Here is a 56471-nt window from a genome sequence, read left to right on the forward strand (position 1 = left end):
GATCAACGCGAGGACACGCTGTTCCGGATCTGCTCGAGAACGATGACGGGCGCTTCCGGTCTGCATCATCTGGCTTACTACACCGATCGTGTCCTGGACTTTGCGCTCGACCATCTCGACGCGCCCGAAGTGGCATTGCCACCGGCAGGTGAGGAACCCCGGGTCGGACTGCGGAGACTGGGCCGCCAGTTGTGTGCTGCGTTCGAGCAATTGGACGACAGGCTGCGGAACGCCTACACCGGGGCGCTCATCCGGACCGTGATTCGCACCGATGACGCCGAGATCGTCTGCGACCCGGTGGTGCGGACTCAATACGTCGTCGGTGTCGGATACACCGGTGACCGTGACGGCTACATCGACGAGGCGAACGATGTCGACCGCTCGCTCGCCCGCCTGATCACGGAACTCCGGGCCGAGGTCGGGCTCTCCAGCCAGAACCTGGGCGGATTCGACACCGAAGAAACAGGCGATCCGGCCCGTGAGCCATTCGTTTCGCACGTCACGAAGCGAGGCTCGCTGCCGGCTCCGGTGGAGGAGGCCTGCACCGGCGCTCTGCACCCGGCCGACCTGCACTTCGTCGCCTACTGCGTGGACGACGAAGTCGTGTTCCACGCCGATGTCTTCGACCACGCGGCGTTGAGCATGTACTTCGCGGGTTCGGTCACGCCCGACTACCGGCGTGCCTTCTACCAGAAGCTTTCCGAGCAGCTGTGTGAAATTCGCACCCAGCTGAACCGGGTGACCGCACTGCTGCTGCGGGGCCGGCTCAAGCGGGTGGTTCTCGACGTCGAACAAGGGGCTGTCTACTACTACCGGGTCTCCCGACGGACGCACCTCGTCGGCGTCACGTTGCACCAGCCCAAGGTGCACCACACCGACGTGCGAATGGCGCAGCTCGCCACCGAATGTGAGCACCACCCCACGGTGTGAACCCACAGTATTTCCGGCAAACGGGTCTCGTGATCACGCCGATCCAGCCGATATCATCCAATGGATACCGCAGCCAACGTGGGGAATGGGCCATGAGCGTCGGCAGAGGCGCGATGTTGCTGGCCGTACTCGGCGCCAGCTGGCTGGCCGGACACGTACTCCACACCGGTGATGTCTTCCTCACTCCCGGCTATCACCTGCTGGTCATTTCCTTGCTGGCGGTGGGCCTGTACGGCAGCACCCGGGATATCGACATCTTCGAGCTGCGGCAGAACCGCCGGACCGTAGTGCTGGCACTTTCGGCCGGTGTGACGGCGAAAGTCGTCCTGATCGCGGCGGTCATGGCGCTGCTTTACCCAGCTCCGTCCAGCATCGTGCTCGGTGTCGCGGTGGCCCAGATCGATCCGCTCGCCGTGGCTGCGGCCCAGCGTCGGACGCGGATGTCGGCATCCACTCGCGCGGTGCTCAACGCGTGGGCTGCGTTCGACGACCCGGTCACCGTCCTGTTGACCGTGTACCTGTCGATGTTCGCGCTCGGCCGGGGTAACGGCGGTGCTGCGGCGTTCGCGTCGCCCGCGGCTGGTTTCGGTGTCGACGTCCTGCTGAACCTCGCTTTCGCGGGCAGTGCGCTGCTGGCGTGGTGGATCACGCGACGCGCCGGTGTGCACGAGTGGCTGGCTTCAGGGAGCTCTCCGGCGCGATACGCACAGGCGTGCGTCGCCGTCCTGGCGCTGGCTTACGGCGTGGTCGGCGTGCTCGGGTCGTTGCTGCTGGGCATTGCGCTGATCGGGCTCTTCTTCCGCCCGTACCTCGAGTGGCGTCGCACGTCGGCCGGCATCGTGTTCGGTGCCCTTCTGGTGGCGACGGCCGCGCTCGGGTTGGTGCTGGCCGGAACGGCCGAGGCATTGACGTGGGCGACCCTCGTCAAGGGCGTGGTGCTCGGTGCGACCGCATATGCGGCGCAGATGCTCACCGGCTGGTTGCTGTCCCGGGGACGCAGCCGCTTCGATCGGCTTCACCTCGCGTTGAGCCAGCAGAACGGCCTGACCGCGATCGTCCTCGCCCTGGCTCTCGAGCCCGACTTCCCCGGTGCGGTGGCCGTCATCGCTCCGGCGATCGTGGTGACCAATGGGCTCTACTACCTCGGCGGTGCGTTCTTGCGACGGGCGGAACGCTGCGAGGGGCCGGAACCGGACGACGCTGCCGCGGACAGCTCGCCGGACCGCGCCGTCATGGAGCGGAAAGTTCGGCGAGCACCATCTCCCGGACCTTCCCTCCCAAAGTCCGGTACTGCTCAGCGAATTCGGTGACCTGCCGTTGCACCAGCTGCGTGCTGATCTGTTTCGGGATGGGGTCGGCTTCGCCCTCGGCCACCAGCTGCACCAGCGGGGCGATCTGGCCCAGCGGCATCGTTTCCGCGACCCGCTCGTAAGTCCGGCAGAGCGCGTCGAGGCGGCTTCGTGCCTGCCCCGGCCTCCGGGCTGCATGGCTCTCCGTGGCGTACCAGCTCGCCGCTGCGTTCGAGAAGGAAGTGATCCACCGCCGTAGCATCGAGACGGTACCGGCGGCTTCGTAGACGCCTTTCGTGGCCAGGCGGTTGAGCATCTGGGTGACCCGGCGGTAGTGCTCGCTCGCGTCTTCCGCACGGCCGAGGACGCGGTCGAAGAGTGTGTCGGGGTAACCGAGCCGGTCGAGTCCGGCCAGTGCGTCGTGGAACACCTCGGCAACGGAATCGGGGAAAGGCTGCCCAGCAGGATCGTCGCCGGGATAGGTGTTCGTGACGATGTTGACGACGTTCGTCCGTTCGCGCAGCGTCATCAGCTCGTTCGAAGTCTCCTCGCTGAGCCTGCTGAGATCACGATCCAGCTTTTCCATCATCTGGCGGGTGGTGGCGTTGGCCAGGTCGATGCGGACCAGCCATTCCCGGATCGCGTCCAGGGGACTTCCCGTGTAGCGCTGCCGAAGCGATCTCAGGAGGGGCTGGAAGTCCTCGGTGAACGACCTGGGGTCGTACCGCACGGGTTTGTCGAGGACGTGCGCGGTCAGCTGCTGGGCGGCGTCGGCGTCGAGGACGTTGGCGACGACCAGGACGACTTCGACGGTTTCGCGCGCGGAGCGCACCGCGCGCGCCCGGATCACGAGGTCGTCGACGTCACCGGTGAAGACCGACTCCGCGACCAGAACCGCGAATCCGGAGTCGGGCCCGGCCTCGATCCAGAAGTCGACGAAGGAGTCGCGATTGCCGACGTACTGGTCGGTGCTGTACGAAATGTTTTCCCGGACGAGTAAGTCCCGGATGGCGGCCGTCACTTCATCCGTGGTCACATAACCGGCTCGATCATGCATCGCCTCTTCGACCATGAGCGTGTCGACCGCCGAACGGCGTTGCTCCACCGCTGTGCGGTAGAGAGCGTGGCAGAGACTGATGATCTTCCGGGGATTGCCGTTGGCCAGCTTCACCATGCGTTCGACGGCGGAATCCGGGAACTCGATGTACGGCAGGTCACTCTCCCGCCGCTGCGCGAGGTCGACGAACACCGAGACCTGACCGGCGAGCAGGGGCGGCATGGGGATCACGGTGCTGATGCGCTGCGCGACATCCGGTTCCAGCTCGCGCCGGAACTCCGGAAGGCCACTGAGAACGAGGAACGATCCGGCGGCCTGGAAAACCTGCAGGAGCCGTTGCAGCGCTTTGTTGACCGGCGTGGTGATGTCGCGCCCGGTCAGGATCTTGTCGATCTCGTCGACGACGAGGACGAACGGTCTGCCCTTGCGTCCGTGGAGCAACGCGAACACGCCGAGCGCGTCGAGCGCAGCCACTTCGTCGTCGATGCGATGGGTGACGCCACGCTCGACCAAAGCGGCATGGGGAGCGCTGCCGTTGAACCAGTCCCACACCACGTCGTCGAAGCCCGGCCGGAGGAGCAGCGCGAGCGCGGTGGCATACGCCTGGTTGTCGGTGATGCTGCTGAGCTCGTCCTTCAAGTCCTGCGTCACTTGGCGCAGCAACGCGCTTTCCATCATCTGGTAACCGCCGACGACGTCGTCGGGTTCGATCTCCCGGTTGCGGACCAGCGCCGCGATGTCCACCGTCGTCCCGGTGGACAGTGAATCGGCGACGACGTCCGCGTAGAAGTCGTTGACACGGGCACGGATGCCCTCACGGCCCAGATTGGCGATGAACCGGCGGTACAACCCGGTGAATTGGTCGGAAGCGACGTCGAGGTACATGGCACTCGCCGACGGTGACTCCGCATGGGCGATTTGGACGAGTCGCACGCCGAGGTGTGTCTTGCCGGTTCCGTGGTCACCGGAGACGGCGATGACGTTACCCGCGCCCGCGAGCGGAGTCGACGCCAGGTACTGCCGCAGTTCCTGTTCGGCCTTGCGCACCGCGGACGTCTCGATCATCGGGTGGTGCGCCACCGCGTCGGTGGTGATGGCCACCGCGACCGCGGAGAACGGGTTGCCGGCGTACTGATTGCCGTTTCCGGTCATCGTCTCATCTCCGTGCCCGCAGGTTGTCGATCAGATTCATCGTATAGTCGGTCATGTCGCCTTTGGTAATTGTGGTATCGTTCGTGTAATTCGTGAAAGTTCTTCGGGCGTGGTCGTACACCCCGGTCAGGTGGCTCTGCAGGCCGGCTACCGTCGTGTTCGGCCACGCGGCCAGATATTCGACTAGTTCCTCGTGCAGGCTGGGGAAAGCGCAGTCCTTTCTCCGCTGCTCGGTCCGGGTCGTGATGAAGAGCTGCACGTCCGCCGGGCTCAGCGTGCCGACGGACACGGTCGCGGGGGGCATGTCCGCGTTCTGGCCGGCGCCGATGTGGCTGAGCTCGTTCGTGCTCATCACCGCCTCCGCGAAGAAGACGATCCGCGAACCCGGCATCTGCAGGTAGCGTTCCATCTCCAGGCGCATGTCCGTCGCGGGAAGCAGCAGGATCGGCACGACGTCCTCCTGGTCCTTGTCCGCCATGGCGGCGGCCAATTCCGCGTAAACCTCGTGCGGCGCGTCGGCGGCCGTGCCGAGCAGGTCGTCCCGGACCGAACCGTCGATGAAATCGCCGGTGGCCAGCTTTTTCAGGAGGCTCGAGCAGACTCGCCCCATCCGCGCCTTGATGTCGATGACCGCGCTGTCCAGGCCCTGGTTCAGCGCGTCCGTTTCCTTGGCGAGGTCGAAGATTTCCCCGCGCAGCCCGACTTTGCCGAGTTCTTCCTGCAGCCAGTGGGCGCACATGTTCCGCAGCGCGGACTTCCCGCAGCCGGACTCGCCGCCCACCAGAGCGAGCCGGCAGGCTTCCTTGAGCAGCTGGGGACTGGCGAACTGGTCTTTGAACTCCCGGAAAGCCGGCGCGTAGTTGTCGATCTCGACGTAGAGTTCGGTGTGGTTCGGCTCGCGCCACGGGCACAACACGCTTCTCGGAGCGTCCTCGCGGCCGGGTATGACGAACGGGTTGACCCGCCGTTGCGCGGTCGTCATGGGGCCACCACCGTTCGCGGCGGCTGAACCAATGCGCTGTCGTCGCCGCTCGCCAGTGTGTCGGCCACCGAGAAGCCGGTATCCGTCACGACGACCACCTGCTTCCGCAGGTGGTCGATGCGTTCCACGCGGTCGGCGCGATTGCCGCTGGTTCTGAGATCTCGGTCGAATCCCGGCCTGAGGTCGCCGGTCCGCAGCAGCGTCAATGCTTCCGCGACCCTGGTCCAACCTGGTTTTCGTTCGGCAAGTGCGTTGAGCCGGCCGGCCAGGGCGTCACGGGCGGCGTCCGTCTCGGCGGTGGCGGAAGACTCGACGGGAGGTTTTTTCCAAGCGTCGAGGAGCTTGTTGGCGGCGTCACGATAAGCCGTGACGAGCTCGCGCAGTTCCTTGGCGTCCGCCTGTCCCACGGTGGCGGCATTCTGGCGTCGTGTACTCGCATAGGCGAGCGCCGCGCTGAGAACGGCGGTCAGCAAGGGGAGGATGACTGCCGCCGGTCCGCCCACCCCGCCGGCCTGCGTGGCCGGTTTTCCCTGAGCACCGGCCAGGGCGTCGCAAGTCCTGGTGAAATCGTCCGGTTTCTCCTGGCGCCAGCTCGGCGGTGGGCTCGAGGTGCCACCGGACACGATGAGCTTCGCCGAGCTGGTGTCGTTCGCGATACCGAGAGCCACGGCGGCCTCGGCGAGCGCCTGCCGTTGTCCCGGTTGCAGGCAGAAGACGTCCCGGGCGTCTCGCGTGGCCTGCGAAGTGAACAAGCTGGGCAGGATGAGCCAGCCCACCACGACCAGCAGGGCAACGGCCAGCACGCCGATGACGACCCATTTCCGGATGGTCACAGCCCGGATCCGGCGCGTCGCCGACGGCGGGGTTGTGATGGTCACGGCGTCCCCTCTGCAGTTACTGCGGCTCCGCCTGGAGTCGTGCAGCGCGTGCGCGTCGTTACCGATTTGCCCACCATGGTAGCGAGGATGCAGGTTTCGAAAACAGACTCCATCGCCGAACTGCACGTGCATTCCGGCGGCTACTCACTTCGTGCCGACTTGTCCACGATTTGTCATCTCTCGCAATGATCTTGGGTGCTGATGTGTTCGGTGTGAAAGAAAACTCGCAAGCGAGGATCTTCAGACTTGCGTTCGCCTGCGCCTCACAGCCGGCGGAACCGGGCCTCCAGCAGCGCGAACACGCCGAACACGGCGATCCCCGCCGCGAGGGTCAGCAGCAACGCCTGCCCGTACGGCTGCACGGCCAGGGTCTTCAACGCCGGGTCCAGGCCGCCGGCTTTGGCGGGGTCGTAGCGGACGGCCGCCAGGACGAACATCGCCCCCACCGTGGCGTAGAGGACGCCCACCGCGCACCAGCCGATCTGGCCGAGGCGGGTGGTCGACGTGCGCACGGTGGGGGAGGCGCCGCCGAAGTCGAGGTCGCGGAGGAACTTCTTCCGCGCGCCGCGGTAGGCCAGCCACGCCGCGACCGCGATGACCACGACGCCGGCCGCGATCACCGCGACCGCGCCCCACGGCCGGCTCAGCACGCTCGCGACCACCGAGCCCGCCTTGCCGGACGCGCCCATCGCCGTCTTGCCCGCGCTGTAGGCGACGAGGCCGTACAGCACCACTTCGACCCCGCTGACCGAGCGTCGCACCCACCGCCGCCGGGGTTCCACGTGCCGGTGGCCGGTGATCGCCTCGGCGAGCTGCCAGAGGGCGAGCACCCCGGTGCCGGCGGCGACCAGCCACAGCAGCCACGCGCCTCCCTCGGAGGCGACGATCTGCAGTGCGCCCGCCTTGTCGGCGCGCTCGTTGTCACCGAGCGCCACCTGCACGGCCAGCCACGCGACGATGAGGTGCACCGCCGCGTAGCAGGTCAGCCCGATCCGGGCGAGCAGGCTGAAAACTCTCAGTTCGGACATGAAAGTGAGTTTTACTCACCTTGGCGGGTTCGGCAGCGCGAAGCGGTGACCCGGTGCAGGCCGCCTCCGCAAGCAGGGTTCCGGCGCAACGGCCCGGCCGACCCCGCCGATCAGGGGTCGGCCGGGCACCAGGTGTCGGACGTCGGCCCGTCGGCGGCGCCGCAGAAGCCGTGCACCGACTTGTCGACTTCGCCGCCCGACACGCCCATCACCGCGACCGGCTTGTTCTGCGGCACGTTCCGGCCGATGTCGCCGCCGTAGTCGATCGTGCCGGTGACGCCCTCGAGGTACTTGTTGACCTGCTCGACCCCCGGGCGCGAGGTGTGGATGGCGGTGATCTCGCGCCAGATCGCGCCCGGCGTCACCGGGATCTCGGCCGCCGTCTCGCGCAGGTACGCCGCCGCGACGATCATCACCTGCGCGGCGTCGTAGGCGAGCGCGGCGTGGCCGTCGTACGAGCGGCCCTCCGGCGTCTGCTCGAACGGGAACAGCGTCTCGTCCAGCGTCTTGTAGAAGTCCAGCGCGGCGCCGCTCGGCTCGGTGACCGGCGAGGTGGCGAACGACAGGTAGTAGTAGGGCAGTGCGCGGTTGCGCTGCCGCTCGCCCTGGTCGGCGACGAACCGCGTGACGTCGTCGTCGCCGATTACCGTCGCCCGGCTGCCGCACTGCGCGGCGCTGCTGAGGAACTGGCCGAAGTCGGGCACGCCCCGGCCGGCGAAGAACGCCAGGCCGTCGAACGAACAGGTGTCCCGGCCCGCCGCGCCGGCGTTGCCCAGCAACGTCTCGCCGTACCGCACGTGCGACGGGGGCCCACCGAGGCCGCCGTCCGGGGTGAACGCCCGCGCGTCGGCCTGGAAACCCTTGTCGCGGAACGACTTCAGGACGTCGTCGCGAAGGTTGGTGCTGTACACGTCGGCGTCGTCGTCGGAGTAGTAGACGCGCACCACGCGCGGACCCGGCAGCTGCTCGGCGAACCCGGCCGCCACCGCGGCCTCGCGCCGGTTCTGCGGTGTCACCTGGAAGTACATCGGGTTCAGGTCGGCCAGCGGGTCCGCGGACAGCGTCGAGGCGACCATCGGCAGCCCGGCGTTGGTCAGGGCGGCGATGGTCCGCTGGGTCGGCGCGCTGCTCAGGTCCAGCCCGACCACCCCGACGATGCTCTTGTCCTGCTCGGCCTGCTGCCGCAGCTGGTTCGCGACCCGCACGCCTTCGCGCATGTTGCGGCCCGCGTTGGCGATGAGCAGCCGGACGATCGGGTCGGCCGAGCCCGGCGCGTTGAGCTGCCGCAGCTGGGCGACCGCGAACCCTTCGAGGGATTCGCGTTCGGTGGTCAGCCCCTCCGCGAGGTTGTTGGACGAGGTCAGCGCCTCCAGCACGACGAGGGTGATGTACGGCCGTTCCGGGTGGGCTTCGTGCAGCCGTTCCGCGCGGTGGTTCTGGTCCAGCACGACCGCCTCGACCTGCCGGATCGTCGCGTCCGACGGCTGGAAGACGTCCTGGGAGCCGTCCGTGGCGCCGACGCACTCGGTGCCCGTCCAGGTCAGCCAGGGGTTGTCGGAGCCGCAGTGCTCGGCCCAGGTGTCGTGCCGGTCGTAGGCGACGAACCCGGCGACGAGGGCGACGAGGACGACCGGCACGCCGATCCGCGTCCACCGGCTAGCCCACCACGGCGGCCGGACCTGCTTGCGGAACCGGTAGTCACTGCCGAGGGTCTGCAGCATCTGCCGGACCTTCGGCTCGTCGTCGTCCCCGGGCGGCTGGACCCCGACCGGCAGGTACCACGCGGTCGGCCGGCGCTCCCGCCGGTCGCGTTCGAGCTGGTTCTGCCAGGCCACGTATGCGGCGCGCGCCTGCGCGGCCTGGAACTGCGGCCGGTGCGGCGTCGGCTCGGCGTCCGGCGGCGGCGCGGGGCTGGCGCTGACCACCAGCAGCGGGTCGAACCGCCCGACCTGGTTGCGGACGGAGTTGACCAGCTCCAGGAGCCGGTAGCCGCCGTTGCCGACGCTCACCTCGTCCAGCAGCAGCACGGGGTAGGTCATCCGGCGCCGCCGCCACACCCGCCACGGCCGCAGCCGGTAAGCCCGCCGCAGGTCTTCGAGGAAGGCGTTGAGCAGCAGGCGGCAGACGTATTCGGGGGCCTCTTCCTGCCACTGCCCTTCGGTGAGCCGCCGGGCGAACCGGACGAAGCTGCCGGACATCTCCGGCGCCAGGTGCGGTTGCCGCAGGAACCACCGGTACCGCCCGGAGAGCAGCGGCACCCGCCCGGTGACGGCGATCCGGAAGGTCAGCAGGGTGAGCCCGCGCACGAGCAGCGAAAAGACCTTCCAGACGCCCTGGTTTTCGGGCAGCTGCTTGACGGCGTCCTCGGCGGAGGAGCTGAACCGCTCGGCGAGGCTGATCCGCCGGATGGCCCGCCGCAGCACCCCGTCGGGATCCTCGCGGCCGTCGTGGTCCTGCAGCATCAGCCAGTAGACGAGGTCGAAGAGCGGGAAGGGAAGCCGGCTGGTGTGCGCGGTCGCGCTGTCGCCGAGTGCTTTCCGGGCGTCCCGCAGGATGTCCCGCACGACGGTGACGGAGTCGGCGGTCGCGGGCCCGGCTTCGTCCCGCCCTTCGTGCGCGGTGAGCTCCGGCCGCGCGTACCGGATGCTGCCCTGCGGTTTCGCGGTCTTGAGGCGTTCCGCGACGGCGGCGAGCACGTCCCCGCTTTCGGCGGGCCGCACGAGGCACACCATCGGCAGGCCCCGCCGTTCGGACCGTTCGTCCTGGTATTCGCCCCAGTGGTATTGTTCGTCGAGTTTCCGCGGCCGGTCCCCGAGCCGTGGCCGCAGGCAGAGCGCCCCGAGCAGCTTGACCAGTACGTCGGCACCGAGAAAGCCGAGCGGCCCTGTTCTCCCCATCGGGACAGAATGGCACATTTTCGGCGAAACCGGTTCCGCAGTTTTACCGTCACGGGCCCGGCGAGGCCTGGGCCACCCGGCTGCGCGGCTTGGAGACACCCGCCCTCGAAGCCCGGTTCGAACGAGGCAAGCCGGACAGGCGTAGCAACTTACCTACGCAAACTCCGAAAAGCCCCGTCCGATTGTGTGTGCAGTTCGTGCACCCAAGTGCCGACTGTCCTCACTGGACTGTCCACAAACACCGCCTGCCCAAGCTGACTTGAGTGGACCGCGCCTCGCAGTCCAGCGGCCGAAAAACCTTTGCTCGGGGGAGTTCCACCGATTCGCGCGTGCCACCTACGCCCAGCTCGCGCCATGGCCATGTCCGCCTACCACGCCATCGACGCGCTGCCCGCGCCCGGAGGCAGCCGGGTCGCTCTGCACGCGGCCAAGTCGCCGCGCACCGTGGCGCTGATCGTGGCCTGCCTGCTCGCCTGGCGGCCGTTCCTCGTGCCTTCCACCGAGCTGGGCGAGGACGCGCTGGAGACGCTCCTCGCACGGGCCGGCGCCACCCACGTGCTCACCGTCGAGGTCGAGAAGGCCAAGAACAACGGCCGACCGGCACGGCCTCCTTCGGCCCCACGTCGGCCTCACCATGACCAAAGCCCACCGGCAAGATCCTCATGAGAGAGGAACCCGCAGGTGGGCTTTGATTCAGTGGGGTGCGCCATCAGGGACTCGAACCCCGAACCCGCTGGTTAAGAGCCAGCTGCTCTGCCAATTGAGCTAATGGCGCCGGTGTCTGCCGGAGGCTTCCCTCGGCGACGTGGAAAAGATTAGCACCCCTCTCCGAGGCTGTTTCAGGGGGGTCCCCCAAGCCGGTTCCGGCATAGTTGCCCCGGCGTCGCGGCTGGTCGGGCACACTGTAGTCGGACATCGACGGCGAAACAGGCGGGTGGGCATGCGGGGTGTGACGGTGCGGCTGCTGGTGGTCGCCGGGGTGGTCGGACTGGCCGGGTGCAGCAGTACTCCTTCGGGTGAACCTCCCCGGGAGACGGCACCGCCGTCGAGCCAGAGCAAGCCCGCGCCGAAGCCCGCCGTGCTCAGCCTCACGCCCGCCAAGGATGCGAAAGACGTCGCTCCCGGGGAGCCGGTGAGCGTCACCGTCCAGGACGGGAAGGTCGGGGAGGTCAAGCTCACCGGGGCCGATGGCAAGGTCGTCGCCGGCAAGGCGCGGGCCGATGGGTCCGGGTGGGACTCCTCGGAGCCGCTCGGCTACAACAAGACCTACCAGCTGACCGCGACCGCCACCGGCTCCGACGGCAAACCGGTGACGCAGGAGTCGTCCTTCAGCACCGTCAAGCCCGCCCGGCAGCTCGGCGTCTCGGTGAACCTCGGCGAGGGCGAGACCGTCGGGGTCGGGATGCCGCTGATCTTCACCTTCACCGGCAACGTCGCCGACAAGGCCGCGGCCGAGAAGGCGCTGAAGGTCACCGCGGAGCCGGCCACCGAGGGCGCCTTCCGCTGGTTCGGCGACAAGCAGGTCACCTGGCGGCCGAAGGAGTACTGGAAGAGCGGCACCAAGATCAAGGTCGACGCCGCCGTCTACGGCAAGCCGCTCGGGAACGGCAGCTACGGCCGGGAGGACAAGGGGGCCAGCGCGATCGTCGGCGACAAGCTCGTCGCCGTCGCCGACGGCCAGACCCACCAGATGACGGTCACGATCAACGACAAGGAGGTCAAGACCATGCCGACCTCCATGGGCAAGCCCGGCCACAACACGCCGCAGGGCACCTACACCGTCATGAGCGAGCACACCGGCTACACGATGAACTCCGCCACCTACGGCGTCCCCGAGGACGCGCCCGGCGGCTACAGCACCTTCGTGCAGTACGCGGTCCGCCTGTCCTGGAGCGGCATCTTCTACCACTCCGCGCCCTGGTCGGTGCGGCAGCAGGGCCACAGCAACGTCAGCCACGGCTGCCTGAACCTGTCCACCGAGAACACGAAGTGGCTGATGGACACGTCCAAGAAGGGCGACATCGTCACCGTCCGGAACAGCGGCGGCCCGAAGCTCGAACCGACCGACGGCTGGAGCTTCTGGCAGCTGTCCTGGGACGAGTGGCGGACTGCGGCGAACTAGCCCGAGCCGCGGACCAGCTCCCGCGCCTCGGCCTCGGTCGACACCGCGGGCCCCGAGCCCCACAGCGGCTTGTTCGCCGTCTCACGGCTGAAGTACACCGCGACCGCGCCGATCGCGCCCGCCGCCATCAGGTACCAGGCCGGCCAGAAGTCGTGGCCGGTGGCGGAGATCAGCGACTGCATCACCAGCGGGGTCGTGCCGCCGAAGAGCGACACCGAGATGTTGAACGCGATGGACAGCGCGCCGTACCGGATCGCCGTCGGGAACAGCGCGGGCAGCGCCGCGGGCATCGACACCTCGAAGCAGAGCAGCAGCAGGCCCAGTCCCATCAGCCCGAGGAATGTGAGCACGAGCCCGCCGTCGTGGACGAGCAGCATCAGCGGCCAGGACAGCACGAGGAACCCGAGGCAGCCGGCCATCATCACCGGCTTGCGGCCGACGTGGTCGGTGATCCGGCCGCCGACCATGATGATGAGCATCATCACGACCATGACGACGATGATCAGCAGCAGCCCGTGGGTGGCGTCGAGGTGCAGCTGCTCCGACAGGTACGTCGGCATGTAGGACAGCAGCATGTAGTCGGTGACGTTGAACACGAGGACCAGGCCGACGCAGATGAGCAGCGCGGGCCAGTACTCGGTGAACATCTTCCAGAAGGGCTCCCCGGACCGTCCCCGCTTCTCGGCCTCCTCGGCGTGCTTCTGGAACGCGGGCGTCTCCTCCAGCTTCAGCCGCATGTAGAGCCCGATGATCCCCAGCGGGCCGGCCACCAGGAACGGAACCCGCCACCCCCAGTCGAGCAACGTCTCGTGCGGCACCCAGGCCTTCATCCCGGTGACGACGGACGCGCCCAGCACGTACCCGGACAGCGTCCCGAACTCCAGCCAGGACCCCATGAACCCTCGCCGCTTGTCGGGTGAGTACTCGGCGATGAAGGTGGTGGCGCCGCCGTACTCGCCGCCGGTGGAGAAGCCCTGCACCATTCGCGCGAGCACCAGGAGGATGGGCGACCAGACGCCGATCGAGCTGTACGACGGGATCAGCCCGATGCACAGGGTGCCGATGGCCATCATGATCATGGTGACGGCGAGCACCTTCTGCCGCCCGATCCGGTCCCCGAGCGGCCCGAACACGAGCCCGCCGAGCGGCCGCATCAGGAAGGCGGCGGTGAAGGCGCCGAACGTCCCGATCAGCCGGACGCCGGGAGACACGCTGGCCGGGAAGAACACCTCGGCGATGGTGTCGGCGATGTAGGCGTAGACGCCGAAGTCGAACCACTCCATGGCGTTGCCGAGCGCGGCGGCCCCCACCGCCCGCTTGAGCAACGACCGGTCGACGACGGTGATGTCCTCGTACCGCAGCTTCTTCTTACGACCCCGGATCTTCGGTGCTGAACTTGCCACCAGAACACCGTGCACCGGCATTCGGCCGCTCGCACGCTGAGCCATCCGGTCGTGAGCGTTGCCACGGACGGTGGAACACAAAACCCCAGCTCGGACCGAAGATCCAAACTGGGGTGATGGGGTGAGCGACGGGTTTCGAACCCGCGACCTCCTGGACCACAACCAGGTGCTCTACCAGCTGAGCTACGCCCACCATCGCCGAGGGGATCCGCCTGCGATCACCTCGCTGGCAGTAATCGTAGCGGGTGCCCTCGACCGCTTTTCACCGGGTCACCTCTGGTGGTGTTCCTGCACTTCAGCGGCGGCGGCCTTGGCTTCTTCGCTGGTGGGGCCGGGCTGGGGGACGAAGGCGACGCGCCGGTAGTAGTCGAGTTCGCCGATGGATTCGCGGATGTCGGCGAGGGCCCGGTGGGCGAGGCCCTTCTCCGGCTTGGCGTAGTAGATGCGCGGGTACCAGCGGCGGACGAGTTCCTTGACGGAGGAGACGTCGACCATGCGGTAGTGCAGGTGGGCGTCGAGCGCGGGCATGTCGCGGGAGATGAAGCCGCGGTCGGTGGCGATGGAGTTGCCGGCGAGGGGCGCGGTGCCCGGCTCGGGGACGTGCTCGCGGATGTAGTCGAGGACGCGGCGTTCGGCTTCTTCGAGGGTCACCGTGGAGCGGCGGACTTCTTCGGTGAGGCCGGAGTGGGCGTGCATCTCGCGGACGACTTCGGGCATCCCGGCGAGCTTTTCCTCGTCGGCGTGGATGACGATGTCGACTCCGTCGCCGAGCACGTTCAGCTCCGCGTCGGTGACGAGGGCGGCGATTTCGATCAACGCTTCCTTGCCGAGGTCGAGCCCCGTCATTTCGCAGTCGATCCAGACTAGGCGGTCGGTCACCTGGTGACCCTAACCCGACACGGGGATGCGAAGGGCGTTACCTGCGCGTACGGCGCGTTACGTTCCCAGTGTGGTCCAGGACACACGATCGGGGAGCTGCGAGTGACCGAGCAGGCGTCGCCGGCGAGTGAGATCGCCGCCGGATATGCGAGTGAGGGTGCCGCGCTGGAGCTGGGTGCGGTGGTGATCGACGGGCAAGTGGACGCGGCCGCGGCCGTGCGCCTGCCGTTGGCGACGCTGAACCGGCACGGGCTGGTCGCCGGCGCGACCGGGACCGGCAAGACGAAGACGTTGCAGCTGATCTCGGAGCAGCTGTCGGCGGCCGGGGTGCCGGTGGTGCTCGCCGACGTCAAGGGCGACCTGTCCGGGCTGGCCGCGGCCGGCGAGGCGAACGACAAGGTCACGAAGCGTGCGCAGGAACTCGGCGACGACTGGGCGGGCGCGGCGTTCCCGGTGCAGTTCCTGTCGCTGGGCACCGGCGGGAAGGGCTCGCCGATCCGGGCGACGATCACCAGTTTCGGGCCGGTGCTGCTGTCCAAGGTGCTGGGGCTCAACGAAACGCAGGAGTCCACGCTCGGGCTGATCTTCCACTGGGCCGACCAGCGCGGCCTGGCGTTGCTGGACACGAAGGACCTCCGGTCGGTGATCACGCACCTGACCAGTGACGAGGGCAAGGCGGACCTCAAGGGGATCGGCGGGGTCTCGGCGGCGACGGCCGGGGTGATCCTGCGCGCGCTGTCCAATCTGGAGGCGCAGGGTGGGGAGGACTTCTTCGGCGAGCCCGAACTGGACGTGCACGACCTCATGCGCGCTCGCGACGGCAAGGGCGTCGTCACGCTGCTGGAGCTGGACAACCTGCAGTCGAAACCGGCGCTGTTCTCGACGTTCCTGATGTGGCTGCTGGCCGAGCTGTTCGAGGAACTGCCCGAGGAGGGCGATCTCGACCAGCCGAAGCTCGTGTTCTTCTTCGACGAAGCCCACCTGCTCTTCGCCGACGCGTCGAAGGCGTTCCTCGAGCGCATCGAGCAGACCGTGAAGCTGATCCGGTCGAAGGGCGTCGGCGTGTTCTTCTGCACGCAACTACCCACGGACATCCCGAACGCCGTGCTTTCACAGCTCGGCGCGCGGATCCAGCACGCGCTGCGGGCGTTCACCCCGGACGACCAGGCGGCACTGGCCAAGACGGTGAAGACCTACCCGAAGACGAAGTTCTACGAGCTCGACACGGCGTTGACGTCGCTGGGCATCGGCGAGGCCGTCGTCACGGTGCTGTCGGAGCGCGGTGCGCCGACGCCGGTGGCGTGGACGCGGCTGCGGGCGCCGCGGTCGAAGATGGGCTCGATCGGCGACGAGGCGGTTGCCGCTGCGGTGTCTTCGTCGGACCTGCACGCGAAGTACGCCGAGACGATCGACCGGGAGTCGGCCTACGAGAAGCTGGCCGCGAAGGTCGCCGCCGCCCCTGAGGCCGCGCCGGCTCCCGCGCCCGAGGCACCGGCACCTGCGCCCGAGAAGGACGAGCCCGGCTTCATCGAGTCCGCCATGAAGAACCCGGCCGTGAAGTCGTTCATGCGGTCCGCGGCGAGCGCGCTGGGCCGGGAGATCACGCGCGGGCTGTTCGGCAACCGGAGGCGCTGACAAAACCTGACGCAAGCTGTCAGGTATGGCTGCCAGGCTGGTGCCACCTTCGAAAGGAAATCAGCCATGACCAGCACTGCCGCCGCGTCGTTCGTCCTCGACAAGTGGGAACCGCAGGCGACCGACGAGGCCGGGGGCACCGAGTTCGCCCGGGTGGCGATCGGCAAGACGTTCACCGGCGCGGTCGAGGGGACCAGCACCGTCGAGATGCTTTCGGCGTCCAACGCGACTTCGCGCGCGTACGTCGCCTTCGAACGTCTCGAGGTCTCGGTCGACGGCCGCAAGGGCGGCTTCGTCCTGCATCACTCGGCCGACGACTCCGGCCTGGCGCTGAAGATCCTCACCGGCTCGGGCTTCGGCGAACTCGCCGGGATCGCCGGGATGGCGAGCATCGAGATCGACGAGGAGAAGAACCACCTCTTCACCCTCACCTACACGCTCTGAGCAGCGCGAAGGCCGTTTCGAGAGCCCCCGATTGACTCTCGAAACGGCCTTCGCGGTGTTCTCCCGCTCCCCGAAGCGGGGGGACGGGCCGCCCCGACCACGGCCCGTCCGCGTCCTAGTTGTTCACGATCTGGTCGACGATCTTCTTGGCGTCGTTGATCGGGATGGCGAACCCGATCCCGACGCTGCCCGCCGCACCGTTGGCCGAGGCCGAGGGGCTGTAGAGCGCCGAGTTGATGCCGATCACGTTGCCCTGGGTGTCGACCAGCGCGCCACCGGAGTTGCCCTGGTTGATCGCGGCGTCGGTCTGGATCGCGGTGTAGCTGGGTGAGTCTTCGCTCTGGTTCGACGTGCGGCTGAACGGCGAGCGCTGCTGCTGCTCGCCCTGCCCGATGTCGGACAGGTTCCGGTTCAGCGCGCTGACGATGCCGGTGGTGACGGTGTTCTGCAGGCCGCCCGGCGAGCCGATCGCGACCACCGACTGGCCGACGACGAGCTTGCTCGAGTCGCCCAGGCCGGCCGCGGTCAGGCCGCTGGCGTTCTGGGCCTGGACCACGGCGATGTCTGCCTTGGTGTCCGCGCCGACCACGCTGGCCTGGTACTTCTTGCCGTCGGACGTGGTGATGACGACGTTCTGGGCGCCGTCGACGACGTGCGCGTTGGTCAGGATCCGGCCGTTCGAGGTGAGGATGACGCCGGAGCCGATGGCCTCGCCCTGGTCGGTCGTGACGTTGATCTGGACGACGCTCGGCGTCACCTTCGCCGCGACCGCGCTGACGTCGCCGGAGGTCGAGTTCGCGACCGTCTGCCCGTTCGCCGCCGGCGTGCTGACCGACGTCGTCGCGCCGTCCGCCGAGGTCGTCGTGAGCCCGACGATCGCGGCGCCGCCGACGCCGCCGACCAGCGCGGCGCCGAGCGCGGTCGCGCTGACGAACATCGCGACCCGGCCACCCTTGCGCGGCTTGGCCTTCAGCGCCGTGGGCGCCTGGGAGCCCGGCGGCGGCTGCGGGGTGAAGAGCGGATTCGGCGCGGCCTGCTGCTGGTAGGCGTACTGCGCGTACGGCCCGTACTGCTGGGTGCTCTGGTGCGGCTGGTGCCCACCGGTTGAGGCGGGGCCGGGCCGACTCTCGTTCTCGGTCATGGCACCAGATTCGCGCCCGTGCTTGTGAGCAGCCTGTGGAAATACCTCAGGCTTTGCTGAGAAGAATCAGCTGAGAAAACTCAGGTAATCCTCAGGCGTCAGACGAAGAACGACGGGACGTCCAGGGCACCTCCCGCAGCTTCGAACTCGTCGTGTACGGCCTTGCGCAGCTCGGCGTCGCCGAGGTAGTCGGCGGCGGTCAGAGCCAGCCCCAGCGCGCCGTCGCGGACTCCCTGTTCGCCCGTCTCGGACCCGGCCGCGGCCGCGAACTCCTTGGTGTGCAACGCAACCGTGGGCCCCGCGATCGCCAGCATCGGGTGCAGCGCCGGGACGCGGTAGGAGAGGTTGCCGAGGTCGGTGGAGCCGGTGAGCGACTCCGGCACGATGCCCGGTGGGAGTGGCTTGCGGCCGGTGATCACCTGGTTGGCCGACCAGCGCCCGGCGAGCGCGGTGTTGAACCGGATCGGCAGGTAGGCCGGCTGGGCGTCCCAGATCAGCTCGACGCCGCAGCCGGTCATCGCCGCGGCGCCTTCGGCGATCGACGCCATGCGGGCGGCGAGGTCGCGCAGGGTTTCCGGGGACTGGGACCGGAGGTAGAACAGCAGCGCGGCCCGGGCCGGGATGACGTTGGGCCGGGCGCCGCCGTCGGTGAACACGCCGTGAACGCGGTCGCTCTGCGGGAGCTGCTGGCGCAGCGCCGAGACACCTTGGTACGCGGCGACGGCGGCGTCGAGCGCGTTGCGGCCCATGAACGGCTGGGCGCTCGCGTGTGCGCCGACGCCGTGGAAGACCATCTCCAGCTGACGCCGCCCGAGGAACGGGTGCAGGGCGATGTCGTGACTGAACGGGTGCAGCATGATCACCGCGTCGACGTCGTCGAACACGCCGGCGCGGGCCAGGATCTCCTTGCCGCCCCCGCCTTCCTCGGCAGGTGTGCCGATCAGGCTGACGCGCCCGCCGAGCCGCTCGGCGACGGTCGCGGCGCCGAGGAACCCGCCCGCGGCGGTGGTGCAGATGACGTTGTGGCCGCAGGCGTGGCCCAGCCCGGGCAGCGCGTCGTACTCGGCGAGGATCGCGATGTGCGGGCCCTGTTGCTGTCGCGTGCTGACGCGCAGCGCGGTGTCGAGCCCGCCGACGCCGACCGTGGCTTCGTGGCCGTGACGCTGCAGGAGGTCGGCCAGGGCGCGGACCGACCGGTGCTCGGTGAACCCCTCCTCGGGGTGGGTGTGCAGATCTTGGCTCAACGCCACCAGATCGGGTGAGCTGCGTTCGACCGCGGCGGTCACTTCGGCCCGCGTCGCCTCGTCCGCGCCGGTGTGCGGCGAGGACAGCGGTTCGGCGGCCGCGACGGCGTCGGCGGTGGCCTCGACCAGGGAACGCAGGTAGCTGTCGTCGGGCGGGACGGGGGCGGTGTCGGTCATGGGGCGATGCTAACCGGGACCTCCGACATTTTGCGGTGCTCGGCCCGCGACGATCTGCGTGACGCCGGCGTACCGTTCGGTGAGCTCCGTGAAGCCGCGGGCATGGAGGCTCGCCGCGATTTCGCCGCGGTCGAACATCTTCTGGCCGCTCACGATCCCGCCGGCCGTCTCGAGCAGACGCGCGGGTTGCCAGCCGCGGCGGGCGCTGGTCAGCAGCACAATCCGGCCGCCTGGTTTCACTACGCGCGCGAAGGAGTCCAGAGCGGTCTCCGGCTCGGCGAACATGTGCAGTGCGGCGAAGCAGCAAATGCCGTCTACTGTGGACGGTTTCAGCGGAAGGTGCACGGCGTCGGCGCGCAGGTAGGCGACGGTGTCCGGGCCGCCCTCGGCGACGGCCTTGGCGAGCATGGTGCGGGCGCCGTCGAGGCCGATCGCGAGTCCGTCCGGGCCGACGGCCGCGCCGAACGCGCGGGTGAACCGGCCGGTCCCGCAGGCGACGTCCAGCGCGGTGTGGCCGGGTTTCAGCCGGAGGAGTTCCGTGGCGATCCTGATTTCGCCCGTCATGCTCGGCCCGAGCGGGCCCTTGAGCGCGCGGCCGAGGGCGGGGCGCCAGTAGCGTTCGTAGACCTGCGGGAGCAGGGTGGTGCGCATCAGGCGCTGAGTGAGACCGGTCGGCGGGCCGGCCTGGTCCGCGGCGCCGAGCAGGTCGAGGTAGCCGTCGTCCACCTCGGCCGGCGTCCCGAGCAGGGCCTGGAGACGGTCGGATGCGCTGGTCGGCACGGGTTCTCCTCGCTTTCGGATACCGCCAGTATGTCAACCGTCTGGCCACTCGTTCGAGTGAACAAATCCGGGCTCAGGCGTTCGACGCCCGGAATTGTCGGTCCCCCTTCCTAACGTCGCAGGCGAGGCCCGATCCAGCCCGATCGGCCCGAGCCGAGGAGGAGAGATGACGACGATTTCCCGTCCCTGTGGCGAGATCTCGGTAATCGGTGAGTTCGACCTGGCCGCGGCAGCCCGCTTCCTGACCGGGTTCGCCCCGGCCGGCCGGCCGGACGCCGAACCCGGCGCCCTGCGGGTGGCGTTCACGCTCGACGGCGAATGGACGCCGGTGGGAGCGGTGCTGCGGCAGAGATCGCCCGGCGAGGTCACGGTCGAGGTCCACGGCCCGCCCGCGCACACCGACGCCGTGGTGGCGCAGGTGAGGAGGATGTGCTCCCTGGACATCGACGGCACGGCATTCCCGGAAGCCGGCGCGCGCGATCCGGTGGTTTCGCTGCTGCAGGGGTTGCACCCGGGCCTGCGCCCGGTCTTGTTCGCATCGCCGTACGAGGCGGCGTGCTGGGCGGTGCTGAGCCACCGGATCTGGATGACACAGGCGGTCAGGCTGCGCCGGCGCTTGACCGAGCGCTACGGCACCGAGGTCGACGTGGGCGGCAGCAGGCTGAGGACGTTCCCGGCCCCGGAGGCGCTGGCGAAGGCGGAGTACCAGCCGGGCTTGCCGGGTCCGAAGCTTCCCCGTCTGAGAGCCATCGCCGAGGCGGCGGCGGAGGGCAAACTGGACGCGGCGACGTTGCGAGCCATGCCGGCCGAGGAAGCACTGAAGCAGCTGCAGTTGCTGCCGGGCGTCGGCCGCTTCAGCGCGGAGCTGATCTTGATCCGCGGTGCCGGTCATCCGGATGTGTTTCCCCGTAGTGAGACACGCCTCCACGAGATCATGCGGGAGGCGTACCACGCCCCGGAGGCGGGAGTCGCGGAGCTGGCGGAGATCGCAGAGGCCTGGGCCCCGTTCCGGAGCTGGGTGTCGTTCCTGTTCCGCGTCGAGGGCGAGGCCCGGATGCGGGAGTCGCGATGACCTGACCCAGCCCCGCCGGCCCCGGTGCAACCTGGCTGGCCTCGGCCAGCCCTGGCCCGACCGGCCGGACCCGGGCTGCCCCGCCCCGCCCCGACTCGGCTCGGCCCTAGTCCCGCTCGGCCTGGCCCGGCTCGGCCCGGCTCGGCCCGGCTTGGCCTGGCTTGGCCCGGCTTGGCCTGGCTTGGCCTGGCTTGGCCCGGCCCGGCTTGGCCTGGCCCGGCCCGGCTTGGCCTGGCTTGGCTCGGCCTGGCTCGGCTCGGCCGAGCCGGACCGGGCCAAGGCGGCTGACTGGATCGGGGCTAATTCGACCCCAAGCTGGTCCGCTCTGCCGGACCGGGGCGACCCGACCCGGTGGCGGTCCAGCCGGGCCCGGCCTGGGCTGCGGCCCGCCGTCCACCGGCGGCCGTCGCATCAGCTGCTCGTCGAGTCCGGATCCGGCTTGGCGCGGCAATGCCTCAGCCGTGTGCGGCGGGTCCCGCTGAAACCCTCGCGCGCCAGCCGACCCGGCCGCCGAGCCGATCGACCAGACAGAAAGGAGACCGCCACGACCCATACCGGAAGCCGCGTAGCAGCAGACGGTGGGGACTCACAGTAGCCAGATATCGCCTGTGGTGAGGTGTCCGGGTGAGCTCGCCCGTTCATTCCGCGCTCGGCGGCCCGGCCGGTGACACCCTGTCAGCACTCCGCGCAGCTGCCGCCACCGACACCGGCTCTCTGCTGGAGCAGACCCAGGCGCCCGCCGTGGTCACCCTGATCGCCGGTGGTGTGGCGCTGCTCGTCGTGCTGGTCGGCGGTACGCCGTGGCGGCGGGCGCGCAACGTCGTCACGATGGTGCACGAGGCCGGCCACGCGCTGGCCGCCGTGCTGGTCGGGCGGCGGCTGCAGGGCATCAAGCTGCACTCGGACACCTCGGGCGTCACCGTCTCGCGCGGCAAGCCCGAGGGGCCGGGCATGGCGTTCACCGCGATGGCCGGGTACCTGGCGCCGTCGGTCCTGGGGCTGCTGTTCGCCAGCCTGCTGGGCGCCGACCTGGTCGGCACGGTGCTGGTGCTGATCGCGCTGCTGCTGCTCGGCGTGCTGGTGATGGTGCGCAACGCGTACGGCGTCTTCACCGTCGTCGCCAGCGCTGCGGTGCTGGCGCTGATCGCGTTCGTCGCCCCGGTCGAGCTGCAGGCTCCGTTCAGCTACCTGGTGACGTGGTTCCTGCTGTTCGGAGGCGTGCGGCCGGTCGCCGAGCTGCAGATCAAGCGTCGGCGGGGGCAGGCCCGCGACTCCGACGCGGACCAGCTGGGCCGCTTGACCGCGGTCCCGCCGGTCCTGTGGGTCCTGGTCTTCGCGGTGGCGACGGTCAGCTGCCTGATCGCCGGCGCGCTCTGGCTGCTGGAGCCCGTGGCCAAGTGAGCCGCGGCGCCTGACGGCAGACGAGCCCGTCCGCGGTGGAGCCCGTGGCCGGTCACCGGCGTGCATGCGGCAAACTGGTGGTCCGCGCGGAGGGAGACGTAACGATGGACGAGGTCGCCAAGGCCGTCGAAGAGTGCGCACGGGCGGCGAAGCTCGCCGCGCCGTCGCTGGCTGCCGCGAGCGCCGAGGCCGTCGATGCCGCTCTCAGCGGGATGGCCGAGCGGCTGCTCGCGCACCGTGACGAGATCCTCGAGGCGAACCAGGCCGACGTCGAGCGCGCCAAGGCCGACGGCATGAGCGCCGGCCTGCTCGACCGGCTCACCATCACCCCGGAGCGGCTCACCGGCATGGCCGAACAGCTGCGGCTGCTCGCCGGCGCGCCGCACCAGGAGCGCTCCGTCGACGTCTCCACCCTGGACGGCGGGCTGCGACTGGTCGAACGGCGGCGGCCGGTCGGCGTCATCGGCGCGAACTACGAGGCGCGGCCGAACGTCACCGTCGATGTGGCTTCCCAGCTGGTCAAGTCGCGCAACGCCGGTGTGCTGCGCACGGGCTCGGCCGCGCTCGGGTCGGCCCAGCGGCTGCGGGAGGTCGTCATCGCGCCGGCGCTCGCCGAAGCGGGCATCGACGCCGACTGCGTGCAGCTCGTGCCGCGCGTCGAGCGCGAGGCCGCGTCCGCGCTCGTGCGGCTGCCCGGTCTCGTGCCGTTGGTGATCCTGCGCGGCAGCGGCGACAGCACGCGGGCCCTCGCCACCGAGGCGGCCGTCCACGGCGTGCGCACCCTCGCCCACGCCGACGGCGGTGGCGTCCTCTACGTCGACCGGGGCGCGGACGTCACCAAGGCGCGTGACCTCGTCTACGCCAGCCTCGACAGGCTGGGCGTCTGCAACCGGCTGAACCTGCTGCTCATCCACGAAGACATCCACGACGACGCCTGGCCGGCGATCTCGGACGCGCTCGCCGAGCGCGGCGTCACGCCTTCCCTCGCCCCGCACGAGCACCCGATCGGCTACGAGTGGGCGCTGGACTCCGACCGCGAGGCGACCGTCACCGTCGCGAAGGTCGGCTCGCTGTCCGACGCCGTCGAGATCGCCAGCGAGCGCACGTCCGGCCTGGCGGCGGGCATCACCACCGAGGACGAGTCGGCCGCCGACGCCTTCTTCGACGGCTACACCGGCACGGGCGTCTTCTGGAACGCCCCGACCCGCCTCCTCGACGGCTTCAAGCTGCTCGCCGTCCCGGAAACCGGCATCAACCTCGACAAGGTCCCCGGTCCCCGCGGCCCGGTGACCTACACCGACCTCTACGTCCGCCAGTACGCGGTCCTGCCGGCCTGAACCGGACGGCGTCAGCGCGTCGGCGGGACACCGGCGAGCCTGCGGAGCTCCTTCACCGTCTCGGTAGCGTTGGTGACCAGCTCGGACGGCCCGTCGGCCTCGCCGGAGTAGCGGTAGATCGCCGTCGGGCCGTCGCTGATGGCGATGGCCGCGACCAGACGGCCTTCGGGGTCGCGGGTGAGCCCGGTCGTCACCGACACCTCCCGGCCGACGGTGTCGACCGTGGTGAGCGTCCGCTCCTTGTACCAGCCTCGCGTTGTCATGATCAAAAAGCTCCGGGGGAATGGGCACGACAGGGGGATACGTCCTAGGACGCGGGGACCGCCCCGCGCGTTACGGCATACTGGGCCGGGTGATCTCCCGGCCGCACGTCCTGCTGTCCGCCGCGCAGTCGCTCGACGGCTACCTCGACGACAGCTCGCCCGAGCGGCTCGTGCTGTCCACAGAGGACGATTTCGCCGTCGTCGACCGGTTGCGGGCCGAGGCCGACGCCATCTTCGTCGGGGCCGGCACCGTGCGGGCCGACAACCCGCGGCTGCTCGTCCGCTCGCCCGAGCTGCGGCGGCAACGCCTGGACCAGGGGAAGCCCGAACAACCCGTCAAGGTCACCGTGACCACGCGCGGCCTCGACCCGGACGCGCAGTTCTTCACCGTCGGGGACACCGAAAAGATCGTCTACGCCCCACCCGGTGCCGCGGACGCGCTCAAGCACGTCGCCACCGTCGTCGACGCGGGGGACCCGCCCGACTTCGGGCGCATCCTCGACGACCTCGGCGCGCGCGGCATCGAACGTCTGCTGGTCGAGGGCGGTGGCGGGATCCACACGCGGTTCCTCGCCGAAGGCCTCGCCGACGAGCTGCGGCTCGCGATCGCGCCGTTCTTCGTCGGGCAGCCGGACGCGCCCCGGTTCGTCGGGCCCGGCCTCTACCCGCGGCCGCTCGTGCTGACCGCCGCGAACGAACTGCAGGGCATGGCGATCCTCGAGTACCGCGCCGCCGACGAGCCGACCGGCCGGGACGTCCAGCTTCTCAAGGAAGCCATCGCGCTCGCCGCCGAGTGCCCGCCCAGCCACACCTTCCGGGTCGGCGCCGTCATCACCGACGCCGACGGCGAAGTCGTCGCCACCGGGCACTCCGGCGAGGGCGACCCGAACAACCACGCCGAAGAAGCCGCGCTGGCCAAGTGCGCCGGCGACCCGCGGCTGGCCGGCGCGACCATGTACAGCTCACTGGAACCGTGCAGTCACCGCAGTTCGCACCCGCGCAGCTGCACCCAGCTCGTCCTCGACGCCGGCATCCCGCGTGTCGTGTTCGCCTGGCGGGAGCCGCCCGTCTTCGTCGACGCCCGGGGCACCGAGCTGCTGCGGCAGGCCGGGCGGCACGTCGTGGAGGTTCCCGCGCTGACCCCGGAGGTCCAGCGCGAGAACACCCACCTCGACTTCTGAAACTCGCGAAGAGGTCAGCAGGCGCCGTTGTCCTGCCAGACGCCCCATTCGCCGGTGGTCCCGGGCTCCTCGCCCTGCGTCCACCACTTGGCGGTCCACTTGTGGCTGTTGTGCGAGACGACGTTGTCCTTGACGTAGACCTTGGTCCGGTCCCACTCCGCCGCGGTGCACGAGCCGCCGCCCGGCGTGGTCGGGGTGGTCGTCACCGGCGGGGTCGTCTGCGGCGGCGTCGCCCCGGCGAAGCGGACGCTGAACTTCGTGAAGTCCCAGTCGTTCTGCGGGACGTTGCTGCAGACGCCGTTGTCCGTGGTGCCGACGCACGCGCGGTCCCGGTTGACCGACCAGAACGTGAAGCGGCCGAGGCCGTGGCTGGTCGCGTAGTCGTACACCGTTTGGAAGTCCGACGTGTAGAACATCTCGGCCGCGTCCGACTTGCCGTTCATGCCGGAGAAGCCTTCGTGCGAGTACGCGGTGGCGCTGTCCCAGCCCATGTGTGACATCAGCAGGCCGTGGAGCGCTTCCAGCGCCGACACCTGCGACGAACCGCCGTTGAAGCCGCCGTCGAAGGGCATGATCGAGAAGTTGTTCGGCGTGAAGCCGATCGACTTCGCCTGGTCGATCAGCTGCGTGCCGAACCAGCCGGTGCCGGCCGCGGTGCCCGGCATGGTCACCGAGACGAACAGGCCGGGGTTGTTGGCCTGCAACGTCTTCGCGGCGCCGAGCTCGTTCGCGATCGCGGCGGTGTTTTCGTACTCGGGCTCTTCGAGGTCGAAGTCGATCGCCTTGAGCGAGTACTTCGTGATGACCTGCTGGTACGCGGCGGCCGTCGCGGCCACCGTGCCGCAGGTCTGGCCGAGCTTGGTGCCGCCGTACCCGCCGACGGACACCGAGACGTCGCCACCCGCGCCGCGGATCCGCGAGATCACGCCCGCGACGGCGGTGTCGGACGAGACCGCGGACGTCCCGTCCCAGGTGGGGCTGCAGCCGCCGCCGTTCGGCGCGAGGATGAACGCGAGCTGGAACGCCTTGAGCCCGGTCGCGTTCATCACGGTGATCGGGTCCGGCGGGTTGTTGCTCTGGGGCATCAGGTACGGCGCCGCGGCGTACCAGTTGGTGCTCAACGCCGCGGTCGCCGACGGTGCGCCGAGCACGAGGCTGACGGCGGTGGCGGCGAAAGTGGCGGCGGCGAGCCCGACGGCGGCCAGTCTGCTCCTGCGCATGAGCTGTCCTCCCGGTGGGGATCGAGGTGGACAGATCATTGGACTAGACCATTGATGAAGTCAAGGCGCGAAAGTCGGTTCGGTGAAAAGCGCGGGCGAAAAGCGCCGGAATATCCGAAATTCGTCCACGGGACGAGCCGGAAAAGTCACGCCGCGGGCAGTGACACGACCACCACGAGGCCGCCGTCCGCGCGTGCGCTCGCCGTCACCTCGCCGCCGTGGGCGTGGGCCACCGAGCGGACGATCGACAACCCGAGCCCGGTTCCTTCCGCCGCCACGCGGGCGCGGCGGTGGAACGGGTCGAACAGCGCCGGTACCTCGGCCGGCGGGATCACCGGCCCGCTGTTCACGACCTCCAGCTCCACCCGCCCCGGCAGCGACCGGGTCGCCACGCGCACCCAGCCGCCGGGCACGTTGTGGCGCATCGCGTTCTCCACCAGGTTGCCGGCCAAGCGCTCCAGCAGCACCGCGTCGCCGGCCGTCACCGCTTCGGCCAGGGACTGTTCCACCTCCGGCGGCGCCACCTGCGCGACCAGCGCCGCGAGATCCACCGGGCTTCGCGAGGTCAGCGCGCTCTCCGACTTCGCCAGCAGCAGCAACCCGCTGATCAGCTTTTCGTTCCGCGCGTTGATCTGCAGCAGCTTGCCGCCGAGCTCCCGGACGTCGCTCCCGCGGCGCATCGCCACCTCGACCAGGGACCGGTTCAGCGTCAGCGGCGTGCGCAACTCGTGCGAAGCGTTCGCGACGAACCGCCGCTGGGCGTCGAACGACCGGTCGAGGCGCTCGACCATCACGTCGAACGCGTCGGCGAGGTTCTTCACCTCGTCGTCGGGCCCGCGCAGGGCGATCCGCGCCTGCCCGCCCGGGTCGGCCGCCGCGGCGATGCGGCGCGCGGTGTCGGTGACCTGCCGCAACGGCGCCAGCGCCCGCCCCGCCACCAGCCACCCGAGACCGGCCGCCAGCACCGCGACCGCGCCGAGGGCGATCGCCCCTTGCGTCAGCAGCGACGTCGCCGCCGCCGCGCGGAGCTGGCGGGCCTGCTCGTCGAGGGCGTCCAGGGACGGCAGCGGCGGCGCCCCGGGTGGCGGGGCACCGTTGAGCACCGCGACCCGCTGCCCGACCTGCCGCGTGAACAGCAGGTACGTCACGCCCAGCAGCGCCACGCCGGCCAGCAGGAACAGGCCGCCGTAGAGCACGGTCAGCCGCAGCCGGAGGTTCACCGGAGCCGGTAGCCGACGCCGGTGACCGTCTCCACCAACGGTGGGTCGCCGAGCTTGCGGCGCAGTTTGAGGACGGTGAGCCGGACCGCGCCGGTGAACGGGTCCGCGTGCTCGTCCCACACCTTCTCCAGCAGGTGTTCGGCGGACACGGCGGCGCCGTCCGCGCGCAGCAGCTCGGCGAGCACGGCGAACTCCTTTTTGGACAGTGGCAGGCCCCGCCCGTCGCGGAACGCCTCGTGCCGCGCCGGGTCGAGCGTGACGCCGGACCGGCTCAGGACGGGCGGCGCGGCCGGTCGGCAGCGCCGCCCCAGCGACTGGATGCGGGCGGCCAGCTCGGGGAACGCGAACGGCTTCGTCAGGTAGTCGTCCGCGCCGAGGGACAGCCCGGCGACGCGGTCGGTGATCTCCACGGCCGCGGTCAGCATCAGCACCCGCGTCGCCGCTTCGGATGCGACGACCTGCCGGCAGACGTCGTCGCCGTGCACGACCGGCAGGTCCCGGTCGAGCACGACGACGTCGTAGTCGTGCACGGCGATCCGCTCGAGCGCCGCGCCGCCGTCGTGGGCGATGTCGACCGCGTGGGCGTCCTCGCGCAGCCACTCCGCGATCGCGTCCGCGAGCATCGGCTCGTCCTCCACCACCAGGACCCGCATGCCCCGATGATCGCCGCGCCCGTGTTTCTTCGCCGTTAGCACCGGTAGAGCGTGTCCGCGCCCCCGATGACGCGGGTCGGCCGGCCGCCGTACTCGGCGGGGTCGACGACCGTGCAGTGCCGCTCGATCCAGCGTTGCCGTTCGCCCTGGACAGGGCTTCGAGACGGTCCGGGCGGGCTGCCGGCGCCGCTCAGGACGAACCGCAGCTTGCCTTCGGCGAGCCAGCGTTCCAGGTGGGCGACGGACGGCGCGTTGTCCCGGCCGCCGAAGCCGCCCATGCCGATCACGGTCGCGTCGGAGTCGATGAGGAACGGCGCGACCGCCCCCGCCTCGGCGTTCACGGCGAGGGTGATTTCGGTGCCGTTGCGGCGGGCGTAGTCGAGGATGCGGCGTTGCTCGTCCGACAGCTTCGTCGCGCCGTCGCCTCCCACGAGCATCAACCGCGGACCGCCGGGTGACGGCGGCGGAGGAGGAGCTGCCGGGCCGGTGGCGGGCCCGGCGGCGGGCAGTGTCCCGGCCGACGTGCTCTGCGCGGCGGCGTACGACCAGACGGCGGGCGTGAGCAGCAGCGGCACCAGCGCGGTCAACAGCGTGACCCGGCTTCGCCCGAAGTACAGGCCGGCGATGGCGGCGACCCCCGTGCCGAGCACGGCCCAGCGTGTCCAGCCGTGGAACGACGTGTCCCGCGAGGTCAACACGAACGCCCACGCCGCGGTCAGCGCGACGGCCAGCGGGAGCAGAGTGCGCCGGTGCCGCCGCCACAGCAGCGCCAGCCCGGCGGCGGAAACCGCGGCGACGGCGGGGGCCAGCGCCGTCGTGTAGTACGGGTGCCAGATGCCGCCGGCGAAGCTGAAGACCACGGTGGTCACGAGCAGCCAGCCGCCCCAGAGCAGCCACCCGGCGTCGCGCCACCGGCGACCGAGGACGACCAGCACGAGCAGGCACAGCGGCAGCAGCCACGAGATCTGCCCGCCGACGACGTCGTTGAACATCCGGCCGGGTCCGGGGTCGCCGCCGAACGACGACATGGTCTGCTGCCCGTTGCGCATGATCATCATGCCGCCGCCCTCGCCGTTGCCGGAGAGCCGGCCGAAGCCGTTGTAGCCGAAGACGAGGTCCCACGCGGAGCCGTCTTCGCTGCCGCCCATGTAGGGCTTGGCGCCGGGCCACCAGTCGTACAGGGCGATCCACCAGAACGAGGAGACGACGAGGACGAGACCGGCGCCGAGGACGTCGAGCAGCCGCCGGTGCAGCGGCCCGCTCGTCCCGGCGAGGTAGGCGGCGACCAGGGCGGGGACGATGATCCACGCCTGCAGCATCTTGGTCAGGAAGCCGCAGCCGACGAAGAAAGCGCACCACCACAACCACTTCCGGCCGTCCCGCAGCGCGCGGGTGAGCGCGTACGCGGCGGCGACGAGGAAGAGGACGAGCAGCGTGTCGGGGTTGTTGTCCCGGTTGATGATCACGGTGACGGGTGTCAGCGCGAGGATGGCGGCGGCCAGGAGGGCGACGTTCTCGCCGGCCCAGAGCCGGACAGTGCGGTGCAGGAGGAACACCGCGGCGACGCCTTCGAGGACTTGGGGCAGCAGCAGCGCCCAGCCGTGGTAGCCGAAGATCAGCACCGAAAGCGCTTGCGGCCACAACGCGAGAGGCGGTTTGTCGACCGTGACGACGCCGTAGGGATCGAAGGAGCCGAAGAGGAAGTTGGTGAAGTTCTCCGTCATCGACTTGGCGGCGGCGGAGTAGTAGGTGTTCCCGAACTGGCCGTCGCCGATCTTCCAGGCGTAGAGGACGGCGGCGCCGAGGCAGACGAGCGGAAGCGCCCAGGGGCGGGTACGCGGAGGGGCGGCGGTGATCATGCCCGCCACCCAACTCCGGCCCGCGTTTCCCGGGCGTTTCCGTTTTACTGTCGGTGACGCAGTTGCCGGTGCCGCAGCGGTACGCCGGCAGTCACTCCGACTCGAGGTCGCCCTCCAGCGACAGGTACACCTCGCGCATCTTCGCCAGCAGCTCCGGGTCCGGCTCCTCCCACAGGCCCCGGTCCGCGGCCTCGTTCAGCCGCTCCACGATCCCGCGCAACGCCCACGGATTGGCCTTCCGCAGGAACTCCTGGTTGACCTCGTCCAGCACGTACGACTCGGTCAGCTTCTCGTACATCCAGTCTCCGACCACGCCCGCCGTCGCGTCGAAGCCGAACAGGTAGTCCACTGTGGCCGCCAGCTCGAACGCGCCCTTGTAGCCGTGGCGGCGCATCGCCGCGAGCCAGCGCGGGTTGACGACGCGCGCCCGGAACACCCGGGCCGTCTCCTCGCCCAGCGTGCGCGTGCGGACCGCGTCCGGCGAGGTGCTGTCACCCACGTAGGACGCCGGGGCCGAGCCCGTCAGGGCGCGTACCGTCGCAATCATGCCACCGTGGTATTGAAAATAGTCGTCCGAGTCCGCGATGTCGTGCTCGCGCGTGTCGGTGTTCTTCGCCGCCACCACGATGCGCTTGTACGAACTTTCCATGTCCTCGCGCGCCGGACGGCCGTCCAGGTCGCGGCCGTACGCGAAGCCGCCCCACACCGCGTACACCTCCGCGAGGTCCTTGTCGTCGCGCCAGTTGCCGCTGTCCATCAGCGGCAGCAGGCCCGCGCCATACGCACCTGGCTTCGACCCGAAGATCCGCGTGGTCGCGCGGCGGGCATCGCCGTGCGAAGCCAGGTCCGCCGAGACGTGCGCGCGGACGAAGTTTTCGTCGAGAGGTTCGTCCAAACCGGCCACCAGCCGGACGGCGTCATCGAGGAGCGTGATCACGTGCGGGAACGCGTCGCGGAAGAACCCGCTGATCCGGACCGTGACGTCGATCCGGGGCCGGCCCAGCTCCTCCAGGGGGATCGCCTCGATGCCGGTGACGCGCCGGGATGCTTCGTCCCACACCGGCTGGACACCCAGCAGCGCCAGGACTTCCGCCGCGTCGTCGCCGGACGTCCGCATCGCCGACGTGCCCCACACCGACAGCCCGACCGACCGCGGCCAGTCGCCGGTGTCCTCCCGGTAGCGGCGAAGCAGCGAATCGGCGAGGGCCTGCCCGGTCTCCCAGGCGAGCCGGCTCGGGATGGCCTTCGGGTCGACGGTGTAGAAGTTCCGCCCGGTCGGCAGCACGTTGATCAGCCCGCGCAGCGGCGACCCGCTCGGTCCGGCCGGGATGTACCCGCCGTCCAGCGCGTGCAGCACCGCGTCCAGCTCGCCCGAGGTGCCTGCGAGGCGGGGCACGATCTCCTCGGCCGCGAAGGAAAGTACCCGGGCGACCGCGGGATCCGGCGCCACCGACGCCACCGCGGTCGCGTCCCAGCCCCGCATCTCCATCGTCCGGACGAGCTCGCGCGCCGTCTTCTCGACCGCGTCCACTTCGGACATCGGCGCGTCTTCCTTGAGCCCCAGCGCCGAGCGCAGTCCCGGCACCGCACCCTGCTTGCCGCCCCACATCTGCGACGCGCGCAGCATCGCCAGCACCAGGTTGACGCGCGCTTCGCCGGTGGGCGCCGCGCCGAGAACGTGCAGCCCGTCGCGGATCTGCGCGTCCTTGACCTCGCACAGCCAGCCGTCGATGTGCAGCAGGAAGTCGTCGAACTCCGCGTCGTGCGGCCGTTCCTCGACGCCGAGGTCGTGGTCCAGCTTGGCGGCCTGGATCAGCGTCCAGATCTGCTGGCGCACGGCCGGCAGCTTCGCCGGGTCCATCGCCGCGATGTTCGCGTGCTCGTCGAGCAGCTGCTCCAGCCGGGCCATGTCGCCGTAGGACTCCGCACGCGCCATCGGCGGGATCAGGTGGTCGACGATCGTCGCGTGCGCCCGCCGCTTGGCCTGCGCGCCCTCGCCCGGGTCGTTGATCAGGAACGGGTAGACCAGCGGCAGGTTCCCGAGTACGGCGTCCGGCGCGCACGACGCCGAAAGCCCGGCGGTCTTGCCCGGCAGCCATTCGAGCGACCCGTGCTTGCCCAGGTGGACGACGGCGTGCGCGCCGAACTCCTCCTCGAGCCACCGGTACGCGGCCAGGTAGTGGTGGCTCGGCGGCAGGTCCGGGTTGTGGTAGATCGCGACCGGGTTTTCGCCGAACCCGCGCGGCGGCTGGATCATGATGATCACGTTGCCGCTCTGCAGCGACGCCAGCACGATGTCGCCGTTGTCGACGTACAGCTCGCCCGGCGCGGGACCCCAGTGCTCCTCGACGCCGTCACGCAGTCCGGCCGGCAGCGCGTCGAACCACTCCTGGTACCGCGCGGCCGGAACGCGGATCGGGTTCCCGGCCAGCTGTTCCTCGGTGAGCCACTCCGGGTCCTGGCCGCCGGCGGCGATCAGCGCGTGGATCAGCGCGTCGCCGTCGGGCTGGTCGGTGCCGGTCGGGTCGACGCCCGGGAAGGCGTCCGGGCCCAGGTCGTAACCCAGCGCGCGCATCCGCCGCAGCAGCTCGATCGCCGACGCCGGCGTGTCCAGCCCGACCGCGTTGCCGACGCGAGAGTGCTTCGTCGGGTACGCGGAGAGCATCAGCGCGATGCGACGTTGTGACGGCGGCGTGTGCCGCAGCCGGGCGTGCGCCAGGGCGATGCGAGCGACGCGGGACGCGCGTTCGGCGTCCGGCACGTACCGGGGGAGGCCGTCTTCGTCGAGTTCCTTGAACGAGAACGGCACCGTGATCAGCCGTCCGTCGAACTCCGGGACGGCCATCTGGTTCCCGGCGTCGAGCGGCGAGAGACCGTCGTCGTTGGCCGCCCACGTCTCGCGGTCGCTGGTCAGGCACAGCGCCTGCAGGATCGGGACGTCGAGCGCGGCCATCTCGGCGACGTCCCAGGCCTCGTCGTCGCCGCCCGCGCCCACCTCGGACGGCCGCGTGCCGCCCGCCGCGAGCACGGTGACCAGCAGAGCGTCCACGGAAGCCAGCTCGGCCATCATCTCCGGCTCGCGCGTACGCAGCGAAGCACAGTAGATCGGCAACGCGCGCCCGCCCGCGGCTTCGATCTCGTCGGCGAGCGCGTGCACGAAGGCCGTGTTCCCGGACAGGTGGTGCGCGCGGTAGTACAGGATGCCGATGACCGGGCCGTCGCTCTTCGCCGGGCGCTCGAGAACGCCCCACGCAGGCTGTGCCGCGGGAGGCCCGAAGCCGTCGCCGGTGAGCAGGAGCGTGTCGGAGAGGAACCGGTGGAGCTGGGTGAGGTTCGCCGGGCCGCCCTGCGCGAGGTAGGCGTGGGCCTCGGCGGCGATGCCGGCCGGGACGGTCGAGAGCTTCATCAACTCGGCGTCCGGCGTCTGCTCCCCGCCGAGGACGACGACGTGCGCGCCCGACGCCCGCAGCGTGTCCAGGCCGTCCTGCCAGCTCCGCGGGGTGCCGAGGATCCGCGCGACGACGATCTTCACGCCGTCCAGGAGCTCCGGCAGCTCGGCGACGTCGAGCCGGGCGGGGTTGCCGAGCCGGTACTCGCCGCCGGAGGAACGGGCGCTGAGCAGGTCGGTGTCCGAAGTGGACAGAAGCAGGATCACGAGGTTCCTCCTCGGGGTCCGCGCCCCGGGTCGACGGGCGCGCCGGCCGGAGTTCCTGGCTCCCGGAATCTCTTCCGGTCACAGTGGCGGGACCGCCCCGGATTCTCACCGGGTTCCTCCACCTGCCGACGCGTGGGTATCGCATCCACTCTCCGGTGCCGGTCGAGGCGCGTCAAGGTGACGTTGCCCCGGGTAACCTGACGGCTTGGAATCCCTGCTCCGGAGCTTCACCGCCGCACAGTCGACCCGCCAGCCGTACCGCCACCCCATGGCGGCCGAGCTCGAAACCGCCGGAACCGGCTTCGCCGCGTGGCTCGACGGCCGTCCCCACCACCTGGCTGACCTGGGCTTCTCCGTGAGCGGCGACGTCGTCGTCCAGGAGCCGGGCACCGAGCGGGCCTGGGGGCTCTACGCGATCGACCGGTCGGCGCCGCCGTCGCTGGTGGTCGAGGTGCCGCACCCCTCGTCCGACCTGCGGACCGACCGGGTCGGGCTGGCGCTCTTCCGGCGGGTGCCCGGTGCCGTCCTCGCGGTGGCCGGCGCGCACCGCCGCCGGGAGGACCCGGCGCACGACACGCGGACCGTCTTCCACGTCGTCAGCACGCTGCTCGCCCGCCGCGGCCTGCCGCAGGTGCAGCTCCACGGCTTCAACGACCGCACGATGCCCGCGGCCGACGTCGTCGTTTCGGCCGGGGCCGCGGAAGCCGGCGACGCGGCTCGCCGGGCCGCGGACCGCCTGGAAGCCGCCGGATTCCGCGTCCGGCGGGCCTGGGCCGACCCCTGCCGCGGCCTGACCGGGACGACGAACGTCCAGAGCCAGGCCGCCGGCGGCACCCCGTTCCTGCACGTCGAGCTCAACCGGACGACCCGCGAGACCCGCCGCGACGACGTCGTCCGCGCGCTCGCCGAGGCCGACCTGCGCAAGCCCTAGGCGGACCGCTCACCCAGGCGGGGGAAGGGCTTCGTCGAGAACAGCACTTCGACGGACACCTCGAAGAACTCCGCGATCCGCAACGCCAGGTACAGCGAAGGGCTGTACTCGCCGCGTTCGAGGTAGCCGATCGTCTGGTAGTGCACCCCGAGGGCCTCGGCCAGCTGCCGCCGCGAGATCGACCGTTCCGCGCGCAGCATCGCGATCCGGTTGTAGACGACCTCACTCATCACTACCCCACACGCTGCATGGCCTTCTGCCGCCGTTCGGCCACCGACGAGCCCGCCTCGCGTCGCGCCATGCGGCGGAGCAGGACCGGGGCCAGCGCGAAGCCGAGCACCGCCCACGCGAGCAGGACCGCCACGGTAGCCACCGGCCGCCAAGACTGGCCGATCTCGACGACGACCGCGCCGTCCGGCAGCAGCGCCGAGCGCATCCCGAGGCCGAGCCAGTACATCGGGAACACCTGCGCGATGTCCTGCACCCACACCGGCAGCGCCGTGATCGGGTAGAAGATCCCCGAGATCGCGCCCATGCCCATCACCGGCAGGGTGATCAGCCCGATCGATCGCGCGCTGTTGGCCAGCGAGCCCAGCGCCGCGCCGATCGGCATCGTCGCGGCCATGCCGAGCACCAGCACCCCGAGCAGGTGCAGGTACGACCCGACGCCGTCGGGCGCCAGCGCGGAGAACGCGAACAGGCAGGGGACCAGGACCGCGGCGACGGACGTGAGCTGGGCGAGCGACAGCGCCGTCGTCTTCCCGATCAGGTACCCGAGCATCCCGTTCGGGGTCGCCTTCGCCCGCAGCAGCGTGCCGTCCTCGCGGTCGATGGCCAGGTAGCCCGCCGCGCCGGTCAGGCCCTGGAACACGATGCCGGCGCCGAGCACGCCGGGCACGGTCGCCGCGCCGAGCGAGAACGACGTGCCGGGCAGGGTGGCGTTGCGCATGAAGAACAACGTACCGAGGAAGAGCAGCACGAAGACGACCTGCCCGACCACGTCGTCGAGGTTGGTCCACGTCTGCTTGAACTCGATCCAGCCGCGGGCCACCCCGGCCCGCACGGCGACGGCGTTCATCGCGCACCCGCTTCCTGGAGGCCGAGCTCCGTCTCGCCGCCGGTCTCGGCGCGGTGGACCAGCGTCATGTAGGTGTCCTCCAGCGACGCCCGCCGGACCTCGAGGTCCGCGACGGCCTCGCCGTGCTGCTTGAACAGGTCGTACACGTACTTCGTCGCTTCGGTCGTCGAGTGCACGAAGCGCTGCCCGCCGATGCTCCAGCGGACCTCGGCCTCGCCGAAGATCTGCCGGCTCAGCTCGTCGGCCGAGCCGTCGGCGACGATCCGGCCGCCGTTGAGGATGAGGATGCGGTCGGCGAGCTTCTCGGCCTCGTCGAGGTCGTGCGTGGTCAGCAGGATCGTCGTGTCGAGCTCGTCGGACAGGCGGTGCACCAGGTCGTGGAACTCCCGCCGGGCCTCCGGGTCGAAGCCCGCGGTCGGCTCGTCGAGGAACAGCAGCTCCGGGCGGCCGACGATGCCGATGGCGACGTCGAGCCGCCGCCGCTGACCGCCGGAAAGCTGCTTGAGCTTCTTGCCCGCGTGCTCGGTGAGTCCGACCGCGGCGATCAGCTCGTCGGCGTCCCACGGCCGCGGGTGCGACGCCGTCGAGTACGGCGCGTAGTACCGGCCGAGGTGGGCGAGCAGCTCGCGGACACGCCATTTCCCGTGGTCACGCCAGGACTGGAGCACGACCCCCAGCCGTGCCCGCCAGTCCTCGCCGCCGTGCGCCGGGTCGACGCCCAGCACGCTCACCTCGCCGGCCGACCGCATGCGGAAGCCTTCGAGGATCTCGATCGTCGTCGTCTTGCCCGCGCCGTTCGGCCCGAGCAGACAGACGACCTCCCCCCGGTACGCCTCGAATTCGACGCCGTGGAGCACGTCGTTCGTGCCGTACCGCATCCGCAGCCCGCGAATGCGGACGACGGGATCGGCAGGATCTCTCATCGCGGTCACCCCCATCTGACTGATGCGATCGAATGTAGCACACCTACTACATTCGATCAGACTTCTACGGTGCCGGGAACTTGACCCGCGGTCACCCGGTTCGGCGGGCATGGGACCTTGGCTGGGACTGGCCCTACCGGGCGGCGTCGTGATCCTGCTGGTCATGGCGGCGATCGAACTGCGGCCGCGCAAGAACGGCTCGCGCTTCAAGGCGCGGTTGTCCGCCACCTACATCGAGGAAACGACCGCGTTCCTCTACGGGACCAAGCGGCGTGAGCTGGAACACCGGGAAACGATGTCGATGCTCGTCGAGCAGGACGCCGAAGGCGCACCACCCTGGCGTGACGTGGACCTGGACGCCGGAGTCGCCCGGATCCGCCCGCGTTCGGACCCGCCGGAGCCGCCGAACCGCCAGCTACAGTGACCCCATGCCGACCCCAGCACGTGTGCGAGCCGACGCGTGCCCCGGTGTTTTCGCACCCCACGACGCCGCCGACGGGCCGTTGGCCCGCGTGCGCCTGCCCGGCGGCACGATTTCCGCAGTGCAGCTGCGCGCGCTGGCCGACGCGGCCGAGGCCTGCGGTGACGGCGATCTCCACCTCACTTCGCGCGGCAACGTCCAGCTGCGCGCCGTCAAGCGGCCCGGCCTCGAGGCCCGGCTGACCGCCGCGGGCCTGCTGCCGTCGCCGTCGCACGAGCGGGTCCGGAACGTTCTCGCCTCGCCGTTGAGCGGGCTGCGCGGCGGCCTCGCCGACGTCCGCGGCCTGGCGTCGGCTCTGGACGACGTGCTGTGTTCGACGCCGGAGCTGGCGTCGCTGCCCGGCCGGTTCCTCTTCGCTTTCGACGACGGCCGCGGCGATGTCGCCGCCGAAGGTGCCGACGTCTGCTGGCTCGCGGTGGGCCCGTCCGAGGGCACGCTGCTGCTCGCGGGCGGCGACACCGGACGACGGGTGTCGCGCGCCGACGCCGTCTCGGCGCTGGTCGAAGTCGCGCTCGGCTTCCTCCGCGTGCGCGGGTCGGCCTGGCGGGTCGCGGAGCTCGACGACCCGGCCTGGCGGGGAACGCCGGTGCCGCCGCCCGGTGTCGACATCCCGGTGGGGCTGATCTCCCGGGACGGCGGCTTCGCGGCCGGAGTCGTGCCGCGCTTCGGGCAGCTGTCCGCGGCACAGGCGCGGGCGCTGGCGGAGTTCGGTCCCGCGCTGGTCACGCCGTGGAAGTCGGTGGTGCTGCCGGACGTGCCCGCCGACGTCTTCGCGCGGCTGGGCTTCGGCGGCGAGGCCTTGGGGACCACCGCGTGCATCGGCCGTCCGGGCTGCGCGAAGTCGCGCGCCGACGTCCGGGCCGACGCGGTGTTCCGGCCGGGCCTGCGCGCGCACTTCTCGGGCTGCGAACGGCGGTGCGGGAAGCCGTCGCAGTCCCATGTGGACGTTGTCGCCGAAGCGGGGGGCTACCGCATCGACGGCCGCTGGGTGCCGCTCGACGAGCTGAAGGGAAATCTGTGATCGACTACCTGCGGGACGGTGCCGAGATCTACCGGCACTCGTTCGCCACGATCCGCGAGGAGGCGGACCTGGCGATCCTGCCCGACGACGTGGCCGGGCTGGCGGTCCGGATGATCCACGCCTGCGGCATGGTCGATCTGGTCGACGACCTGCGCTACACGCTCGACGTCGTCGAGTCCGGCCGCGCGGCGCTGGAGGCCGGCGCGCCGATCCTGTGCGATGCGCAGATGATCGCCAGCGGCGTCACCCGGCGCCGTCTGCCCGCGGCCAACGAAGTGCTCTGCACGCTGTCGGACCCCGGTGTTCCTTCGCTGGCCGAACGCATGGGCACCACCCGCTCGGCGGCGGCGCTGGAGCTGTGGCGCGACAAGCTGCCCGGTTCGGTGGTGGCGATCGGCAACGCGCCGACGGCGCTGTTCCGCCTGCTGGAGATCCTCGACGAAGGCGTCGGCGCCCCCGCGGCGATCATCGGCGTCCCGGTCGGGTTCGTCGGCGCGGTGGAGTCCAAAGTGGAGCTCGCCAAGCGGGCCCCGGCCCCGTACCTGGTGGTGCACGGCCGGCGCGGCGGCAGCGCGATGGCGGTCGCGGCGATCAACGCACTCGCGAGCGCGGAAGAATGACCGGCACACTGTACGGCGTCGGCCTCGGCCCCGGCGACCCGGAACTGATGACGGTCAAGGCGGCCCGCCTGATTTCCGAGGCCTCGGTGATCGCGTACCACTGCGCGCGGCACGGCCGGAGCATCGCGCGCTCGGTGGCCGAGCCGTACCTGCGCGAGGGGCAGATCGAGGAGAAGCTGGTCTACCCGGTCACCACGGAAACGACCGACCACCCGGGCGGCTACGAGGGCGCGATCGCCGATTTCTACGAGCTGAGCGCGAAGCGGCTGGCCGAACACCTCGACGCCGGGCGGGACGTGGTCCTGCTCTGCGAGGGCGACCCGTTCTTCTACGGCTCGTACATGTACATGCACGAACGGCTGGCCGGCCGCTTCGAGGCGGTGGTCGTCCCGGGTGTGACGTCGGTGAGCGCGGCGTCCTCGGTCATCGGCCGCCCGCTGGTGCAGCGCGACGAGGTGCTGACGGTGCTCCCGGGCACGCTCCCGGCCCCGGAGCTGGCGCGGCGCCTGGCGGACACCGACGCGGCGGCGGTGCTGAAGCTGGGCCGGACGTTCTCGTCGGTGCGGGAGGCGTTCGAGGAAGCCGGGAAACTGGACGACGCCGTGTACATCGAGCGGGCGACGTGGGGACAACAGCGGGTCGAGCCCCTGGGTGAGGTCGATCCGTCTACGGTCCCGTACTTCTCGTTGGCGTTGCTGCCTTCGCCGGCTTACGCGTCTCGGGTTTCGCCTGCTCCCGTCGCCGCTGCGCCTTCTTCGGGCGGCGAAGTCGTCGTCGTGGGGCTCGGGCCGGCCGGCCCGGAGTGGCTCACCCCGGAAGCGGCGGCGGAGCTTTCCGCCGCCGAACACATCGTCGGGTACGGGCCGTACGTGGCGCGGGTGCCGCAGAAGGCGGGCCAGCAGCGGCACGCGTCGGGCAACCGCGTCGAGGCCGACCGGGCGCGCGAGGCGTTGTCCCTGGCTGCTTCCGGCGCCCGGGTCGCGGTGGTGTCCTCGGGCGACCCGGGGGTGTTCGCGATGGCGTCGGCGGTACTGGAGCAGGTGTCGGCCGGCCACGGCACGGGCGTCCGGGTCCGGATCGTGCCGGGCGTGACGGCGGCCCAGGCGGCGGCGTCCAGGGTGGGCGCCCCGCTGGGCCACGACTACTGCGTGCTCTCGCTGTCGGATCGGCTGAAGCCGTGGGAGATCATCGAAAAGCGCCTCGACGCGGCAGGCGCGGCGGATCTCGTGCTGGCGTTGTACAACCCGGCTTCACGTTCCCGGACGACCCAGCTCGCGGACGCCCGGTCGGTGCTGCTCCGCCACCGTGCGCCGGCGACGCCGGTCGTGGTGGCGCGGGATGTCGGCGGCCCGGAGGAGGACATCCGCGTCACGACCCTCGGTGAGCTCGAACCGTCCACAGTGGACATGCGCTGCCTGCTGATCGTGGGCTCGTCCCGCACCCGGTCCGAGAACGGCATCGTCTGGACGCCCCGCAGCTACTAGGTCTGCCGCGGCCGGTCGTGAGTGGTAAGGCGGGTTCTAACCCGCTGTCATGTCTCAGGACCTCACGGACGGGTCTGTTTCAGGACTTCGCGGACAGTTTGTGGTTGGTGAGGGGTTGGTAGCGTACCGATCGGTCTAGTGTGAGCTGGCGGGCGACCGTGTCGTCGATCATGATGGTGACGCGGTCGCCTTGCCAGTAGAGGCTGGCGGTGCGTCCGGCCCAGGCGCGTCCGAGGACGATGGAGCAGCCGGAGAAGGCGAGCACGCCGGTGGCTGAGACTGTTCGGGTGGTGACGCCGCTGGGCCGGCGCGGGCCGGTGGCGGGGGTGGCTTTCGGGCGGGCGTCGTAGCGCTGCTGGGGTGTCTGCCCGTCCAGGCTTTGGTGGCGGCGATGGTTGTAGATCTGCCGGTATTGCTCGAGTAGTTCTTGCAGCTCGGTGAGGGTGTGGGCGGGTGGTCGGGCGGCGAGCCATTTCTGCAGGGTCTGGTGGACGCGTTCGTTTTTGCCGCAGGTCTGCGGGCGATGCGGGGTGGCCGCAATGCTGGTGATCCCGAGGGCGGCGAGGTGGCGTTCGAGTTCGACCATCCGGCCGCGGTGTTTGCCGGTGAAGGCCAGCCCGTTGTCCGAGAGCAGCCGCACGGGTAGGCCGTGCCCGGCGAAGGCGTGTTGCAGCGCGGCCCAGGTGTCGGTGGTGGTTTCGCCGGTGGCGGCGTAGGTGCCGACGTCGAGGCGGGAGTGGTCGTCGAGGATCTGGATGATGCAGACCTTCGTGCCGTCGGCCAGGTGGTGTTCCATGCCGTCGATCTGCCAGCAGCCGTTGGGGTCGGCGTATTCGAACCGCCGTCGGGTCCGGGGTTTCTTGCGGGGTTGCGGGGTGATCTGGCCGTGGGCGCGCAGGATCCGGTGGATGGAGGCGCGGGAGGGCACCGGGGTGAGGCCGGTGTCTTCGAGTCGCCAGCGGATGGAGAGGGGGGCCGTTGTCGAGGCCTTGGTCGGCGAGCTCTTTGCGGGCGCGCAGCACCGCCTCGGCCACCTGCGGCCCGAATGCGGTCGGGTGGCGGTGGGGGGCGGTGCTGTGGTGGGTGAACCCGCTGGCGCCTTCGGCGCGGAAGCGGGTCAGGTATTTGTAGAAGGTGTCTCGGGACAGGTCGTGTTCGCGGCAGAACCGTGCCACGTTGATCTTCTCGCCGTGAGCGGCCCGAGCGACCGCGGCGACGAACTCAGGATCCATCGCAAACCCTGCTCTGCCCATCGAGGCATGGTCACCGTTGATGCTGTGGTGGCCATGCCTCGACAGGCCAGTCAGTGTCTGTGAGGTCCTGAGACATCAACTGTCGGCGATGTCCTGAGACTCAACAGCGGGTTCTAACCCGCCTTACCACTCACGACGGGTCAGCGCGTGGGATCCTTGCCGTTCGGCTGGCGGGGTCCCGGACCCGGTGACCACCAGCCCGGCACCGTCTTCTCGCCGTGGACGATCGTCGGGGCGATGCCCTCGGTGAACGGCTCGATCTGCAGCAGCTGGCCCCACGACTGGCTCGGCTGGCCGATCAGGTAGCTCGGCACCTCCGGCTCCTCGGCCAGCTCCTCCAGCCAGCCGATTGGGCCGCCGTTCGTCGAAGACGCCCACTGGGCCTCGTCCGCCAGGCCGCCGGCCGTGATGCGGTAGTCCGGGACCTGGGAGATCCCGTCGTGGCTGGTCACCGGCTGGACGCACGGGTACACGAACGACGCCGGCCAGTCCACGTACACCGGCTTCGAGCCGATGCGGTCCGTCAGCGTCGTGAACGTCGGGACGCGCGGCGCCGACGCCGCGATCCAGCCGTCCTCCGTCAGGTCGTTGTCCACGATGTTGATGCGGACCGCGTTCGTCTCCGGCGGGAGGTCGCGCAGGTTGATGCGGGTGTCGTTCCAGCCGCCCGTGCCCGACCCCGGCGGCAGCATGAACTGGCTGCGCAGCACCTTCACGCCGTCCGGGGTGTCGACGCCGTAGTCGAGGCTGACCGACGTCGGGCGGCGGGCCGCCCCGGCCGTCGCCACCACGATCTGGCCGTCCGCCGGCTTCTCCGTCAGCGCGTACCAGTCGCTGCGCAGCCGGCCGGCGCGCGTCTCCGGGTCGAGGTAACTCGACCACATCGGCACCTTCTCCGGGGTGAACCCGTGCGGCGGCTCGGCCAGCGGGTCCTTGTCGTCGACCGGGCGGGTGTGGAAGCCGGTCTGCACGCGGCCGTTGTCCTGGTCGGGGTTCGGCAGCGGGGACTCGGGCTCCTTGGGCTTCTCCGCGACGGTCCGCTGCTCGGCCTGCGGGTGCAGGATGCTCGTCGCCGCGTCGCGCTCGACCATGACGTGGTCGGAGAGGTTGCAGCTCTTGCCGAACAGGTGCCCGACGTTCGCCGCGCCCAGGCTGTAGCTGCCGGACTGGTTGTGGATCGCCCACGCCATCGTGACGAACTCGCCCGCCGCCACCAGGCCGCAGACCACCACCAGCGACAGCGACCCGAGCCGCAGCGCGCGCAGCCGGCCTTCCTGGGGCTGGTCCGGCAGGCCCGGGCGGTGCGCGCGGACGTTCTCGACGAACGCGTATATCCCGGCGATCGCGGCCGCGACCAGCAGGATCGTCGACAGCGGGAGGCCGCCGACCGACGGGGCCACGTTCGTCCACTGGACGCCGAGGCGGGAGACGAACCAGTACGTGTTCGGTCCGGTCGCGGCCAGCGCGGCGACCACCAGCAGCGCCGCGAGGAACGCCGCGCGGTTGCGCTGGGACCGCAGCACCGTCGAGCTGGTCGCGAGCGCGGCCAGGGCCGCCATCGACGCGCCGACCGCGGCGAACGCGCCGAAGTGGTGCGTCCACTTCGTCGGCGTCAGGGCCAGGAGCAGGAAGAACAGCGCCGTGGTGCCGATCAGGCGGCGGGCCGGGCCGAGCGCCGCGCCGGGGATCCGGCTGCGGCGCAGCAGCACCACCAGGCAGGTGGCGGTGCAGAGGACGACCAGCAGCACCGGGAACCGGCGTGGCGCCGAACCGTCCGGCAGGTCGGCGAACAGCAGCTGGTAGCGCGCGAGCTCCTGGAACCACGACAGGTTCGGGCCGACCTGGGTCCGGATCCGGGTCGCTTCCTGGACGGTCGCGAACGTCTGGTCGGCGAACACCACGACCAGCACGAGCAGTCCCGCGGCGGCGACCGGCGCCAGCACCGGCAGCCAGCCGCTCTCGTTCGCGCGCTGCCGGATCAGCTTGAACAGCGGGCGCGCGGCGACCAGGAACGGCGCCACCGCGATCAGCCCGGTCGGCGTCGCGGCCAGGGTGAACCCGGCCGCGGTCAGGCCGAGGCACAGCGGCAGCAGCCGCCGCGTCACCAGCGTGCGCTCGACCGCACAGATCGCCAGCAGCGAGCCGAGCGCGGCCACCGGTTCCGGGCGGACGCCGTTGTTGTAGGGCATCCACCAGATCAGGAACACCGTCGCCGCGGCCCAGCTGGCCGGGCGGCTGGTGCGGATCTGGCTGCCGAGGCGCGGCATCACCTCGCGGCTGATCAGCAGCCAGCTCAGCACGCCGAGCAGGAACGACGGCAGCCGGATCCACGGCGGCACCGTGCTGACGTGCGTCATCAGCTCGAAGACGTGGTAGAACCAGCCGAACGGTGCCTCGGCGACCCCGAACCAGCGGTGGTAGTTCGTCAGGTAGCCGGTCGCCTCGGTGACCCGGGCCATCGTGAGGATGTAGCCGTCGTCCGAGGTCACCGGCCCGATGAAGACCCACGCGCCGAGCGCGATGATCACCGTCGCGTCCCGCGCGGTCAGCCGCCACCAGCCGACCGGCGCCCAGCGCGGCGCGCGTCTCGCGAAGCCGGAGTCGCGGCGCCAGACCGCGATCAGGCAGCCGATCAGCGACAGCACGGCGAGCACGCCGACGACGATCTTCAGCGCGGTCGGCGACGTCTGGTACCGCGTGTCCGGCACGACCGAAACGTGCAGGCCGGCGATCGGGTCCTTGCTCGAGTTGATCGACGAGTAGATGCCGACCAGCCGCGGGCGGACGTCGCCGTTCGCGTGGAAGATCGGCGTCCCGGCGACGGTCAGGGTCATCTGCGTCGCATCGACGTCCAGCTCGACGTCGCACTTCTCGGCGGGCAGCGGCTGCTGGGCGATCTGCTGACCCTGGCTCGAGGCGAACAGCACGCCGTTGTCGATGCGCAGCTGCAGGCCGACGCCCTTGCCGGCGTTCGGGTCGGTGCGGCCGTCCGGCACGGTGGCGAACAGCAGGCCCGGACCGTTCGTGCGGGCGTCGACCGAGCGGATGGTCGCGCACGGCACCTCGGCCCGCAGGTCCTGGGCCCAGTACCCGGTCAAGGGCGCGTTGACGGAGCGGGTGTCGCTGCCGGTCGGCCAGACGACCTCCGCCGTGTCCTGCACCACCGGCAGGAAAGGGAAAGCCAGCGCGCACAAGGCCGAGAGCAACCCCAGCGCTACGGCAATCAGACGCATCGGCGCAACGCTAACGGGTCAGAGGTCGGCGGCTGACGCAGCCCCCGGGTCACGCCGGGTGAACCGCCCGTGGTGTATCGCCGCGGACAGCGGGCGGCGGCTGCGCCAACCGTGGCGTTCGAGGTCCGGAACGGCCGCCAGCTCGCTGACCGGCCCGGTGCAGAGCCACGCGACCGGCCGGACGCCGTCCGGGATGCCGAGCAGCTCGCTCAGGAAGGGCTCGCGGTAGAAGCTCACCCAGCCGACACCCAGGCCTTCCGCGGTCGCGGCGAGCCAGAGGTTCTGGATCGCGAGGCACACCGAGTAGAGGCCGGCGTCGGCGATGGCGTGCCGGCCGAGCACGTCGGGCGCGCCACGCGCCGGGTCGTAGGTGACGACGATGCCGAGGCTCGCCTCGAGGATGCCTTCGATCTTGATGTTCGCGAAGGTGCCGGCGCGGTCTTCGCCGAGCTGCCCGGCGAAGACCTCACGCTCCTCGTGGACGTGCTTCGCGAACTTCTCGCGCGTCGTGACGTCGTCGACCAGCACGAAGTCCCACGGCTGAGTGAGCCCGACGCTCGGCGCGGCGTGCGCGGCCTCGAGGATCCGCGTCAGCGTGGCCTCGGGGATCGGCTCGCCGGTGAACTCGCCGCGGACGTCCCGCCGCTTGCGCAGGACTTCGTAGAACTCTTCGATCATCGGTGCAGGACCCATTCGACGGCTTCGGGGACGGTTTCGGCGGTCTCCGTACGCGGCCGCGCAGGCCGCCGGACCACGACGACGGGCTTCCCGAGCTCACGGGCCGCGGTCAGCTTCGCGCTTGTCTGCGGGCCGCCGGAGTCTTTGGTGACCAGGACGTCGACCCGGCCGAGCAGCGCCCGTTCGGCGGCCACCTCGTACGGCCCGCGCGCGAGGAGGAGTTCGTGGTGCCGCGGCAGCGGCGGCTCGGGCGGGTCGACGCACCGGATGAGGAACCACAGGTCGTCGAGGTGCGCGAAGGCCGGGAGACCCTGGCGGCCGCTGGTGAGGAACACGCGTTTGCCCAGGTGGGGGAGCTGCCGGGCGGCGTCGGCGAGGTCGTCGGCCCAGTGCCAGACGTCCTGCGGGCCCGCTTGCCAGCCCGGCCGCGCGAGCCGCAGCAGGGGCGTGTTCGTTCGCTCGGCCGCTTCCGCCGCGTTCGCGCCGATGCGTTCGGCGAAGGGGTGCGTCGCGTCCACGACGGCGGTGATCTGGTTCTCGCGCAGGTACCGCGCGAGGCCCTCGGGGCCGCCGAAGCCGCCGACGCGCACTTCGCCGACCGGGAGCCTTGGCCGTGCGACGCGCCCCGCGAGCGAAGAGACAACGCGCACTTCGCGCGCGGAGAGCGCTTCGGCGAGCTGACGGGCTTCGCCGGTCCCGCCGAGGATGAGGATCACGAGGAACGCCCGTAGCCGACGGCCTCCCGCCAGCGGTCCAGCGTACGCAGGTTGGCGAGGGTCTCCGCCCAGGTCAGCTCGGGTGCCTGCCGGTCATCGACGTGCGCGGCGACGTGGTCCGCTTCGCGCGCGAAGACGCCCTGGGTGGCTTCGACCTCGATGACCTCCGGCTCGCCGCCCGCCGGGGTCAGGATGATCTGCGAGACGCCGGGCTTGCGCAGCGGGTGGATCCACGCCGGCTCCGGGATGTGGATCTGCCCGCCCGAGCCGAAGACGCGGATGCCGTCCTCGCGGGTCAGCCGGATCCCGCACGAGATCGTCGCGAGGATGTCGCCGGGCAGGCGCAGCAGGCCGGTCGCCCACTCGTCGACGCCGGTGGCGGACAGGTGCGCCATTCCGCTGACCTCGGACGGCTCGACGACGTCCTGCCCGGTCGCGGCCTGCGCGACCAGCCGGGAGAGGGACGTGCAGTAGCAGCCGACGTCCAGGATCCCGCCGCCACCGAGCGCCGGGTCGCTCAGCCGGGCGGTCTCCTCGGGGTTGCTGTCGAAGGAGAAGGTGGTGTCCACCGCGCGGACCTCGCCGATGGCGCCGGACGAGATCAGCTCGGCCAGCCGCCGCGTCTGCGGGTGCAGCCGGTACATGAACGCCTCCATCAGAAAGACGTCGTGCGCCCGAGCGGCGGCGATCACCTCCTCGGCATCGGCCGCGGTGATCGTCAGCGGCTTCTCGCAAAGGACGTGCTTCCCGGCTTCGGCGGCGGCGATGGCCCACTGCTTGTGCAGCGCGTGCGGCGTCGAGACGTACACGGCGTCGATGTCCGGATCGGCGAGGAGCTCTTCGTAGCTGCCGTAGGCCTTCGGGATGTCGAAGCGCGTGGCGAAGTCCCGCGCCCGGCCGGCGTCCCGCGCGGCGACGGCGCCGAGGACGCCGTGTTTGCTTTCGTCGACGCCCGCGGCGAAGTGGGCAGCGATCGTCCCGGCGGCCAGCAGGCCCCAGCGCAGTTCCGTCACAACGACTCCGGTTGGTTCGCCCGGTCCCGGGCACTCGAGTAGAGGAAGCTGTCGGGAAAGTTCGTCGCGGCGAGCACCCGCCCGACGAAGATGGTCGCCGCGCGCGTCATCCCGGCTTCGCGCACGAGGACGGGCAGTTCGCCGAGCACCCCGCGCACGACGGTCTCCCCGGGCTGGCTCGCGAGCGCGACGACGGCGACCGGGCAGTCCTCGCCGTAGTGGGGCTTGAGCTCGTCGGCCACCCGTTCGACGTGGTTGATGGCGAGGTGCAGCGCCAGCGTGGCCCCGGTCGCGGCAAAGGCGGCGAGGGTCTCGCCGGGCGGCATCTTGGTGGAGCGCGCTTGAACGCGCGTGATCACCAGGCTCTGCCCGATTTCGGGCACGGTGAGCTCCCGCTTCAGCGCGGCGGCCGAAGCGGCGAAGGCGGGCACGCCGGGCACGACCTCGTAGGGAACACCGGCCGCATCGAGCCGCCGCACCTGCTCGGCGACGGCGCTGTAGAGCGACGGATCGCCCGAGCACAGCCGCGCGACCTCGTGCCCGGCAGCGTGGGCCTCGACGAGCTTCGCGACGATCTGCTCGAGGCTGAGGTTCGCCGTGTCGACGAGCTCGGCCCCGGGCGGGCAGTACGCGAGCAGGTCGGGCGGCGTCATGCTGCCGGGGTAGAGGCAGACACCGCAGCGCGCGAGCAGATCCCGGCCCCGCACGGTGATGAGGTCGGCGGCCCCGGGCCCGGCGCCGATGAAGTGCACGGTCATCGGCTGCTCCGGAGAGCCGCGCCGGCACGCGCCGCCGCCTGGGCGCCGTCGGGCTGCCGGCCCATGGCCAGGTGCGCGGCTTCGCGCCGGTCCGCCGGAGCTCCGGTGGACTCGGGCTCGCGGCTCGCGGAGGTTGGCCGAGCGCCGGTCATCGGCTGCCCTGCGGGCATGGCCGCCCAGCCGGTGGCCTCGTGCCGGCCCGCCGGTGATCCCGCGAAGCCCGGGTAGGCGTGCGCGCTCATCGGCTGCTCCACTGGGTCACGACCCGCGCCGGGGTCCAGCCCGTGAAGCCGCCCAGGGGGGCCGCTCGCTCCACGCCGATCCGCAGGAGCTCGCCTCCGTGCTGCTCGTACGCCCGGGCCAGCACCTGCTCGGCCTCCAGCGTCACCCCGTGCGCCACCACCCGTGCGCCGGTGGCCACGCACGCGTCCAGTACGCCCGGCGCCGTCACGCCGCCTCCGATGAAGACCGCGTCCGGTGCGGGCAGCGCGCTCAGCGCTTCCGGTGCTTCCCCCGCCACCACCTCCAGTTCCGGTACTCCCAGGTCCAATGCGTTCCGGCCGATCCGCTCGGCCCGCTCCGCGGAGCGTTCGATCGCGACTGCACGGTTGAGCCCGTGCAGCCGGGACCACTCGATGCCGACGCTGCCCGCGCCCGCGCCGACGTCCCACAACAACTCGCCGGGACTCGGCGCGAGGCGGGCCAGCGCCGACACTCGGAGGTCGCGCTTGGTCAGCTGCCCGTCGTGGGCGTACACGTCGTCCGGGATGCCGATCAGCGGCAACGCCGGACCCGTGCACTCCAGCGCGAACACCGTCAGCGGTCCGGGATCGCCGGCCCAGCCGTCGGAGATGCGCTCGTCGGGCCCGCCCAGGTTCTCCAACGCGATCAGCTCGCTCTCGCCATAACCCCGCACGGTGAGCAGGGAGCGCAAAGCGGGCGCGTCGGCACCCAGGATGAGCACTCGCCGGCGCGGCGCCAGCACCCGGGCGACGCGGGCGGACGACCGGCCGACGATGGTGACCACCTCGGTCTCCTCGGCGGACCAGCCCAGCCGTGCCCGGGCCAGTGTCACCGAGGAGAGCGCAGGCAGCGCCTCGACCTCGTATCCATGGGCCACCAGTGTGGCACCCACCCCCGACAAAAACGGATCTCCGCTGGCCAGGACGCAAATCCGGGCGCCTTCGTGCTCGGCGATGACCGCGTCCAGCCCCGGCAGCAACGGCGTCGGCCATGCCTGCGTCGGGACGTCCTCGGGCAGGTAACCCAGCTGCCGGGGCGCCCCCAGCACGACGTCGGCGGCAAGCACCGCGGACCTGGCCTGCTCCGACAGCCCGGACCAGCCGTCGGCCCCGATCCCGACCACGGTCAGGCGGTCCGCTCCGGCAGCCGGTGGACGTGATTCTTCGCGCACGATTTCCCACCCTAAGCGAGGCATGCGCTGTGCGATGATCGGCCGGTCGCCGACCTCAGGAGCGCTGTTGAAGCCGTACCCGTTCACCGCCGTCGTCGGGCTGCCGGACCTGCGCCTGGCGCTGGTCCTCTCCTCGATCTCACCCGCCGTCGGCGGGGTGCTGGTGCGCGGCGAAAAGGGCACCGCGAAGTCGACCATGGTCCGCGCGCTCGCGGGCCTGCTGCCCGGTGTCGACGTCGTCGACGGCTGCCGGTTCTCCTGCGATCCCGCGGCGCCCGACCCGCTCTGCCCGGACGGCCCGCACGACGGCGCGACCGGCCACCGACGTCCCGCGAAGCTGGTCGAACTCCCGGTCGGCGCGGCCGAAGACCGCGTCATCGGGAGCCTGCACCTCGAACGCGCCCTCGCCGAGGGCGTCACGGACTTCCAGCCCGGCCTGCTCGCCGCCGCACACCGCGGGCTGCTCTACGTCGACGAGGTCAACCTGCTGCACGACCACCTCGTCGACACCCTCCTCGACGCCGCCGCGATGGGCCGCGCGACCGTGGAACGCGAAGGCGTTTCGGTCTCGCACGCGGCCCGGTTCGTGCTGATCGGCACCATGAACCCCGAAGAGGGCGAACTGCGGCCCCAGCTGCTGGACCGGTTCGGGCTGACCGTCGAGGTCGCCTCCAGCCGCGACCCGGAGCAGCGCGTCGAGGTCGTCCGCCGTCGCCTGGCCTACGAAGCCGATCCCGACGCCTTCGCGGCGCAGTACGCCGGCGAAGACGCCCAGCTCGCGGCGGACATCGAAGCGGCGCAACGGCTTCTGCCCGCCGTCAAGCTCCCCGACGAGGCTCTGCGCCAGATCGCCGAAGTCTGTGCGTCCTTCGAGGTCGACGGCATGCGCGCGGACATCGTCACCGCCCGCACCGCGGTCGCGCACGCGGCCTGGGCCGGCCGGGACGAGGTGACCACCGAGGACGTCCGCGTCGCCGCCCGCCTCGCGCTGCCGCACCGGCGCCGCCGCAACCCGTTCGACGCGCCGGGCATCTCCGAAGAGCAGCTGGAGCAGGCCCTTCAGGACGCTCAACCGGACTCGGGACCCGAGGACGACGGCCCCGGTTCGGGGTCGGAGCCGCCCGAAGCCCCCGAACCGCCCCAGGGCAGCGAAAACGCGCCGCAAGGCGAACCGCGGCAAAGCGGCGGCCAGCAGAAGACGGTCGGCGCCGGCGAGACGTTCAAGGCCCGCGTCTTCCGTGTGAAGGGCATGGGTGAAGGCGAGCGCGGACGCCGTTCGCGCGCGATCACCGACAGCGGCCGGACCATCGGCGTCCAGCCGGGCAGCGTCCGCGAAGGCCGGCCCCACCTGGTCGCGACCGTGAAAGCCGCGGCACCGCACCAGAAAGCCCGCGGCCGGGCCGGCGCCGGGCTGAAGCTGCGGCCGGAGGACGTCCGCTACGCACTGCGCGAAGGCCGCGAAGGCAACCTCGTGCTGTTCTGCGTCGACGCGTCCGGCTCGATGGGCGCGAAGGCGCGGATGCGCGAGGTCAAGTCCGCGGTCCTGTCGCTGCTTCTCGACGCCTACCAGCGCCGCGACAAGGTCGGGCTGGTCACGTTCCGCGGCAACGCGGCCGAACTCGCGCTGCCGCCGACGATCAGCGTCGACGCGGCCGCGTCCCGCCTCGAAGGCCTCCCGACCGGCGGCCGGACACCCCTGGCCGAGGGACTTCTGGAGGCGGCGCGCGTGCTGCGCGTCGAAGAGACCCGCGATCCACGGCGCCGTCCGCTGCTGGTCGTCGTCACCGACGGCCGCGCCACCAGCGGGCCCGACGCCGTCGCGCGCGCCCAGGCCGCGGCCGGCCTGCTCAGCGGCGTCACGACGATCGTCATGGACTGCGAGAGCGGCAAGATGCGCCTCGGCCTGGCCGCCGACCTCGCCGCGCACCTCGGCGCGGAACACGTCCCCCTCGCCGACGTCGCCGCCGACGCGCTGGCGGCCGCCGTCCGCGCCCGGACCGGAAAGGCCGCCTGATGCCGCAGGGCAAACCGGACGCCGTCCCGAACGACGGTCTGACCACGCGCCAGCGCCGCAACCGGCCGCTGCTCGCCGTGCACACCGGCGAGATGAAGGGCAAGTCGACGGCCGCGTTCGGAATGGCCTTGCGTGCCTGGAACCAGGGCTGGTCGATCGGCGTGTTCCAGTTCGTCAAGTCGGCGAAGTGGCGTGTCGGCGAGGAAGCCGCGTTCCGCGCGCTCGGCCAGCTGCACGACGACACCGGCCAGGGCGGACCGGTCGAGTGGCACAAGATGGGCGAGGGCTGGAGCTGGGCGCGCAAGTCCGGCACCGAAGAGGACCACGCTTCGAACGCGCGGGAAGGCTGGGCGGAGATCAAGCGCCGGCTCGCGGCCGAGACGCACGACTTCTACGTCCTCGACGAGTTCTCGTACCTGCTCAAGTGGGGCTGGCTCGAGGTCGGCGACGTCGTGTCCACTCTGGTCGACCGGCCCGGGCACCAGCACGTCGTCATCACCGGCCGGTACGCGCCGCCGGAGCTCGTCGAGGCCGCCGACCTGGTCGCCGAGATGACCAAGGTCAAGCACCCGATGGACGCCGGCCAGAAGGGCCAGCGGGGGATCGAGTGGTAGCGCGGGTGGTCGTCGCCGCGCCCGGTTCCGGGCACGGCAAGACCACGATCGCCGCCGGGCTGATGGCGGCGCTGCGCGCGGCCGGGCACCGGGTGTCCGGGCACAAGGTCGGACCGGACTTCATCGATCCGAGCTACCACGCGCTCGCGACCGGACGTCCCGCGCGCAACCTCGACCCCTTCCTCCAGGGTGAAGAACAGCTGGTTCCGTTGCTGCGGCACGGTTCTCACGGCGCCGACATCGCCGTGATCGAAGGCGTGATGGGCCTGTTCGACGGCGCGCTGGGCACCGAGGGCTACGCCTCGACCGCCCACGTGGCCCGGGTGCTGGACGCGCCGGTGGTGCTGGTCGTCGACGCCTCGGCCGCCTCCCGCAGCGTCGCCGCGACCGTACTCGGCTTCGCCCACTACGACAACCGCGTGCGGCTCGCCGGCGTCATCCTCAACAAGCTCGGCTCGCAGCGGCACCTCGACGAGATCGCGTCCGCGCTGGAAGCCACCGGTGTTCCGCTGCTGGGGGCGTTGTACCGCAACGAAGAGATCCACGCGCCGAGCCGGCACCTCGGGCTCGTTCCCGCGGCGGAACGGGCTGCGGAGGCGCAGGACGTGCTGCCCGCGCTGGCTGCCTGGGTGCGCGACGGCGTCGACCTGGAAGCGATCGTCCGGATCGCGTCGGGTGCGCCTCGGCTTTCCTCGCCGCCGTGGGAACCGTCCGGTGTGGATGGTCCGCCAGCGACGATCGCGGCGGCCGGCGGTCCGGCGTTCACCTTCCGCTACACCGAGAACATCGAGCTGCTGGCGGCGTGCGGTGTCGAGGTCGTGGACGTCGACCCGTTGCGGGACCAGGCGTTGCCCGACGGGTGCGCCGGCCTGTACTTCGGTGGCGGGTTTCCCGAGGTGCACGCGGCCGAGCTGTCGGCGAACACGGCGTTGCGTGCTGCCGTGGCTTCGGCCATCGAGGCCGGGATGCCGGTGAGCGCGGAATGCGCGGGGCTGCTGTACCTGTGCCAGTCCCTGGACGGTGTGCCGATGGTCGGAGCCGTGCCCGCGGACGCCAAGATGACCGCTCGCGGCAAGCTCGGCTACCGGCGTGCGGTCGCCGTCGAGGACAACCTGCTGGCCACCGCCGGGCAGCGCGTCACCGGGCACGAATTCCACCGCACCGAAGTGACGCCGTCACACGGCACTTCGGCCGCATGGGGCTGGGATCGGCAGCTGGACGGCTTCGCGTCACCGACGCTGCACGCGTCCTACCTGCACGTCCACTGGGCGGGGTATCCCGAGCTGGCGCAGCGGTTCGCGGCGCGGGTCCGAGCCCATGGCTGACTACGACCTGCACCACCACGGCGATCGCGAGGTGGGGCCGGGGCTGGTCGATCTCGCGGTGAACGTCCGATTGCCGAGGCCGCCTTCGTGGCTGCAGCAGGAACTGACGTCTGCTTTGGACTCCCTCGCCGCTTATCCGTCGACTGTGGACGCAGTGCAGGCGGTGGCCGCACGTCACGGCCGCGCACCTGAAGAAGTCCTGGTCACGGCCGGGGCGGCAGAGGCGTTCACGCTGCTCGCTTCGGCTCTGCGCCCCAGACACGCGGTGGTCGTGCACCCGCAGTTCACCGAGCCCGAGGCGGCTTTGCGTGCTGCCGGGCACGCGGTCGAGCGGGTGATCCTGTCCGAAGAGGACGGCTTCGTGCTCGCCCCGGAGCTGGTTCCGGACGACGCGGACCTGGTGTTCGTCGGCAATCCGACCAATCCGACGTCGGTCCTGCACCCGGCGGCGTCGCTGCTCGCCCTGGCGCGCCCCGGCCGGCTGCTCGTGGTGGACGAGGCGTTCTTGGACGCGGTGCCCGGCGAGGTCGAGAGCCTGGCCGGCGGGCATCCGGGTGTCGTCGTGCTGCGCAGCTTGACGAAGACGTGGGGACTGGCCGGCCTGCGCGCGGGGTATGTGCTCGCTCCGGCGGACGTCGTCGAGCGGCTGCGGGCGGTGCAGGTGCCGTGGTCGGTGTCCACTTTGGCCGGCGTGGCGACAGTGGCGTGCTGCCGTCCGTCCGCTTTGGAGGAGGCGGAGAAGCTGGCGGTGGCCGCGGAAGCGGACCGCGAATACCTGGTGTCGGGCCTGAGCGCGCAGGGTGTCGACGTGCTGGGTGATCCGCGCGGCCCGTTCGTGCTGGTGCGCGTTCCCGATGGCGCTTCCCTGCGCACGCGCCTGCGCGAGGCGGGCTATGCGGTGCGGCGAGGGGACACGTTCCCCGGCCTCGGCCCGGACCACCTGCGGCTGGCGGTCCGCGATCGGGTGACAACGGACGCGTTCTTGACGACTCTTCGGGAAGTTTCGTAAACACCGACAGGGGGTTGTCGTTACCGCCGCCGAGACTGGGCGCAGACCGGGAGAGGCCCGGCGTGGCAGCGGAAGGAACGACATGCCCGGATTCAACGACGTCGCCTGGTTCGAGATCGGCACCGCGGACCCGGCGGCCGCCGAACGGTTCTACGGCGAGGTGTTCCGCTGGAAGGTCGCCCAGGACACCTCGGCGAGCACCGACCCGGCCTACCGGGTGATCGACACCGGCGGCTCCCGCGGCGGGCTCTCCACGGGCACGGAGGAGTACGCGATCTTCACCGTGCTGGTCGAGGACGTCGACGCCACTTGCCGCCAGGTCGAGAAGGTCGGCGGTCGGGTGCAGCGACCACCGAGCGTCAACCCGGTCGGCGTGACGTTCGCGCACCTGCTCGACCCGGCGGGGAACCACTTCTCCGTGTTCACCCCGCCAAAGTGAGCTGGTGGACGTCGCCGTACGGGATCTCGAGGTCTTCGGGACGCAGCGGGCGTAGGGGCGGGATCTCGGCGGTCACGGTGAAGGAGACGATGCGGTCGGTGCGGAAGGCCCGGATCTCCCGGCGCAGCCGGCACCAGGCGATGAGGTACCAGTGCTCGGGCTTGCCGACGTAGCCGAGCGGCTCGATCTCCCGCCGGGTGACGGCGCCTGCGCGGTCGGTGTACCGGATGCGCAGGACGCGGCGGATGTTGAGTACCTGCGGCATCGGCGGGATCGGACCGTCGCCGAGCAGGTGGACACAGGCGGCGAGGTTCTTCGCCGCGTCCGTGTCCTCCCGCCGCATCGCGGCCACCAGCTTGCGCAGGGCCGAGCGCCCTTCGGCGCGGAAGGGGGTGCCCTCGAGGTGTCTCAGCGCGAGGGCCATGGCCACGGCCTCGGCGGGCGTCAGGTTGACCGGCGGCATGGTGTGCGCCTTGTCGAGGCAGTACCCGCCGGTGCGGCCGGGCTCGGCGTAGATCGGCGTACCCGACTGCTGCAGGGCGCTGATGTCCCGCTCGACGGTGCGGACGCTGACCTCGAACCGGTCCGCGAGCCAGCGCGCGCTGCGTGGCCGGGGCGCGACGGCGCGCAGTTCTTCGACGATGGCGTAGAGACGATCGGTTCGGTTCACCCGGATCACGATAGGAAGGGGGTACGACAGTTTCGGTTACTCGCAGAGCTGCTTGAAGTCCGTCGCGCCGGGCCGTAGGCGGAACCGGACCTCGTGGCCGAGGTGGTCGCGGAAGACCGCGGAGGCCGGTGGGGCGAGCGTCATCGTGCCTTCCTGGTACGGGTTGTCCCAGCCGGGCGGTGCGCTGCGGGCCGGGCCGATCAGTGGCGTCTCGGCCTCGTAGAACCGGTCGCCGATCTTCGCTTCGTCGACGCCGCAGTGCGTGAAGAGCGCGAAGTTCGGCAGCGTCACCGGGGTGGGTGTCGGCGCCGGTGCAGCGGGCGGTGCGGGTTTCGGCTCGGGTGGGGCGGTTGTGAGGAGGACGATGACGCCGGCTCCCAGCACGGTGGCGGTTGCCGCGAGCAGCGGGGCGACCAGCCGTCGCCGGCGTGCGGGGAGCGGTGCGGGCCGGACGTCCACGGTGTCGGCGAGAGCGTGGAAGGCGCGGCGCAGGCGATCCTCGACGTGGGTCATCGGAGTTCTCCTTCCAGCTTCGCCAGCGCGCGGGAGGCGCAGGTCTTGACGGTGCCGCGGGAGACGCCGAGCGTGTCGGCGATCTCGGCTTCGGACAGGCCGGCCCAGTACCGGAGCACGAGCACCTCCCGTTGCCGTCTCGGCAGCCGGCGCACGGCGGCGAGCACTTCGCGGTGCTCTTCGCCGAGCAGGACGCCGGTGTCCGCGGGTGGTACGTCGTCGCGGTCGCCGGGCCGGTGCCGCAGACGCCGTGCCGCGCGCCGGTGCGCGGAGCGGGCGCCGTTGACGACCGAGACGCGGAGGTAGCCGCCCGCGCCGGCCGGGTCGTCGAGCGGCCAGCGGCGGACGAGCGCGAGGAAGGCGTCCTGCACGACGTCTTCGGCGA

Annotated in this window: 50 protein-coding genes, 2 tRNA genes, 1 pseudogene and 1 riboswitch (2 of these 54 cut by a window edge); of the genes and pseudogenes, 20 read left to right on the top strand and 33 right to left on the bottom strand. The window is 70.9% G+C overall.

Annotated elements, in window-relative coordinates; genetic code table 11:
* Positions 1-930, top strand: partial view of a hypothetical protein gene (locus H5965_RS18035; protein WP_310971165.1) — the 3' portion only. The gene continues 102 nt to the left of window position 1, outside the view; 930 of the gene's 1032 nt are visible here — the last part of the coding sequence; its start codon lies off the left edge, out of view; the stop codon is at positions 928-930.
* A gap of 29 nt (positions 931-959) precedes the next feature.
* Positions 960-2240: a hypothetical protein gene (locus tag H5965_RS18040; protein WP_310971166.1), complete on the top strand. Its 1281-nt coding sequence runs from the start codon at positions 960-962 to the stop codon at positions 2238-2240.
* Here the strand turns inward: H5965_RS18040 and H5965_RS18045 are convergent.
* The 5 genes from H5965_RS18045 to H5965_RS18065 form a co-directional block, all read right to left on the bottom strand.
* Positions 2161-4377 (bottom strand): hypothetical protein, encoded by a 2217-nt coding sequence (locus tag H5965_RS18045; RefSeq protein ID WP_310971167.1) that lies wholly within the window; start codon positions 4375-4377, stop codon positions 2161-2163. The two genes, H5965_RS18040 and H5965_RS18045, sit on opposite strands and share 80 nt — an antisense overlap.
* A gap of 55 nt (positions 4378-4432) precedes the next feature.
* Positions 4433-5410: a hypothetical protein gene (locus tag H5965_RS18050; RefSeq protein ID WP_310971168.1), complete on the bottom strand. Its 978-nt coding sequence runs from the start codon at positions 5408-5410 to the stop codon at positions 4433-4435.
* On the bottom strand, positions 5407-6288 hold the full coding sequence (locus tag H5965_RS18055) for a hypothetical protein (RefSeq protein WP_310971169.1): 882 nt from the start codon (positions 6286-6288) through the stop codon (positions 5407-5409). Before H5965_RS18055 ends, H5965_RS18050 begins: the two co-directional genes overlap by 4 nt.
* A gap of 263 nt (positions 6289-6551) precedes the next feature.
* Positions 6552-7316 (bottom strand): DUF1206 domain-containing protein, encoded by a 765-nt coding sequence (locus tag H5965_RS18060; protein WP_310971170.1) that lies wholly within the window; start codon positions 7314-7316, stop codon positions 6552-6554.
* A 110-nt stretch (positions 7317-7426) separates the two neighbouring features.
* Positions 7427-10213, bottom strand: a complete 2787-nt coding sequence (locus H5965_RS18065; RefSeq protein WP_310971171.1) for an ABC transporter substrate-binding protein — start codon at positions 10211-10213, stop codon at positions 7427-7429.
* Positions 10214-10567: 354 nt separating this feature from the next.
* On the opposite strand from H5965_RS18065, the gene H5965_RS18070 reads away from it, so the two are divergent.
* A complete protein-coding gene (locus H5965_RS18070; RefSeq protein ID WP_310971172.1) occupies positions 10568-10879 on the top strand; it encodes a hypothetical protein in 312 nt (103 codons plus the stop codon).
* A gap of 36 nt (positions 10880-10915) precedes the next feature.
* Here the strand turns inward: H5965_RS18070 and H5965_RS18075 are convergent.
* Positions 10916-10988, bottom strand: a tRNA-Lys gene (locus tag H5965_RS18075).
* A gap of 165 nt (positions 10989-11153) precedes the next feature.
* Here H5965_RS18075 and H5965_RS18080 point away from each other — a divergent pair.
* Positions 11154-12335, top strand: coding sequence for an Ig-like domain-containing protein (locus tag H5965_RS18080; RefSeq protein ID WP_310971173.1), 1182 nt, complete (start codon positions 11154-11156; stop codon positions 12333-12335).
* Here the strand turns inward: H5965_RS18080 and proP are convergent.
* The 3 genes from proP to orn form a co-directional block, all read right to left on the bottom strand.
* Entirely contained in the window at positions 12332-13759 is a 1428-nt protein-coding gene (proP, locus tag H5965_RS18085; RefSeq protein WP_310971375.1) for a glycine betaine/L-proline transporter ProP, read from the bottom strand. The genes H5965_RS18080 and proP overlap by 4 nt on opposite strands.
* A gap of 96 nt (positions 13760-13855) precedes the next feature.
* Positions 13856-13931 (bottom strand) — tRNA-His (locus H5965_RS18090).
* Between the two features lie 77 nt (positions 13932-14008).
* Positions 14009-14617 carry an oligoribonuclease gene (orn, locus tag H5965_RS18095; RefSeq protein ID WP_310971174.1) on the bottom strand — a complete coding sequence of 203 codons (609 nt, stop codon included), beginning with the start codon at positions 14615-14617 and terminating at the stop codon, positions 14009-14011.
* A 102-nt stretch (positions 14618-14719) separates the two neighbouring features.
* On the opposite strand from orn, the gene H5965_RS18100 reads away from it, so the two are divergent.
* Both H5965_RS18100 and H5965_RS18105 read left to right on the top strand, forming a co-directional pair.
* Positions 14720-16252 (top strand): helicase HerA-like domain-containing protein, encoded by a 1533-nt coding sequence (locus H5965_RS18100; RefSeq protein ID WP_310971175.1) that lies wholly within the window; start codon positions 14720-14722, stop codon positions 16250-16252.
* 66 nt (positions 16253-16318) lie between these two features.
* The gene (locus H5965_RS18105) at positions 16319-16696 is read left to right on the top strand and encodes a DUF3224 domain-containing protein (protein WP_310971176.1); all 378 of its coding nucleotides are present in this window, start codon (positions 16319-16321) and stop codon (positions 16694-16696) included.
* Between the two features lie 115 nt (positions 16697-16811).
* On the opposite strand, the gene H5965_RS18110 is transcribed toward H5965_RS18105, so the two are convergent.
* The 3 genes from H5965_RS18110 to H5965_RS18120 all read right to left on the bottom strand — a co-directional run bounded on the left by H5965_RS18110 (position 16812) and on the right by H5965_RS18120 (position 20038).
* Complete coding sequence (locus H5965_RS18110) at positions 16812-17837, bottom strand: trypsin-like peptidase domain-containing protein (RefSeq protein WP_310971177.1); 1026 nt, start codon at positions 17835-17837, stop codon at positions 16812-16814.
* A 98-nt stretch (positions 17838-17935) separates the two neighbouring features.
* Positions 17936-19258, bottom strand: coding sequence for a M20 family metallopeptidase (locus H5965_RS18115; protein ID WP_310971178.1), 1323 nt, complete (start codon positions 19256-19258; stop codon positions 17936-17938).
* A gap of 9 nt (positions 19259-19267) precedes the next feature.
* Positions 19268-20038, bottom strand: a complete 771-nt coding sequence (locus H5965_RS18120; RefSeq protein WP_310971179.1) for a methyltransferase domain-containing protein — start codon at positions 20036-20038, stop codon at positions 19268-19270.
* 166 nt (positions 20039-20204) lie between these two features.
* Between H5965_RS18120 and H5965_RS18125 the strand changes: the two genes are divergently transcribed.
* The 3 genes from H5965_RS18125 (at position 20205) to H5965_RS18135 (ending at position 23848) form a co-directional block, all read left to right on the top strand.
* Positions 20205-21110, top strand: a complete 906-nt coding sequence (locus H5965_RS18125; RefSeq protein ID WP_310971180.1) for a DNA-3-methyladenine glycosylase 2 family protein — start codon at positions 20205-20207, stop codon at positions 21108-21110.
* A 624-nt stretch (positions 21111-21734) separates the two neighbouring features.
* Entirely contained in the window at positions 21735-22511 is a 777-nt protein-coding gene (locus H5965_RS18130) for a M50 family metallopeptidase (protein ID WP_310971181.1), read from the top strand.
* Positions 22512-22615: 104 nt separating this feature from the next.
* Positions 22616-23848 carry an aldehyde dehydrogenase family protein gene (locus H5965_RS18135; protein WP_310971182.1) on the top strand — a complete coding sequence of 411 codons (1233 nt, stop codon included), beginning with the start codon at positions 22616-22618 and terminating at the stop codon, positions 23846-23848.
* Between the two features lie 11 nt (positions 23849-23859).
* On the opposite strand, the gene H5965_RS18140 is transcribed toward H5965_RS18135, so the two are convergent.
* Positions 23860-24111 carry a hypothetical protein gene (locus H5965_RS18140; protein ID WP_310971183.1) on the bottom strand — a complete coding sequence of 84 codons (252 nt, stop codon included), beginning with the start codon at positions 24109-24111 and terminating at the stop codon, positions 23860-23862.
* A gap of 89 nt (positions 24112-24200) precedes the next feature.
* Here H5965_RS18140 and H5965_RS18145 point away from each other — a divergent pair, with 89 nt between their 5' ends.
* Positions 24201-25292 carry a dihydrofolate reductase family protein gene (locus H5965_RS18145; protein ID WP_310971184.1) on the top strand — a complete coding sequence of 364 codons (1092 nt, stop codon included), beginning with the start codon at positions 24201-24203 and terminating at the stop codon, positions 25290-25292.
* Between the two features lie 14 nt (positions 25293-25306).
* Here H5965_RS18145 and H5965_RS18150 read toward each other — a convergent pair whose 3' ends face one another.
* From H5965_RS18150 to cobN, 5 genes are all read right to left on the bottom strand, one after another.
* Positions 25307-26512 carry a chitinase gene (locus tag H5965_RS18150; RefSeq protein WP_310971185.1) on the bottom strand — a complete coding sequence of 402 codons (1206 nt, stop codon included), beginning with the start codon at positions 26510-26512 and terminating at the stop codon, positions 25307-25309.
* Positions 26513-26658: 146 nt separating this feature from the next.
* Complete coding sequence (locus tag H5965_RS18155) at positions 26659-27732, bottom strand: HAMP domain-containing sensor histidine kinase (RefSeq protein ID WP_310971186.1); 1074 nt, start codon at positions 27730-27732, stop codon at positions 26659-26661.
* Positions 27729-28385 carry a response regulator transcription factor gene (locus tag H5965_RS18160; protein ID WP_310971187.1) on the bottom strand — a complete coding sequence of 219 codons (657 nt, stop codon included), beginning with the start codon at positions 28383-28385 and terminating at the stop codon, positions 27729-27731. The genes H5965_RS18155 and H5965_RS18160 overlap by 4 nt, the downstream gene beginning before the upstream one ends.
* Positions 28386-28420: 35 nt before the next feature.
* The gene (locus H5965_RS18165) at positions 28421-30244 is read right to left on the bottom strand and encodes a glycosyltransferase family 39 protein (RefSeq protein WP_310971188.1); all 1824 of its coding nucleotides are present in this window, start codon (positions 30242-30244) and stop codon (positions 28421-28423) included.
* Positions 30245-30335: 91 nt separating this feature from the next.
* The gene (gene cobN / locus H5965_RS18170; protein ID WP_310971189.1) at positions 30336-33899 is read right to left on the bottom strand and encodes a cobaltochelatase subunit CobN; all 3564 of its coding nucleotides are present in this window, start codon (positions 33897-33899) and stop codon (positions 30336-30338) included.
* 49 nt (positions 33900-33948) lie between these two features.
* A riboswitch (cobalamin riboswitch) is annotated at positions 33949-34018 on the bottom strand.
* Positions 34019-34104: 86 nt separating this feature from the next.
* Between cobN and H5965_RS18175 the strand changes: the two genes are divergently transcribed.
* Positions 34105-34830 carry a hypothetical protein gene (locus H5965_RS18175; RefSeq protein ID WP_310971190.1) on the top strand — a complete coding sequence of 242 codons (726 nt, stop codon included), beginning with the start codon at positions 34105-34107 and terminating at the stop codon, positions 34828-34830.
* Here the strand turns inward: H5965_RS18175 and H5965_RS18180 are convergent.
* The 3 genes from H5965_RS18180 to H5965_RS18190 are packed head-to-tail and all read right to left on the bottom strand — an operon-like array spanning position 34827 to position 36831.
* Positions 34827-35060, bottom strand: a complete 234-nt coding sequence (locus H5965_RS18180) for a helix-turn-helix transcriptional regulator (protein ID WP_043784651.1) — start codon at positions 35058-35060, stop codon at positions 34827-34829. The genes H5965_RS18175 and H5965_RS18180 overlap by 4 nt on opposite strands.
* A gap of 2 nt (positions 35061-35062) precedes the next feature.
* Entirely contained in the window at positions 35063-35908 is an 846-nt protein-coding gene (locus H5965_RS18185) for an ABC transporter permease (protein WP_310971191.1), read from the bottom strand.
* On the bottom strand, positions 35905-36831 hold the full coding sequence (locus H5965_RS18190) for an ABC transporter ATP-binding protein (RefSeq protein ID WP_310971192.1): 927 nt from the start codon (positions 36829-36831) through the stop codon (positions 35905-35907). Before H5965_RS18190 ends, H5965_RS18185 begins: the two co-directional genes overlap by 4 nt.
* Positions 36832-36940: 109 nt before the next feature.
* Between H5965_RS18190 and H5965_RS18195 the strand changes: the two genes are divergently transcribed.
* Genes H5965_RS18195 through H5965_RS18210 form a run of 4 tightly spaced genes read left to right on the top strand, consistent with a single transcriptional unit; the run spans position 36941 to position 40437 of the window.
* Positions 36941-37255 carry a DUF6191 domain-containing protein gene (locus H5965_RS18195; protein WP_310971193.1) on the top strand — a complete coding sequence of 105 codons (315 nt, stop codon included), beginning with the start codon at positions 36941-36943 and terminating at the stop codon, positions 37253-37255.
* A gap of 4 nt (positions 37256-37259) precedes the next feature.
* Positions 37260-38333, top strand: coding sequence for a precorrin-3B synthase (locus tag H5965_RS18200; RefSeq protein ID WP_310971194.1), 1074 nt, complete (start codon positions 37260-37262; stop codon positions 38331-38333).
* Positions 38330-38953 (top strand): precorrin-8X methylmutase, encoded by a 624-nt coding sequence (locus H5965_RS18205; RefSeq protein WP_310971195.1) that lies wholly within the window; start codon positions 38330-38332, stop codon positions 38951-38953. Before H5965_RS18200 ends, H5965_RS18205 begins: the two co-directional genes overlap by 4 nt.
* Positions 38950-40437 (top strand): precorrin-2 C(20)-methyltransferase, encoded by a 1488-nt coding sequence (locus H5965_RS18210; protein ID WP_310971196.1) that lies wholly within the window; start codon positions 38950-38952, stop codon positions 40435-40437. The genes H5965_RS18205 and H5965_RS18210 overlap by 4 nt, the downstream gene beginning before the upstream one ends.
* 79 nt (positions 40438-40516) lie before the next feature.
* On the opposite strand, the gene H5965_RS18215 is transcribed toward H5965_RS18210, so the two are convergent.
* The 9 genes and pseudogenes from H5965_RS18215 to cbiE form a co-directional block, all read right to left on the bottom strand.
* Entirely contained in the window at positions 40517-41365 is an 849-nt protein-coding gene (locus tag H5965_RS18215; RefSeq protein ID WP_310971197.1) for an integrase core domain-containing protein, read from the bottom strand.
* 139 nt (positions 41366-41504) lie between these two features.
* Positions 41505-41690 (bottom strand): annotated as a pseudogene (locus H5965_RS18220) (helix-turn-helix domain-containing protein); the annotation flags it as partial.
* Positions 41691-41830: 140 nt separating this feature from the next.
* On the bottom strand, positions 41831-44923 hold the full coding sequence (locus H5965_RS18225; RefSeq protein ID WP_310971198.1) for an arabinosyltransferase domain-containing protein: 3093 nt from the start codon (positions 44921-44923) through the stop codon (positions 41831-41833).
* Positions 44924-44941: 18 nt separating this feature from the next.
* A complete protein-coding gene (gene bluB, locus H5965_RS18230; protein WP_310971199.1) occupies positions 44942-45601 on the bottom strand; it encodes a 5,6-dimethylbenzimidazole synthase in 660 nt (219 codons plus the stop codon).
* The gene (locus H5965_RS18235) at positions 45598-46317 is read right to left on the bottom strand and encodes a cobalt-precorrin-6A reductase (RefSeq protein WP_310971200.1); all 720 of its coding nucleotides are present in this window, start codon (positions 46315-46317) and stop codon (positions 45598-45600) included. The genes bluB and H5965_RS18235 overlap by 4 nt, the downstream gene beginning before the upstream one ends.
* Positions 46314-47330 carry a Gfo/Idh/MocA family oxidoreductase gene (locus H5965_RS18240; protein WP_310971201.1) on the bottom strand — a complete coding sequence of 339 codons (1017 nt, stop codon included), beginning with the start codon at positions 47328-47330 and terminating at the stop codon, positions 46314-46316. Before H5965_RS18240 ends, H5965_RS18235 begins: the two co-directional genes overlap by 4 nt.
* The gene (gene cobM, locus H5965_RS18245; protein ID WP_310971202.1) at positions 47327-48088 is read right to left on the bottom strand and encodes a precorrin-4 C(11)-methyltransferase; all 762 of its coding nucleotides are present in this window, start codon (positions 48086-48088) and stop codon (positions 47327-47329) included. Before cobM ends, H5965_RS18240 begins: the two co-directional genes overlap by 4 nt.
* Positions 48085-48330 carry a hypothetical protein gene (locus tag H5965_RS18250; RefSeq protein ID WP_310971203.1) on the bottom strand — a complete coding sequence of 82 codons (246 nt, stop codon included), beginning with the start codon at positions 48328-48330 and terminating at the stop codon, positions 48085-48087. Before H5965_RS18250 ends, cobM begins: the two co-directional genes overlap by 4 nt.
* Complete coding sequence (gene cbiE / locus H5965_RS18255; protein ID WP_310971204.1) at positions 48327-49526, bottom strand: precorrin-6y C5,15-methyltransferase (decarboxylating) subunit CbiE; 1200 nt, start codon at positions 49524-49526, stop codon at positions 48327-48329. Before cbiE ends, H5965_RS18250 begins: the two co-directional genes overlap by 4 nt.
* Positions 49527-49569: 43 nt before the next feature.
* On the opposite strand from cbiE, the gene H5965_RS18260 reads away from it, so the two are divergent.
* From H5965_RS18260 to H5965_RS18280, 5 genes are all read left to right on the top strand, one after another.
* Complete coding sequence (locus H5965_RS18260) at positions 49570-51516, top strand: putative cobaltochelatase (RefSeq protein WP_310971205.1); 1947 nt, start codon at positions 49570-49572, stop codon at positions 51514-51516.
* Positions 51516-52130 carry a cob(I)yrinic acid a,c-diamide adenosyltransferase gene (gene cobO / locus H5965_RS18265; RefSeq protein WP_310971206.1) on the top strand — a complete coding sequence of 205 codons (615 nt, stop codon included), beginning with the start codon at positions 51516-51518 and terminating at the stop codon, positions 52128-52130. The genes H5965_RS18260 and cobO overlap by 1 nt, the downstream gene beginning before the upstream one ends.
* On the top strand, positions 52124-53455 hold the full coding sequence (locus tag H5965_RS18270; RefSeq protein WP_310971207.1) for a cobyrinate a,c-diamide synthase: 1332 nt from the start codon (positions 52124-52126) through the stop codon (positions 53453-53455). The genes cobO and H5965_RS18270 overlap by 7 nt, the downstream gene beginning before the upstream one ends.
* Positions 53448-54464: an Rv2231c family pyridoxal phosphate-dependent protein CobC gene (cobC, locus tag H5965_RS18275; protein WP_310971208.1), complete on the top strand. Its 1017-nt coding sequence runs from the start codon at positions 53448-53450 to the stop codon at positions 54462-54464. The genes H5965_RS18270 and cobC overlap by 8 nt, the downstream gene beginning before the upstream one ends.
* Before the next feature lie 82 nt (positions 54465-54546).
* Positions 54547-54903 carry a VOC family protein gene (locus tag H5965_RS18280; protein WP_310971209.1) on the top strand — a complete coding sequence of 119 codons (357 nt, stop codon included), beginning with the start codon at positions 54547-54549 and terminating at the stop codon, positions 54901-54903.
* Here the strand turns inward: H5965_RS18280 and H5965_RS18285 are convergent.
* The 3 genes in view from H5965_RS18285 to H5965_RS18295 are tightly spaced (at most 36 nt apart) and all read right to left on the bottom strand, a layout consistent with a single transcriptional unit that may run on beyond the window.
* Entirely contained in the window at positions 54887-55573 is a 687-nt protein-coding gene (locus H5965_RS18285) for a YafY family protein (RefSeq protein WP_310971210.1), read from the bottom strand. The two genes, H5965_RS18280 and H5965_RS18285, sit on opposite strands and share 17 nt — an antisense overlap.
* Before the next feature lie 36 nt (positions 55574-55609).
* Entirely contained in the window at positions 55610-56086 is a 477-nt protein-coding gene (locus H5965_RS18290; RefSeq protein ID WP_310971211.1) for a hypothetical protein, read from the bottom strand.
* Positions 56083-56471: the 3' portion of a SigE family RNA polymerase sigma factor gene (locus tag H5965_RS18295; protein ID WP_310971212.1), read on the bottom strand. It continues 121 nt past the right edge of the window; 389 of the gene's 510 nt are visible here — the last part of the coding sequence; the start codon falls outside the window, past its right edge; it ends in the stop codon at positions 56083-56085. The genes H5965_RS18290 and H5965_RS18295 overlap by 4 nt, the downstream gene beginning before the upstream one ends.

The sequence above is a fragment of the Amycolatopsis sp. 505 genome (genome assembly GCF_031625235.1).
Taxonomy (GTDB): domain Bacteria; phylum Actinomycetota; class Actinomycetes; order Mycobacteriales; family Pseudonocardiaceae; genus Amycolatopsis.

Excerpts from the sequence above, each read along its gene's own strand:
- H5965_RS18050 (WP_310971168.1), bottom strand. The coding sequence starts at position 5,410 with ATGACGACCGCGCAACGGCGGGTCAACCCGTTCGTCATACCCGGCCGC.
- H5965_RS18060 (WP_310971170.1), bottom strand. The coding sequence starts at position 7,316 with ATGTCCGAACTGAGAGTTTTCAGCCTGCTCGCCCGGATCGGGCTGACC.
- H5965_RS18065 (WP_310971171.1), bottom strand. The coding sequence starts at position 10,213 with ATGGGGAGAACAGGGCCGCTCGGCTTTCTCGGTGCCGACGTACTGGTC.
- H5965_RS18070 (WP_310971172.1), top strand. The coding sequence starts at position 10,568 with ATGGCCATGTCCGCCTACCACGCCATCGACGCGCTGCCCGCGCCCGGA.
- H5965_RS18080 (WP_310971173.1), top strand. The coding sequence starts at position 11,154 with ATGCGGGGTGTGACGGTGCGGCTGCTGGTGGTCGCCGGGGTGGTCGGA.
- proP (WP_310971375.1), bottom strand. The coding sequence starts at position 13,759 with ATGCCGGTGCACGGTGTTCTGGTGGCAAGTTCAGCACCGAAGATCCGG.
- H5965_RS18105 (WP_310971176.1), top strand. The coding sequence starts at position 16,319 with ATGACCAGCACTGCCGCCGCGTCGTTCGTCCTCGACAAGTGGGAACCG.
- H5965_RS18110 (WP_310971177.1), bottom strand. The coding sequence starts at position 17,837 with ATGACCGAGAACGAGAGTCGGCCCGGCCCCGCCTCAACCGGTGGGCAC.
- H5965_RS18115 (WP_310971178.1), bottom strand. The coding sequence starts at position 19,258 with ATGACCGACACCGCCCCCGTCCCGCCCGACGACAGCTACCTGCGTTCC.
- H5965_RS18125 (WP_310971180.1), top strand. The coding sequence starts at position 20,205 with ATGACGACGATTTCCCGTCCCTGTGGCGAGATCTCGGTAATCGGTGAG.
- H5965_RS18135 (WP_310971182.1), top strand. The coding sequence starts at position 22,616 with ATGGACGAGGTCGCCAAGGCCGTCGAAGAGTGCGCACGGGCGGCGAAG.
- H5965_RS18140 (WP_310971183.1), bottom strand. The coding sequence starts at position 24,111 with ATGACAACGCGAGGCTGGTACAAGGAGCGGACGCTCACCACGGTCGAC.
- H5965_RS18150 (WP_310971185.1), bottom strand. The coding sequence starts at position 26,512 with ATGCGCAGGAGCAGACTGGCCGCCGTCGGGCTCGCCGCCGCCACTTTC.
- H5965_RS18160 (WP_310971187.1), bottom strand. The coding sequence starts at position 28,385 with ATGCGGGTCCTGGTGGTGGAGGACGAGCCGATGCTCGCGGACGCGATC.
- H5965_RS18165 (WP_310971188.1), bottom strand. The coding sequence starts at position 30,244 with ATGATCACCGCCGCCCCTCCGCGTACCCGCCCCTGGGCGCTTCCGCTC.
- H5965_RS18180 (WP_043784651.1), bottom strand. The coding sequence starts at position 35,060 with ATGAGTGAGGTCGTCTACAACCGGATCGCGATGCTGCGCGCGGAACGG.
- H5965_RS18185 (WP_310971191.1), bottom strand. The coding sequence starts at position 35,908 with ATGAACGCCGTCGCCGTGCGGGCCGGGGTGGCCCGCGGCTGGATCGAG.
- H5965_RS18190 (WP_310971192.1), bottom strand. The coding sequence starts at position 36,831 with ATGAGAGATCCTGCCGATCCCGTCGTCCGCATTCGCGGGCTGCGGATG.
- H5965_RS18195 (WP_310971193.1), top strand. The coding sequence starts at position 36,941 with ATGGGACCTTGGCTGGGACTGGCCCTACCGGGCGGCGTCGTGATCCTG.
- H5965_RS18200 (WP_310971194.1), top strand. The coding sequence starts at position 37,260 with ATGCCGACCCCAGCACGTGTGCGAGCCGACGCGTGCCCCGGTGTTTTC.
- H5965_RS18210 (WP_310971196.1), top strand. The coding sequence starts at position 38,950 with ATGACCGGCACACTGTACGGCGTCGGCCTCGGCCCCGGCGACCCGGAA.
- H5965_RS18225 (WP_310971198.1), bottom strand. The coding sequence starts at position 44,923 with ATGCGTCTGATTGCCGTAGCGCTGGGGTTGCTCTCGGCCTTGTGCGCG.
- bluB (WP_310971199.1), bottom strand. The coding sequence starts at position 45,601 with ATGATCGAAGAGTTCTACGAAGTCCTGCGCAAGCGGCGGGACGTCCGC.
- cobM (WP_310971202.1), bottom strand. The coding sequence starts at position 48,088 with ATGACCGTGCACTTCATCGGCGCCGGGCCCGGGGCCGCCGACCTCATC.
- H5965_RS18250 (WP_310971203.1), bottom strand. The coding sequence starts at position 48,330 with ATGAGCGCGCACGCCTACCCGGGCTTCGCGGGATCACCGGCGGGCCGG.
- cbiE (WP_310971204.1), bottom strand. The coding sequence starts at position 49,526 with ATGCCTCGCTTAGGGTGGGAAATCGTGCGCGAAGAATCACGTCCACCG.
- cobO (WP_310971206.1), top strand. The coding sequence starts at position 51,516 with ATGCCGCAGGGCAAACCGGACGCCGTCCCGAACGACGGTCTGACCACG.
- cobC (WP_310971208.1), top strand. The coding sequence starts at position 53,448 with ATGGCTGACTACGACCTGCACCACCACGGCGATCGCGAGGTGGGGCCG.
- H5965_RS18280 (WP_310971209.1), top strand. The coding sequence starts at position 54,547 with ATGCCCGGATTCAACGACGTCGCCTGGTTCGAGATCGGCACCGCGGAC.
- H5965_RS18290 (WP_310971211.1), bottom strand. The coding sequence starts at position 56,086 with ATGACCCACGTCGAGGATCGCCTGCGCCGCGCCTTCCACGCTCTCGCC.